The sequence below is a fragment of the Billgrantia antri genome (genome assembly GCF_017868935.1).
Lineage (GTDB): Bacteria > Pseudomonadota > Gammaproteobacteria > Pseudomonadales > Halomonadaceae > Halomonas > Halomonas antri.
On record NZ_CP053383.1, the window covers coordinates 3,812,551 to 3,869,510 of the forward strand.

General features: G+C 65.1%; 50 protein-coding genes and 1 riboswitch (2 of these 51 only partly in view). Of the genes, 20 read left to right on the forward strand and 30 right to left on the reverse strand.

Annotated features, from left to right (window positions below; all coding sequences use genetic code 11):
* Positions 1-355: the start of an alpha/beta hydrolase gene (locus tag HNO53_RS17645; protein ID WP_209473890.1), read on the reverse strand. The gene continues 569 nt to the left of window position 1, outside the view; the window shows 355 of its 924 coding nt (coding positions 1-355); its start codon is at positions 353-355; its stop codon lies off the left edge, out of view.
* Positions 356-484: 129 nt separating this feature from the next.
* On the opposite strand from HNO53_RS17645, the gene HNO53_RS17650 reads away from it, so the two are divergent.
* Positions 485-1,546: an acyltransferase family protein gene (locus HNO53_RS17650; RefSeq protein WP_209473892.1), complete on the forward strand. Its 1,062-nt coding sequence runs from the start codon at positions 485-487 to the stop codon at positions 1,544-1,546.
* Between the two features lie 64 nt (positions 1,547-1,610).
* Here the strand turns inward: HNO53_RS17650 and HNO53_RS17655 are convergent, their stop codons facing one another.
* The gene (locus HNO53_RS17655) at positions 1,611-2,330 is read right to left on the reverse strand and encodes a DUF3581 family protein (RefSeq protein WP_209473894.1); all 720 of its coding nucleotides are present in this window, start codon (positions 2,328-2,330) and stop codon (positions 1,611-1,613) included.
* Positions 2,331-2,785: 455 nt separating this feature from the next.
* Between HNO53_RS17655 and HNO53_RS17660 the strand changes: the two genes are divergently transcribed.
* The 4 genes from HNO53_RS17660 to HNO53_RS17675 are packed head-to-tail and all read left to right on the forward strand — an operon-like array spanning position 2,786 to position 8,052.
* Positions 2,786-3,220: a type 2 periplasmic-binding domain-containing protein gene (locus HNO53_RS17660; protein WP_209473896.1), complete on the forward strand. Its 435-nt coding sequence runs from the start codon at positions 2,786-2,788 to the stop codon at positions 3,218-3,220.
* Positions 3,189-4,388 (forward strand): hypothetical protein, encoded by a 1,200-nt coding sequence (locus HNO53_RS17665; RefSeq protein WP_209473898.1) that lies wholly within the window; start codon positions 3,189-3,191, stop codon positions 4,386-4,388. Before HNO53_RS17660 ends, HNO53_RS17665 begins: the two co-directional genes overlap by 32 nt.
* A gap of 45 nt (positions 4,389-4,433) precedes the next feature.
* Positions 4,434-7,271 carry a bifunctional diguanylate cyclase/phosphodiesterase gene (locus HNO53_RS17670; protein WP_209473899.1) on the forward strand — a complete coding sequence of 946 codons (2,838 nt, stop codon included), beginning with the start codon at positions 4,434-4,436 and terminating at the stop codon, positions 7,269-7,271.
* Complete coding sequence (locus HNO53_RS17675; protein WP_209473901.1) at positions 7,252-8,052, forward strand: PEP-CTERM/exosortase system-associated acyltransferase; 801 nt, start codon at positions 7,252-7,254, stop codon at positions 8,050-8,052. Before HNO53_RS17670 ends, HNO53_RS17675 begins: the two co-directional genes overlap by 20 nt.
* On the opposite strand, the gene HNO53_RS17680 is transcribed toward HNO53_RS17675, so the two are convergent.
* From HNO53_RS17680 to HNO53_RS17690, 3 genes are read right to left on the reverse strand one after another with little or no spacing between them, the layout of a single operon-like run.
* Positions 7,995-9,179: a DUF3541 domain-containing protein gene (locus tag HNO53_RS17680; RefSeq protein ID WP_209473903.1), complete on the reverse strand. Its 1,185-nt coding sequence runs from the start codon at positions 9,177-9,179 to the stop codon at positions 7,995-7,997. The two genes, HNO53_RS17675 and HNO53_RS17680, sit on opposite strands and share 58 nt — an antisense overlap.
* A 1-nt stretch (position 9,180) precedes the next feature.
* Positions 9,181-9,951: a trimeric intracellular cation channel family protein gene (locus HNO53_RS17685; RefSeq protein WP_209473905.1), complete on the reverse strand. Its 771-nt coding sequence runs from the start codon at positions 9,949-9,951 to the stop codon at positions 9,181-9,183.
* A gap of 50 nt (positions 9,952-10,001) precedes the next feature.
* On the reverse strand, positions 10,002-10,586 hold the full coding sequence (locus tag HNO53_RS17690; protein WP_242597465.1) for a helix-turn-helix domain-containing protein: 585 nt from the start codon (positions 10,584-10,586) through the stop codon (positions 10,002-10,004).
* Positions 10,587-10,793: 207 nt separating this feature from the next.
* Here HNO53_RS17690 and tdh point away from each other — a divergent pair, with 207 nt between their 5' ends.
* From tdh to ugpC, 5 genes are all read left to right on the forward strand, one after another.
* On the forward strand, positions 10,794-11,822 hold the full coding sequence (gene tdh, locus HNO53_RS17695; protein WP_209473906.1) for an L-threonine 3-dehydrogenase: 1,029 nt from the start codon (positions 10,794-10,796) through the stop codon (positions 11,820-11,822).
* A gap of 1 nt (position 11,823) precedes the next feature.
* Positions 11,824-13,014 carry a glycine C-acetyltransferase gene (gene kbl / locus HNO53_RS17700; protein WP_209473908.1) on the forward strand — a complete coding sequence of 397 codons (1,191 nt, stop codon included), beginning with the start codon at positions 11,824-11,826 and terminating at the stop codon, positions 13,012-13,014.
* Positions 13,015-13,173: 159 nt separating this feature from the next.
* Positions 13,174-15,879, forward strand: a complete 2,706-nt coding sequence (gene malT, locus HNO53_RS17705) for an HTH-type transcriptional regulator MalT (RefSeq protein WP_209473910.1) — start codon at positions 13,174-13,176, stop codon at positions 15,877-15,879.
* Between the two features lie 136 nt (positions 15,880-16,015).
* Positions 16,016-17,692, forward strand: coding sequence for an alpha-amylase family glycosyl hydrolase (locus HNO53_RS17710; protein WP_209473912.1), 1,677 nt, complete (start codon positions 16,016-16,018; stop codon positions 17,690-17,692).
* Entirely contained in the window at positions 17,680-18,795 is a 1,116-nt protein-coding gene (ugpC, locus tag HNO53_RS17715) for a sn-glycerol-3-phosphate ABC transporter ATP-binding protein UgpC (protein WP_209473913.1), read from the forward strand. The genes HNO53_RS17710 and ugpC overlap by 13 nt, the downstream gene beginning before the upstream one ends.
* A gap of 55 nt (positions 18,796-18,850) precedes the next feature.
* Here the strand turns inward: ugpC and HNO53_RS17720 are convergent, their stop codons facing one another.
* On the reverse strand, positions 18,851-19,828 hold the full coding sequence (locus HNO53_RS17720) for a sugar-binding transcriptional regulator (protein ID WP_209473915.1): 978 nt from the start codon (positions 19,826-19,828) through the stop codon (positions 18,851-18,853).
* 67 nt (positions 19,829-19,895) lie between these two features.
* A complete protein-coding gene (locus tag HNO53_RS17725; RefSeq protein ID WP_209473917.1) occupies positions 19,896-20,375 on the reverse strand; it encodes an RpiB/LacA/LacB family sugar-phosphate isomerase in 480 nt (159 codons plus the stop codon).
* A 347-nt stretch (positions 20,376-20,722) separates the two neighbouring features.
* On the opposite strand from HNO53_RS17725, the gene tal reads away from it, so the two are divergent.
* From tal to HNO53_RS17740, 3 genes are all read left to right on the forward strand, one after another.
* A complete protein-coding gene (gene tal, locus HNO53_RS17730; RefSeq protein ID WP_209473919.1) occupies positions 20,723-21,682 on the forward strand; it encodes a transaldolase in 960 nt (319 codons plus the stop codon).
* A gap of 16 nt (positions 21,683-21,698) precedes the next feature.
* The gene (gene tkt / locus HNO53_RS17735) at positions 21,699-23,696 is read left to right on the forward strand and encodes a transketolase (protein WP_209473921.1); all 1,998 of its coding nucleotides are present in this window, start codon (positions 21,699-21,701) and stop codon (positions 23,694-23,696) included.
* Positions 23,697-23,857: 161 nt separating this feature from the next.
* Positions 23,858-24,035, forward strand: a riboswitch (FMN riboswitch).
* A gap of 101 nt (positions 24,036-24,136) precedes the next feature.
* Positions 24,137-24,616, forward strand: a complete 480-nt coding sequence (locus HNO53_RS17740) for a 6,7-dimethyl-8-ribityllumazine synthase (protein ID WP_209473923.1) — start codon at positions 24,137-24,139, stop codon at positions 24,614-24,616.
* Between the two features lie 206 nt (positions 24,617-24,822).
* Here the strand turns inward: HNO53_RS17740 and HNO53_RS17745 are convergent, their stop codons facing one another.
* The 7 genes from HNO53_RS17745 to HNO53_RS17775 all read right to left on the reverse strand — a co-directional run bounded on the left by HNO53_RS17745 (position 24,823) and on the right by HNO53_RS17775 (position 33,502).
* A complete protein-coding gene (locus HNO53_RS17745) occupies positions 24,823-25,782 on the reverse strand; it encodes a D-ribose ABC transporter substrate-binding protein (protein WP_209473925.1) in 960 nt (319 codons plus the stop codon).
* A gap of 12 nt (positions 25,783-25,794) precedes the next feature.
* A complete protein-coding gene (locus tag HNO53_RS17750) occupies positions 25,795-26,958 on the reverse strand; it encodes an ABC transporter permease (RefSeq protein ID WP_209473927.1) in 1,164 nt (387 codons plus the stop codon).
* Positions 26,959-26,985: 27 nt separating this feature from the next.
* Positions 26,986-28,527: a sugar ABC transporter ATP-binding protein gene (locus tag HNO53_RS17755; RefSeq protein ID WP_209473929.1), complete on the reverse strand. Its 1,542-nt coding sequence runs from the start codon at positions 28,525-28,527 to the stop codon at positions 26,986-26,988.
* Between the two features lie 29 nt (positions 28,528-28,556).
* Complete coding sequence (locus tag HNO53_RS17760) at positions 28,557-29,213, reverse strand: DUF2291 family protein (RefSeq protein WP_209473931.1); 657 nt, start codon at positions 29,211-29,213, stop codon at positions 28,557-28,559.
* Between the two features lie 57 nt (positions 29,214-29,270).
* Positions 29,271-30,860: a glycerol-3-phosphate dehydrogenase gene (locus HNO53_RS17765; protein WP_209473933.1), complete on the reverse strand. Its 1,590-nt coding sequence runs from the start codon at positions 30,858-30,860 to the stop codon at positions 29,271-29,273.
* A 34-nt stretch (positions 30,861-30,894) separates the two neighbouring features.
* On the reverse strand, positions 30,895-32,457 hold the full coding sequence (locus HNO53_RS17770) for an FGGY-family carbohydrate kinase (protein ID WP_209473934.1): 1,563 nt from the start codon (positions 32,455-32,457) through the stop codon (positions 30,895-30,897).
* Between the two features lie 73 nt (positions 32,458-32,530).
* Positions 32,531-33,502, reverse strand: a complete 972-nt coding sequence (locus tag HNO53_RS17775) for a sugar-binding transcriptional regulator (protein WP_209473936.1) — start codon at positions 33,500-33,502, stop codon at positions 32,531-32,533.
* Positions 33,503-33,666: 164 nt separating this feature from the next.
* On the opposite strand from HNO53_RS17775, the gene HNO53_RS17780 reads away from it, so the two are divergent.
* Both HNO53_RS17780 and HNO53_RS17785 read left to right on the forward strand, forming a co-directional pair.
* Positions 33,667-34,461, forward strand: a complete 795-nt coding sequence (locus HNO53_RS17780) for a hydroxypyruvate isomerase family protein (RefSeq protein ID WP_209473938.1) — start codon at positions 33,667-33,669, stop codon at positions 34,459-34,461.
* A 47-nt stretch (positions 34,462-34,508) separates the two neighbouring features.
* Positions 34,509-35,282: a triose-phosphate isomerase gene (locus HNO53_RS17785; protein WP_209473940.1), complete on the forward strand. Its 774-nt coding sequence runs from the start codon at positions 34,509-34,511 to the stop codon at positions 35,280-35,282.
* 72 nt (positions 35,283-35,354) lie between these two features.
* Here HNO53_RS17785 and malG read toward each other — a convergent pair whose 3' ends face one another.
* The 4 genes from malG to copM form a co-directional block, all read right to left on the reverse strand.
* Positions 35,355-36,245 (reverse strand): maltose ABC transporter permease MalG, encoded by an 891-nt coding sequence (gene malG, locus HNO53_RS17790; RefSeq protein WP_209473942.1) that lies wholly within the window; start codon positions 36,243-36,245, stop codon positions 35,355-35,357.
* 20 nt (positions 36,246-36,265) lie between these two features.
* Complete coding sequence (gene malF, locus HNO53_RS17795) at positions 36,266-37,879, reverse strand: maltose ABC transporter permease MalF (RefSeq protein WP_209473944.1); 1,614 nt, start codon at positions 37,877-37,879, stop codon at positions 36,266-36,268.
* A gap of 62 nt (positions 37,880-37,941) precedes the next feature.
* Positions 37,942-39,129 (reverse strand): maltose/maltodextrin ABC transporter substrate-binding protein MalE, encoded by a 1,188-nt coding sequence (gene malE / locus HNO53_RS17800; protein ID WP_209473946.1) that lies wholly within the window; start codon positions 39,127-39,129, stop codon positions 37,942-37,944.
* Between the two features lie 222 nt (positions 39,130-39,351).
* Positions 39,352-39,915: a CopM family metallochaperone gene (gene copM / locus HNO53_RS17805; RefSeq protein ID WP_209473948.1), complete on the reverse strand. Its 564-nt coding sequence runs from the start codon at positions 39,913-39,915 to the stop codon at positions 39,352-39,354.
* Between the two features lie 94 nt (positions 39,916-40,009).
* Here copM and HNO53_RS17810 point away from each other — a divergent pair, with 94 nt between their 5' ends.
* Together HNO53_RS17810 and HNO53_RS17815 are read left to right on the forward strand one after the other, a co-directional pair.
* Positions 40,010-40,459: an NfeD family protein gene (locus HNO53_RS17810; RefSeq protein WP_209473949.1), complete on the forward strand. Its 450-nt coding sequence runs from the start codon at positions 40,010-40,012 to the stop codon at positions 40,457-40,459.
* Positions 40,460-40,534: 75 nt separating this feature from the next.
* On the forward strand, positions 40,535-41,584 hold the full coding sequence (locus HNO53_RS17815) for an SPFH domain-containing protein (RefSeq protein ID WP_209473951.1): 1,050 nt from the start codon (positions 40,535-40,537) through the stop codon (positions 41,582-41,584).
* Here the strand turns inward: HNO53_RS17815 and zapE are convergent.
* Positions 41,581-42,717 (reverse strand): cell division protein ZapE, encoded by a 1,137-nt coding sequence (gene zapE / locus HNO53_RS17820; protein ID WP_209473953.1) that lies wholly within the window; start codon positions 42,715-42,717, stop codon positions 41,581-41,583. The genes HNO53_RS17815 and zapE overlap by 4 nt on opposite strands.
* Positions 42,714-43,190 (reverse strand): GNAT family N-acetyltransferase, encoded by a 477-nt coding sequence (locus HNO53_RS17825; protein WP_209473955.1) that lies wholly within the window; start codon positions 43,188-43,190, stop codon positions 42,714-42,716. Before HNO53_RS17825 ends, zapE begins: the two co-directional genes overlap by 4 nt.
* 167 nt (positions 43,191-43,357) lie before the next feature.
* On the opposite strand from HNO53_RS17825, the gene HNO53_RS17830 reads away from it, so the two are divergent.
* Positions 43,358-44,377 carry an SDR family oxidoreductase gene (locus HNO53_RS17830; RefSeq protein WP_209473957.1) on the forward strand — a complete coding sequence of 340 codons (1,020 nt, stop codon included), beginning with the start codon at positions 43,358-43,360 and terminating at the stop codon, positions 44,375-44,377.
* A 31-nt stretch (positions 44,378-44,408) separates the two neighbouring features.
* Here HNO53_RS17830 and astB read toward each other — a convergent pair whose 3' ends face one another.
* The 8 genes from astB to fabV form a co-directional block, all read right to left on the reverse strand.
* A complete protein-coding gene (gene astB / locus HNO53_RS17835) occupies positions 44,409-45,776 on the reverse strand; it encodes an N-succinylarginine dihydrolase (RefSeq protein ID WP_209473959.1) in 1,368 nt (455 codons plus the stop codon).
* Positions 45,773-47,242 (reverse strand): succinylglutamate-semialdehyde dehydrogenase, encoded by a 1,470-nt coding sequence (gene astD / locus HNO53_RS17840; protein ID WP_209473961.1) that lies wholly within the window; start codon positions 47,240-47,242, stop codon positions 45,773-45,775. Before astD ends, astB begins: the two co-directional genes overlap by 4 nt.
* A complete protein-coding gene (gene astA / locus HNO53_RS17845; protein ID WP_209473963.1) occupies positions 47,239-48,285 on the reverse strand; it encodes an arginine N-succinyltransferase in 1,047 nt (348 codons plus the stop codon). Before astA ends, astD begins: the two co-directional genes overlap by 4 nt.
* The gene (locus HNO53_RS17850; RefSeq protein ID WP_209473965.1) at positions 48,285-49,358 is read right to left on the reverse strand and encodes an arginine N-succinyltransferase; all 1,074 of its coding nucleotides are present in this window, start codon (positions 49,356-49,358) and stop codon (positions 48,285-48,287) included. Before HNO53_RS17850 ends, astA begins: the two co-directional genes overlap by 1 nt.
* A gap of 53 nt (positions 49,359-49,411) precedes the next feature.
* Complete coding sequence (locus HNO53_RS17855) at positions 49,412-50,626, reverse strand: aspartate aminotransferase family protein (RefSeq protein WP_209473967.1); 1,215 nt, start codon at positions 50,624-50,626, stop codon at positions 49,412-49,414.
* Positions 50,627-50,776: 150 nt separating this feature from the next.
* Positions 50,777-51,751: a GlxA family transcriptional regulator gene (locus tag HNO53_RS17860; protein ID WP_209473969.1), complete on the reverse strand. Its 975-nt coding sequence runs from the start codon at positions 51,749-51,751 to the stop codon at positions 50,777-50,779.
* 142 nt (positions 51,752-51,893) lie between these two features.
* Positions 51,894-52,103 carry a hypothetical protein gene (locus tag HNO53_RS17865; RefSeq protein WP_209473971.1) on the reverse strand — a complete coding sequence of 70 codons (210 nt, stop codon included), beginning with the start codon at positions 52,101-52,103 and terminating at the stop codon, positions 51,894-51,896.
* A gap of 56 nt (positions 52,104-52,159) precedes the next feature.
* Complete coding sequence (fabV, locus tag HNO53_RS17870) at positions 52,160-53,356, reverse strand: enoyl-ACP reductase FabV (protein ID WP_209473973.1); 1,197 nt, start codon at positions 53,354-53,356, stop codon at positions 52,160-52,162.
* Positions 53,357-53,519: 163 nt separating this feature from the next.
* Between fabV and HNO53_RS17875 the strand changes: the two genes are divergently transcribed.
* Positions 53,520-53,912 carry a DUF7079 family protein gene (locus HNO53_RS17875; RefSeq protein WP_209473975.1) on the forward strand — a complete coding sequence of 131 codons (393 nt, stop codon included), beginning with the start codon at positions 53,520-53,522 and terminating at the stop codon, positions 53,910-53,912.
* A gap of 40 nt (positions 53,913-53,952) precedes the next feature.
* Here HNO53_RS17875 and HNO53_RS17880 read toward each other — a convergent pair whose 3' ends face one another.
* The gene (locus tag HNO53_RS17880; RefSeq protein WP_209473976.1) at positions 53,953-54,447 is read right to left on the reverse strand and encodes a glutathione peroxidase; all 495 of its coding nucleotides are present in this window, start codon (positions 54,445-54,447) and stop codon (positions 53,953-53,955) included.
* Positions 54,448-54,666: 219 nt separating this feature from the next.
* On the opposite strand from HNO53_RS17880, the gene HNO53_RS17885 reads away from it, so the two are divergent.
* Positions 54,667-56,319 carry an isovaleryl-CoA dehydrogenase gene (locus HNO53_RS17885; protein WP_209473978.1) on the forward strand — a complete coding sequence of 551 codons (1,653 nt, stop codon included), beginning with the start codon at positions 54,667-54,669 and terminating at the stop codon, positions 56,317-56,319.
* On the opposite strand, the gene HNO53_RS17890 is transcribed toward HNO53_RS17885, so the two are convergent.
* A protein-coding gene (locus HNO53_RS17890; RefSeq protein ID WP_209473980.1) for an EAL domain-containing response regulator crosses the window boundary here: on the reverse strand, positions 56,259-56,960 show its 3' portion. The gene runs 537 nt beyond the window's last position; only the last 702 of its 1,239 coding nucleotides appear in the window; its start codon lies off the right edge, out of view — the gene reads right to left on this strand; it ends in the stop codon at positions 56,259-56,261. The genes HNO53_RS17885 and HNO53_RS17890 overlap by 61 nt on opposite strands.

A 56,960-nucleotide genomic window follows, 5' to 3' on the forward strand; every position in this document is an offset into this window, starting at 1 on the left:
AAAAGGCCGAGCGCGCCGCCTCGTTGTGACCGTCGATCCACCAGCTCTCGCTGCCAGGCATGACGATGACAGTGGACGGCATGAGGCCCTCGCGAATCATGTGATCGGCGGCCTGCTCGATCCTGCCGCTCTCGACCCAGTCCCTTTCGCTGCCGAACGAACCGTGGAGCAGGTAGAGAATCGGGTAGGCCTGGTTCGTCTCGTGGTAGCCATCCGGCAGGTACAGGGCGTAATGATAGTCACGCCCCAGAATCTCCGAGGCGAAGCGGTGGTACGTGATGTCGCCGGCCTGTGACGTGCCCCCCCACAGGAAGGCGATGCCCAGTGCGGCGGCAAGCGCACGTTGGAGGGTCATGGCACGGGGCTCCTTGTGCCGAAGTGCAGCGCCATACGCAAAGCCTATCGCGGAATCTCTCCGTCTCGTCATGGTCCGACAATGTATCGACGGTCGGTGTTCCTCGCTCCCAAGGAAGGAAGGGCGCTCATGCAGAGGATCGAAGAAATCTACTGGCTACGCTTCTACGGCTGCCTGGCCGTGTTCGGCTACCACTTTCTCGACCGCTTGAACCAGTACCTCGACAACGTCTATCTCGACCTGGCCCGCATCCCGACCGTGCTCGGCACGCCCATCTTCATCTTCATCTCGATCTTCCTGTTCTCGGCCCGCTACGGCGATCGCCCTCCTCCCGGCTTTCTAGTCAAGCGTCTGCAGTACGTCATGGTGCCGTATGTCGTCTATGGGCTGATCTATGCCCTGACCAAGTACACGAACCTGCGTCGGGAGGGCGTGCCGGCCGGCCTCATCGATACGCTCATCGAATACCTCCTGTACGCCGGCTGGCACGGTTATTTTCTGATCATCGCCATGCAGTTCTACGCCTTCTACTGGCTCTACTCCCGCTATGGCCTGGAGCGATGGTTGCCACCTGGCCCTTGGCTGGTAGCGGGGTGCCTGATCAGCATCGCCTACTGGGGCCTGACCCGACACTTCGACATCGAACCGCCAGGTTACCTGCTCTGGATCGCCCCACTCGGCTGGATCTACCTGTTCTTTCTGGCCATGCTGGTGGTGCGCCACTACCCTCGACTCGCCCCCGAGCGCCTGGCGGAAGTGACCTGGCTAAAGTGGCTGTCGCAGCCGGCGTTCCTGCTGGGCTTCGTCGCCGCGGTCGTGCTACTGACCCTGCGTGGCGACCTGGAGTTCTCCTCCAAGGAGACCTGGGTCGTGCCGTTCTTCGTGCTGTTCACGTTCTACGTCGTCACGCGGCTGCGCAACGTGCGGGCCACCCCGCTGGTCAAGTTCATCAACCGCTATTCGTTCGGCATCTATCTCGCCCACCCCATGTTCTTCGCCATGGTCGACTTCGCCCATGAGTTCGTCCCCTTCTCGCTGCTCCTCTATTCGCTGCTGCTGCTCGTGGTGGGCATGGCCGGCTCGATTGCCTTCAACCGGGCCGTCAACGGCATCCCCTGGGGCGGCATGCTGTTTGGCAAGACGCTTTACGTGCCCGAAGCGCAGCACCGGACGGCGACGCAGGCACGCTAGGCAGCTGGCGGATCTGGTCGAACGTCGCGGCGAATGCGGAGGGTGAGGCCGCACGAACCGGGCGTCAGGCTTGATGAGTGCCCTCGTAGGCCGATTTCAAGCGATAGAACTCGGCAACGATGTCGTCCATGGCGGCAGGGTCGTAGTCGCTGAGCCCACTGACGACCAGTTTCTTCGAACCACTGCCGACCGGCCGGCCACGATCGATGATGCGAAACTCCAGTCTCACGTCGCCACGCTTGCCGATCACCTCGAGACTCGAGTCGACCAGTTCCAGGCAAGGATCGACCAGATCGAGCCTGTCGAGCGAAAAGCCCATGCTGTCGTAGATGACCAGTGGACGCTTGGGATTGAACATCACCCCCCGCGACTCCAGCAGCGGCTTGAGGACATGGGGAAAGTTCTTACCGGAGAAGGACACGTAGCAGCGGGTAAAGGCTTCGATGACCGCAGCATCGAGACTGGTATCGCCTTCGCGCCCCACTTCGAGGTACTGCTTCCCCTCATCGTCCCTGACCACGAGCTGTCCCGACTCCTTCTCCTCGACATGCAGCAGGATTCCGTCACCCACCATGCTGCGGAAACGAAAATCCATGTGCCGGGAAAGGCCGAACCGACTCAGCACCAGGGCAAACAGCAGATCACCGGGCACGCAGAATCGTCGAGCTCCCGCGTCATGGATGGGGTTGAAATCTCCGGCGACACGTTTGGCGAAGTCGCTTGCCTGTTGCGCGGAGATGCGGAAGCCCACGTCCGCTGGCGTATGGTACGGGTCGAGAAACATGCGTGTTCAGGCCTGTCCTTGGTTGGAAGAACTCAAGTTGGCGATAATGCCATTTTTTACCTCGACGCGGCCACTTCGGACAGGGAAGTGCCATCTCGCAGCCACGGCTCCGTTGCTGGCGGATTCGCAGGCCGGAGCATAAGCCTTTGAATTCATGCCCCCACGGGAAAGGGATACGAATGGCCCCATGGTTGATTGGCCCCTTGCCCTTACTCGTCATTCTTGTGATATACGTATATCGTACAACAAGGCTCAGCAGCTAAGTGCGATACATAATCATCAGGTAACCTATCGCGACTGACTCGGCCGCTTCAGCAGAGTAAGGGATCGGGGGATAACACTATCGATACGCGCAGGAAATCCTGGCCAGCCATCCTCTCCGTTGTGCCAGGCAGAGGAGCCGTCTTTGCAGATCCGGCCAGCGCGGTGCCATCACTCATTGGGGACATCGGCGCGTGGCGGGATTGACACGTTGGCTGATGCTGCCGCTGGTGCTGGCACTATTGAGCGTGCCCGCGCAGGCCAATGAGCGTCAGATCGTCCTGATCGCGCACCCGAACGTGGTCGATGCCGCCCTCACCCGCGACACCACCCGGGCAATCTTTGCCATGCGACAGCGCAGCTGGCCCGATGGCCAGGCCGTCCGCGTCTTCGTGTTGCCCAGCACCCACCCTGTCCACGCTCGCTTCGCCAAGGAGCGTCTTAGCGTTTACCCCCATCAGCTGCAGTTGGCCTGGGATCGCATGGTGTTCTCGGGGACGGGCCAGGCCCCAAGCCAGGTCGACAGCCAATCTGAAATGCTGGAACGCGTCGCCACGACACCTGGCGCCCTTGGGTATCTGGAAAGGGAGTATCTGGATGATAGAGTCCAAATCATTACCATGGAGTAGACGCCGCCGTTCACACTCCGTGTGCGTGGCGCTGGCTCTCGCCTGGGCTCCCATGGCCGGGGCGGATGACGTCATGGATACCCTGCAGGTACACGGCTTTCTCAGCCAAGCGCTCGTCATCACCGACGACAACGATTTCTTCGGCCCCAGCAGCAACGACGGCAGTCTCAAGTACACCGAGATCGGCGCCAATGCCTCGATCCGGCCTCGCCCCGACGTGCTCGTGGCGGCCCAGGTACTGAGCAGGCGGGCCGGGGGTGACGGTAGCGATGCCCGCCCAGCCCTGGACTATGGCGTGGTCGACTACCAGCCATACTCCGACCAGCGGCGAACCTTGGGCATCCAGCTCGGGCGCTTCAAGAACCCCTTCGGCTTTTACAACCAGACGCGGGACGTGGCCTTCACCCGCCCCAGCATACTGCTTCCCCAGTCGATCTATTTCGACCGCACCCGCTCGCTCGGGCTTTCCGCCGATGGCGTCAGCCTGTATGCCGAGGAGCGGATGGAGCACGGCACGCTGCGCTTCACCGGAGGCGTCGGCACCCCTACCACGCGCGACCTGGGTGACCAGCTCTTTCCCGCCCACCTGGGCATGGACGTGAGCGGCAGCACATCTTCCATCGCCCAACTGCGCTATGAGCACTCGGGAGGACATTTCACGGCAGCCCTCAGCGCCGCGGACGTCAACCTGGACCTGGGACTCGGCCCCAGCGAAGGCGAACTCAACTTCCAACCCTGGATACTCTCGCTACAGTACGACAAGGAGCATTGGGCATTAACGGGCGAGTTCGCCCTGCGCCAGGTATCGACCACCGATACCGGCCCCTTGCCCGGCTCCGACGTCACCGGCGAGAGCTGGTACATCCAGTACACTCGGCGCTTCCTCGACAATTGGCAGTGGCTGGTTCGCTACGACAGTCTGGTCAGCAATCGCGACGACCGCTCGGGTCAAGCCTACGAGGCCCAGGGGCGAGGCCCCGCGCATGCGCGCTATGCGGATGACATCACGTTCGGGCTGCAGTGGCGGGTCAACCCCCGCGTGCTGGTGGCTGCCGAATACCATCACATCGACGGCACCGGCTGGTTGCCGTTACGCGACGAACCGGATCCCGCCGAGACTCAGCGGCGCTGGAACATGGTGCTTTTTCAACTCTCACTGCGCTTCTGATCGACGAACCCACTACTCTTCAAGAATCGGCCAGGGATTGCCAGCATGAGCGCTTCCTCACCACAAGCACCTCGTTCGCGAATGAGCCTGACTTGGCGAGTGCTTGCCCTGAGCAGCCTGTTGCTGCTGGTGCTGGCGGGGCTATTCACATGGCTGGGCCATGCCAACCTGACCCGTCAGTTCGAGGAGAGCCGCCGGGAAAGCAACCAGCGAGAAGCGCGCGAAATCCAGCTGGCCCTGCAACGCTCCGAGGCGAGCCTGCTGCAAATCGCGGCGCTGACAGCCGCCTCTCCCGACCTGGGCCCGGCGCTGGCCAACGACGAGCGCACGGCGCTGATCGGCTCGCTCTCGTCCCAGTGGCCGACGCTTCAGCTCGAAGCCGGCATCGACGAAATCCTGGTGTTCGATGCCCAAGGTCGCCAGCTGGCCGAGTGGGGCGAAGCCCAGGCCGACAGGGAGCGGCCCGTGCAGGACTGGGTTAACCAGGTCATGGAAACCGAGTATCCGTTCTCCGCGCTGCGCTGTGCCAACGACTGCCGGCAATATGCCGCCGTGCCCATCCTGGTCGAAGGCGAAAGCGTCGGCATGGTGGTGCTGTCCCGCTCCTTGGCCGACGTGACCCGCCAGGCCCAGCAGGTTTCCGGCAGCGACGTCGCGCTGTTGATCACCGGTGCGCACAGCACTGAGGTGGCATCGGAGCGGCACCTGGCGAGCTGGAACGGTAACCTTGTTGCGCTGACACATACGAGCGAATACCTGCCCTTACTGCGGCGAGCAGCGCAGCAGGCCATGCTCAGCGACATTCTCGCCACACCATTGCGCCTGCGCCATGAGGGCCGCGCTTATGAACTGTCCGCCGTACGCATGGAGGCCGAGGATAGCCGGCGCAGCACCGGCTTCTTTCTCCTCGCCGCGGACATCACCTCCCAGATCCGAACCATTCAACGGGATACGCGCAACCTGATGTTGGTCAGCATCGGCGGCTGGCTTGCCGCCGAGTTGCTGCTGCTGGCCATCCTGCTGCGCCCGATGGCCAGGCTGCGGCGGCTGGCCGGCGTCCTTCCCGTCCTGGCTCATGGAGGCTTTGCCAAAGCCCGCAGCGCCATCCCCGTGCCACAGGGCCGCTTCGAAGACGAAATCGACGTCCTCGAGGGCACGACGCTGGCCCTTTCCGATCAGTTGGAAGCGCTGGAGAAGGAGGTCACGGCTCGGGGGCTCCAGCTCGCCGAGCGGGTCGACGAGCTGGCCCGCGAGCGCGATTTCGTCGGTAGCCTGCTGGATACCGCACGCGTTTTCATCGTCACCCAGGACGATCAGGGCCATATCACGCTGATCAACGACTACGCCCTCACGACCCTGGCCATGCAGGAGGAGCGCCTGCTGGGCCGTGCATTCGACGATGTCTTCACGCCACGCAGCGACAATGAGCCGGACAAGGAAGTTTCCCAGGAGGAACGCAGCCTGGTAACGGCGGATGGACGACAGCGAACCATTGCCTGGTACCATGCGCCGCTGGCGTCACACAGCGACTCCCGGGCGGCCCGCATTTCGGTCGGTCTCGATATTACCGAACGCAAGCTGGCCGAAGCGCGCCTCACCTGGTTGGCCGAGCGCGATCCGTTGACGGAGCTGTACAACCGGCGTTATTTCCAGGAGGCGCTGGGGCAGGCGATGCGACGAGGTCGCTGCGGTGCGGTGCTGCTACTCGACCTCGATCACTTCAAGGACGTCAATGAGCTCAGCGGCCACCACACCGGCGATCAGCTGCTGCGCATGGTGGCGGATACGCTATTTCAGGAGTTCGGCCATCACGGCGTCATTGCGCGACTGGGGGGCGACGAGTTCGCGATGCTGTTGGAGGGCGCCGACACCCGGCGAGCCATCAGTATCGCCAAGCAGATCACCCCGCTGCTCGACAGCACCGGCCTGGATGCCGGCGGACAGCGCCACAGGGCGACGGCGAGCCTGGGCATCGCGCTGTTCCCGACACATGGCGACAACCCTGCCGACCTGATGGCCAATGCCGACCTGGCCATGTACAAGGCCAAGGAGAGCGGTTCCCAGCGCTGGCATCTGCTTTCGACACTCGAGCGCGCCAAGGACGAATTGCAGGAGCGGGTCTACTGGGTGGAGCGGATCCGCCAAGCCATCGACGAGGAAGGCTTCGAATTGATGGTGCAGCCGATCGTGCGCCTGAGCGATGGCGACGTGCGCCACTATGAGGTGCTGCTGCGCATGCGCGGCCCGAAGGGAGCGCTCATCTCCCCGGTACACTTCATTCCGGTGGCGGAGCGCAGCGGCCAGATCGTGCATATCGACCGCTGGGTGCTGCGTCAGAGCCTGCGCGCCCTGAGCCGCGTGCAGGCCCAGGGGATCAGCCTCGCCGTCAACCTTTCGGGCCAGACCCTTCATGACGAGGGTCTCAAGCAGTTTCTCATGGATGAACTGAAGACCACCGGCGCAGACCCGCACCACCTGATTCTCGAGATCACCGAGACGGCTGCCGTCACCGACTTTTCCAGCGCGCGCGGAGTACTTCAAGCGCTGCGCGACCTGGGCTGCCGCACAGCCCTCGATGATTTCGGCGTCGGGTTCAGCAGCTTCCACTATCTCGGCGAGCTGCCAGTCGACTTCATCAAGATTGACGGCGCCTTCATTCGCACCCTGAGCACGAACGCAGACAGCCAGGTCATCGTCAAGGCCATCGCCGACATCGCGGCTGGGTTCGGCAAGCAGGCCATCGCCGAGTTCGTTGATCAGGAGGTTTTGATTTCCCTTTTGACTTCCTACGGCATCACTTACGGCCAGGGCTACCATCTTGGTCGTCCCACCCCTCTGGCTGAGGCCATTCCGGGAGTTTCACATGGAGACACCACGTCATAAGTCGAACATCAGCGAGCGTGACGTGCCCCAGAGTGATCGGGTGCGAGAGTTCGTCGAGCAATACCGTTTCATCATCGCTCGTTGCCGGGAGAGTCGTTACCGAGCCTACGCCTTGCGTCACAAGGTTTTTCGCGAGGAACTTGAGTACGCCCTGGGGGATGATGTCGACACTCCCTTCGAGAAGGATGCCCACGACAAGCATTCGATCCTCTGCCTGCTCCACCATGTCGGGAGCAACCGTGACGCCGGTTGTCTACGGGTGGTCCTGCCCATCGACAATGACGGGCAGCCAAGGACCCTGCCGCTGGAGGAGAGCTGCGCCCATGGCCTGACCGACCCACAGCTGCATCCGGATCGGTTCGAGCGCAACTCGCTCTGCGAGGTCTCACGCCTCGCCGTGCATCCCGACTTTCGCCGCACGCGAGAATGTGCGCTGGGCCTACGCGAACAGGACCTCCAGCCGCTCGAAGAAAACCGCTTGCCTCCCCCTTCCCCGTTGGTGACCCTGAGCCTGTTCCTGGCCGCCACCGCTATCGTCGGCCTTTCGGGCAGGCGCCATGTCTTTTCCATGATGGAGCCGCGCTTTGCACGCCTGCTGAAAATCTCCGGCTTGCAGTTCCGCCAGGTCGGCAATGTCATCGATTACTGCGGCCCCAGGGCGGCCTACTACATCGACCAGCACCAGGCCGAACGGGATCTCCAGCCCAGCCTGCAGCCGCTCTATCAGCACATCTGGACCTCACTGGCACCGCAAGTCGAGAGCGCTACCCCTCTCGTCTGACGCGGGGATGTCAGAGCCTGCGCGGGCGGGCGTCGCGGTGCGCCCGCGGACGACGAGACACTTGCCGACAAGTCAGGACCGGAGTACAGCCGGCCCGGCCAGGTGAGCACCATCACAGCCAGTACGTTGCGATGCTCGCCTCGCACCAGGTCGGTCTCGCCTCGCGGTGAGGGGATAATACCGGCCCCTGGGTCGATCGACTCCATCAGGCGCTGGCGAATTCTGGTCACGACAGGGTGATCTTCGTTTCCCGTCAGCAGGAAGACGAGCGCCACCTCGGCCTGAATGTCCTCGGTGGCCTGGTCGAGGATGCGTTCGATCTCGGCGGCAAGCGCCTCGAGGATCCAGGCATGCCGTTCGGCCGAGACCCAGCGCTGATAGTAGAGGCTGTCGGCGATCACGATATGGGTCATGCCATACAGGCGATTGCGGTAATCGGCTTCGTCCAGGGCCGCCACGGTATCCAGGGGAAACGTGTCCTGGAACGCATCGCGCATCTCGTGGCGCAGATCGACGATACCCAACTGGTGCAGGAACCAGGCCTGATTGGCTACCTGGGCGGTATACAGGCGCATGACCTCGGGGTCGGTGAGGAAGCGCTGCCAGGCCAGGCTCCCCAAGTAGTCGAGCGCGCGCTCATGATCGGGCACCGCATCCAGCAAGCCGTAATAGTCCGCCTGAACCAGGCGAAAGAGCAGCTGGCGGCCGAAGGCTATCTCGCCCCACTTCGCCAGCATCGCTTTCCTGGCCCGCTGCTTGGCCGTGCGGAGTGGATAGTTGGCCACGGCCTGCTGGGCACGAGCCGCTGCATAGCCCGGCTCGGCGAGCCCTTCGATGTCACGTTCGAGCTGGGCCAGCAGCCGCCGGCCGTGGGCTTCGATGAACGGCAGGTAAGCCTGATCGCCGCTGATGCGATAGAGCCGCTGGGCATAGTGACGCTGCTTGTCGCGAGGCAACTCGGGCAAGGCCGCCTCATAGACGGCCTGGATCGCCTGACCGGTGGCCGAATAGTCGCGGGACGGCTGCGCGGGCTCGGTGGCACAACCGGAAAGCCATAGCAGCAGTATCAGCAATGCGGCACGCCAGCGACCCGTTGCCAGCCGAACCGGGGTCTGGGCTACGTTCATGTCATCGGTCCCTCTGCCGGCGGCGCTGCCCACGCTGCTGCCTGGGCGAGATCATGCGCACCCTGACCTTGGGGCGCACCGGCGAAGGCCCGCCCTGCCCATCGCCTGACAACGGCTCGGCGCCAGACGATGGCGCTGGCTCCCTGGGCGGATGAATGGTGACCCAGGCAAAGACGGGCAGCGTCAGGCCCCAGTGAATGGCTGCCAGGCGCAGGCCCAGCGTCACCGCAAGCGCCAGGCCAATGGCGATCCCCGGCATGACCTCCAGCGCCCCCAGCCCCACATAGGCGATACCGCCGGCAATGGAGGCGGTGGCATACACCTCCTGGCGCAGCACCATGGGTACGCGGCGCGCCAGTACGTCGCGTACCATGCCGCCGGCCACACCGGTCAACAGGCCCATCAGCACCGCCACCACGCCGGGCGCCTCCAGTTGCAGCGCCTTGTGCGCCCCGATCACCGTGAACAGCGCCAGGCCGAAGGCATCGGCCACCGGCAGGAACACGCGGGAGAGGCGATGAATGTAGTGGAAGCCGACGATGGAGAGCCCCACGGTACCAAGAATGACCCACAGGTAGGTCGGGTCGGCGACCCAGAACACCGGGCGCACGCCCAGCACTAGGTCGCGCAGGGTACCTCCGCCGATACCGGTGACCGCCGCCAGTACCAGCATGCCGAAAGGATCCATGCGCGAGCGACAGGCGAGAATCACGCCCGAGAGAGCGAAGACGACCACCCCCGCCATGTCCAGCCAATACACCAGAGCCGTCAAGTCCTTCTCCTGCAATGCGGGCCGCGAGTTGCGGGCAAACTATCGTGCCTTCACTGATAGGTCACGACGAGAAAGCTCACCAGTTCCCCGTCGCCACGACTCTCGATGGTGTGCTCGAGATCGGCATGGTAGTGGGCCGAGTCTCCCGGGTTCAGCTCGCAGCGATTCTCCCCCGCCACGACAAGCGCCTGTCCCTGAGTGACGGTCAGCAGCTCGCGGGTACCCTCGAAATGTGCGGCACTCTGCAGCCGTGCTCCGGGCGCCAGACGAATCTCGTAGAATTCGACATTCTTTTCCATGTGCAGCGGCGAGAGCGTACGGATGCGGCAGTCGCGGTCGTCGCGGAACAGCTGGCTGGCGTCGTTGCCGCGCACCACCTCTATGCGTGAGGCCGTCCACGGCTGATCCACCAGGTCGCCGATGTTCATGTCGAACGCCTGGGCAATACGCAGCGTGACCGCCAGCGTCGGATTGGCCTTGCCGCGCTCGATCTGGCTGAGCATCGAACGGCTGACGCCGGAGGCCGCCGCCAGCTGCTCCAGGGTGAGCCCACGCCCCTTGCGCAGCTCGATCACCCGGCCGGCAAGACTGCCGGCTTCCGTTTGCGCTTCGTCTACCATGGTGGTGTCACTCACTTCGCATTTTCTCTATACCCAAGGGACAGCTAGACCCGAGAGACGGCTGACCTCGGCGAACCGATTCCATTATGCAGGAAAAAAATCTTGCAAAAGAGATTTGTTCTGCAATACTGGAATTCATTCTCTCATGCTAAACCCAACGTAGTGAATTGCCAGCATCACCTTCGCCTGAACCCTTCAACCACAAGTCAGGAAGGTAGACACATGAAAGCACTGATCAAGAAGGAGGCCTCACCCGGCCTCTGGCTGGACGAGGTGCCCGACCCACAGGTCGGCATCAACGACGTGCTGATCAAGGTGAAGCGCACCGCCATCTGCGGCACCGACGTACACATCTACAAGTGGGACAGCTGGGCGCAGAAGACCATTCCCGTGCCCATGGTGGTGGGCCATGAGTTCGTCGGCGAGATCGTCGAGGTCGGCTCCAACGTCAACGACTTCCACCCGGGGCAGCTTGTCTCCGGCGAGGGCCACGTGGTGTGCGGGCGCTGCCGCAACTGCCTGGCCGGGCGCCGCCACCTGTGCGCGCATACCAGCGGCGTGGGCGTCAATCGTCCCGGCGCCTTCGCCGAGTACGTGGCACTGCCGATGTCCAACGTGTGGGAGCACAAGCCGGGAATCGACCTCGACGTGGCCGCCATTTTCGATCCGCTGGGCAACGCCGTGCATACCGCGCTGCAGTTCGATCTGCTCGGCGAGGACGTGCTGATCACCGGCGCCGGGCCGATCGGTGCCATGGCTGCGGCGGTGTGCCGCCATGCCGGGGCGCGCCACGTGGTGGTCACCGATCTCAACCCGGGCCGCCTCGAACTGGCCGGGCGCCTGGGTGCTACCCGCACCGTGGACGTTCGCCACGAGACACTTGCCGACGTGCAGCGCGAACTGGGGCTGACCGAGGGCTTCGACGTGGGCCTGGAGATGTCCGGCAGCCCGGCCGCCTTCCGCGACATGCTGGCCAACATGTGTCACGGCGGCAAGGTGTCGATGCTCGGCATTCCTACCGAGGAGATCGCCATCGACTGGAACACTGTGATCTTCAACATGCTGACGCTGAAGGGCATCTACGGCCGCGAGATGTACGAGACTTGGTACAAGATGTCGGTGATGATCGAGTCGGGCCTCGACATCTCCCCGGTGATCACCCACCGTCTGCCCTATAGCGAATTCCAGCGCGGCTTCGACGCCATGCTCAGTGGCGAAGCGAGCAAGGTCGTTCTCAACTGGGAGACATGACATGTACGGAGCCTTCAAGCAGCACCTGCGCGGCGAGCTCGACGCCATTCGCCAGGCCGGGCTGACCAAGCACGAGCGTCAGCTGACCACCCCCCAGGGTGCCCATGTCGGCATCAACGCCGGCACCGAGGTGCTCAACCTGTGTGCCAACAACTACCTGGGCCTGGCGCAGCATCCCGAGGTCAATGCGGCCGCCAGGGCCGGGCTCGAGGAGTGGGGCTACGGGCTGGCCTCGGTGCGCTTCATCTGCGGTACCCAGAGCCTGCACAAGCAGCTCGAGCAGCGCCTCACCGACTTTCTCGGCACCGAGGACACGATCCTCTATCCCTCCTGCTTCGACGCCAATGGCGGGCTGTTCGAAACGCTGCTCGGCGCCGAGGACGCGGTGATCTCCGACGAGCTCAATCACGCCAGCATCATCGACGGCGTGCGCCTGTGCAAGGCCCGGCGCTACCGCTACCGCAACAACGACATGACCGACCTCGAGGCGCAGTTGAAAGCCGCCGATCGCGACGGCGCGCGCTTCAAGCTGATCACTACCGACGGCGTGTTCTCCATGGATGGGTACATTGCCCGGCTCGACGAGATCTGTGACCTGGCCGAACGCTACGGTGCCCTGGTGCACTTCGACGACTGCCATGCCACTGGCTTTCTCGGCGAGGGCGGCCGCGGCACCCACGAGTACCGCGGCTGCATGGACCGTATCGACATCACCACCGGCACGCTGGGCAAGGCGCTGGGAGGCGCCAGCGGCGGCTATACCAGCGGTAAGCGAGAGATCGTCGAGCTGCTGCGACAGCGTTCGCGTCCCTATCTGTTCTCCAACACCGTGGCACCACCAGTGGTCGCTGGCGCGCTGAAGGCCATCGAGCTGGCCGCCGAGTCCGGCGAGTTGCGCAACCGGCTAACCGTGAACACCGCCTTCTTCCGTGAGGGCCTCGAGCGTCTGGGCTTCGAGCTGCTGCCCGGCGAGCACCCCATCGTGCCGGTGATGCTGCATGACGCCGGGCTTGCCGGGCGCTTCGCCGAGGAGATGCTCAAGGAGGGCGTCTACGTGATCGCCTTCTCCTACCCGGTGGTCCCCCAGGGCAAGGCGCGAATCCGCACCCAGATATCCGCCGCGCTGAGCCGCGACGATCTGGAGTTCGCCCTGGCTGCCTTCGGTCGGGTCAAGGAGCGCCTGGGGCTGTGACGGGCCTTTTGTGACGAGCCTTTTATGACGGGCTTTGCCTGAATACCGCACCGCTTCGGCGAGAATGGCGCGGTTTCTACGCCCTTGGTCGAAGCCTGTCCTTTCGATGAGCAATAGCAGGCATACTGGCTGAATCGTTACAGATACGTGCCCGTCGCCATGCCTCTGCTCCAGGAAAAGCTAACTCCGCCTGCCCTGCCCGTCAGTGTCGTCGCCCGGGAGCGGCTAAACGACCGCTTCGCGCTGACCGAGCGGGTGCGCCTGCTGGTGGTCCAGGCCCCCCCGGGGTACGGCAAGAGCACGCTGCTGGCCGAGCGTCTGCCGCAGTTGGACCAACCGGCGGCCTGGCTGCGCCTGGATGCACGCGACGACGCCCCCGAACGCTTCGCTGCTTACTTTCACGCCACCCTGGCCGAGCTCTGCCGCCGGCTCGGTCTCACGACGGCGCTACCCCCGCCGGGCGACCTGCCTGGCGCCATGGAGGCGTGGCTCGCCGCCCTGCCGCACGAGGCCCCACCCGCCAGGCTGGTGCTCGATGACTTCCACCACCTGCGCAATCCACGGACCCTCGAGGCCCTGCGCCACTGGCTCGACCACCAGCCGCCCTGGCTGACCCTCACCCTGGCCTCGCGTACCCGCCCCAAGCTGGGTACGGCGGGGCTGCGACTACGCGGTGAGCTGGAGGAGATCGGCGTGACCGAGCTGGCCTTCGAGCTGGAGGAGGCCCAGACGCTGTGCGCCGAGCAGCTCAGCTTCCCGCCGACGCGCGTGAGCCTGGAGCGCGCCCTGCGCCGTACCGAGGGCTGGCCGCTGGCGCTGGCCTGGCTGATCGAGCGCACTACCACCAGGGCCGCCTTCGATAGCCTGCTCGAGCGCCTCGACGGCGCTCATCCCGACTACGTCGCCTGGTTCGACGAGCTGCTCGAGGACAGCGTCGACGAGCAGGACCGCCAGCTATTGCTGCAGCTCGGCGTGCTGGAACGCTTCTCGCCGACTTTGACGGCTCGGCTGTTGGAGGGGGAGCGGCTTTCTCAGCGACTGGAGGCGCTCGAACAGGGTGGCCTGTTCCTCGAGCGAGTCGAGCCTCACTCGCAATGGCTGCGCTTTCATCCGCTATTCGCCGGCTATCTGCGTCATCGGCGTCACGAACTCTGCCTGGCGACCCAGCGTGAGCTGCACCAGCGCGCCAGCATCGCCTGGCTGCGCCTGGGCAACCCGGCCCTGGCTCTGGCCCAGGCAATCGAGGCCGAAGCGCCCGATGCGCTGGCCGAGCTGCTCGAGCAGCAGGGTCCCACGCTGCTGGCCAATGGCCACTTCGCCCTGCTGGCCCGTGGACTCGCTGCCCTCGGCGACACCCGCCTGGTCGACTCGCCGCGGCTGACACTGCTGCACGGCTGGGCCTCCCACGCCCAGTACCACTTCGACCGCACCCGCCAGGCCATCGACTGGATCGAGGCACAGCTCGAGGCCCCCGAATGGGGGGAGCTGGGCGCCGAGTTCGCCACCCTGCGCGCCCAGTTGGCGATCAACGAGGGCAACGCCGAGCGCGCCGCCCCGCTGGCCGAGCAGGCCCTGATCCTGCCGCCCCGTTACCTGGCGGGCACCCCGCTCACCGCCGCGTCCATTCTCGCCGAGGCGCGCTTCGTCCAGGGAGAGCTGGCCGAATCGCTCGAGCGGACCCGCCGGGTGGAGCACGAAGCGGCGCGCCTCGGCGACGAGCAGCGCCGGCTGTGGGCGCTGTGCCATCAATCCGAAACGCTGGTGGCACAGGGGCGCCTGCAGGCTGCTTTTGACGTGCAGGAGCGCGCCATGGCCCAGGTCGAGCGCTGCGGCCTCGACCGCCTGCCGGTGGCGGAATTCCTCTATCGCATCCGCAGCCAGCTGCTGTGGGAGTGGCAGCGCCTCGACGAAGCGGAGCAGGCGGCGCTGAAGGGCATCGAGGTGCTCGACACGCAAGGCGAACGCTGGACCCTGCAATGCCACGTCGGCCTGGCCAAGGTGGCCCTGTCGCGGGGCGACCCGGCCCAGTGCGCCGACCATATTCGCCGGGTACGCAAGATCCTGGTCCAGGGCGACTACCACATCGACTGGCAGGCCAACGCCCATGCCACCCTGCTCGCCTGGTGGCAGGCCAACGGCGACCTCGACGCCGTGGCCCGCTGGCTGCAGGAGGCACCGGCGGGAGATCCGGCGCGGGCCAGCAATCATTTCGCCCAGTGCAATCTGCGCAATCATGCCCGGGCACTGACCCTGGTCGGTCGCTTCGACGAAGCCGGTGCCCTGCTCGCGGCACTGGAACGCCAGACCGAGCGACTCGGACTTGTCACCGACGCCAACCGCAACCGCCTGTGCCTGGCGGACCTGGCCTGGCAGCGCGATCGCCACGACGAGGCGCAGGAGCACCTGCGCCAGGCGCTGACGCTGGCCACCCGCACGGCACTGGCCGGCAGTTTCCTGCGCCTGGGCCGGGCACTGCCCGATATGCTCGCACCGCTGCTGGAGGACGAAGGCCTCGACCCGCTGGCCAGGCGCCATGCCGAGCGGCTGCTCGAACTCGCCCGGCGCCAGCGTGAGTTCGGCCGCGCGGTGCGCCTGCTGCTCGACGACTCGGTGATCGAAGAGATCGTCTCCCGTCCCGACGTGCCGGAGCTGATCCGCACCTCGCCGCTGACCCGTCGAGAATGGCAGATCCTCGGCCTGATCCACGCCGGGCTCTCCAACGAGCAGATCGCCGAACAGCTCTCTGTGGCGCCCACCACGGTCAAGACCCACATCCGCAGCCTCTACCAGAAGCAGCACATCCGTCGACGAGAAGAGGCCATCGCGCTGGCCGGCGAGCTGCTCATACGCATCCAGGCGGAGTAGTTGCCGGCCTCCCCTCTCTACACCTCCTCCCCCCTGCTACGCCTCAAGCATCCCGGGCGTAGAGGATTCCCCCCGCGGCCCGCGACGTCACCATCGATCCTACGTTTCCCCGTATGGCAAGCGACAAGGACAACGCATGAACGCACAGCAGATCTACGGCAGGCAGGGTCAGGAGTGGTGGCGTGGCGCGGTGATCTATCAGATCTATCCGCGCAGCTTCATGGACAGCAACGGCGACGGCATCGGCGACCTGCGCGGCGTGATCGACAAGCTCGACTACATCGCCTCGCTCAACGTCGACGCCATCTGGCTCTCGCCCTTCTTCACCTCGCCGATGAAGGACTTTGGCTACGACGTCGCCGACTATCGCGGCGTCGACCCCATGTTCGGCACGCTGGAGGATTTCGACCGCCTGGTGGAGGCCGCCCACGCCCGTGGGCTCAAGGTCACCATCGACCAGGTGCTCTCGCACACCTCCGACCAGCACGCCTGGTTCAGCGAGAGCCGGGCCAGCCGCGACAACCCCAAGGCCGACTGGTACGTCTGGGCCGAAGCCAAGGCCGACGGCTCGCCACCAACCAACTGGCAGTCGGTATTCGGCGGTAGCGCCTGGCAGTGGGATACCCGCCGCTGCCAGTACTACCTGCATAACTTCCTGGCCAGCCAGCCGGATCTCAATTTCCACCACCCCGAGGTGGTCGAGGCGATTCTCGACGAAGTGCGCTTCTGGCTCGATCGTGGCGTCGACGGCTTCCGCCTCGACGCGATCAACTTCTGCACCCACGGCGAACTCAAGGACAATCCGCCCCGCCACGAGGCGGTGGAGAGCTTCCTCGGCACGCGGCCGGACAACCCCTACGGCTTCCAGCAGCATCTCCATGACAAGACGCAGCCCGAGAACCTGATCTTCCTCGAGCGGCTGCGGGCCCTGTTCGACGAGTACCCCGGTACCACCAGCGTCGGCGAGGTAGGCGATGACGACTCGCTCAACGTGATGGCGGCCTACACCCAGGGCGGCAACCGCCTGCACATGGCCTACTCCTTCGACCTGCTCGGCGAGCGCCACGACCCCGAGTTCCTACACCGGACGATGACCGCCATGGAGGCACGCATCGGCGACGGCTGGCCGTGCTGGGCGCTGGGCAATCACGACGTACCACGCCTCGCCACGCGCTGGCACGCCGAGGGCGATGCCGTCCGGCTGCGCCTGTACCTGGCCTTCCTGCTGACCCAGCGCGGCAGCGTCTGCCTCTACCAGGGCGAAGAGCTGGGCCTGCCCGAGGCCGAGCTGACCCTGGAGCAACTGGTCGACCCGGCCGGTATCACCTTCTGGCCCGCTTACAAGGGCCGTGACGGCTGTCGCACCCCGCAGCCCTGGTGCGCCGACACACCCCATGGCGACTTCTCACCCAGCGCCCCCTGGCTGCCAGTGCCCGACGAACACCTGGCGCTGGCCATGGACCGGCAGGACGACGATCCCGATTCGCTGCTCAACGCCTACCGCGCCTTCCTCGCCTTCCGTCGCGAGCATATGACACTGGTGAAAGGCGACGTGCACTACCACCCCTTGCGCGACGAGGTGCTCTGCCTGGAGCGCCGCCATCCCGGCCGGGCGCCGAACGAACGACTGCTGGTGGCACTCAACTTCAGCGCCGAGCCGCGCACCCTGACCGCACCGCGCGAGGCGAGTCCGCTCGACGATGCCCCGGCACTGGTCAACGGTATCTGGAGCGATGGCAAGGTCCATCTGCCGCCCTACGGCGTCGCCATCGCGCGCTGCCCGGTCGGCGAGGAGGTCACATGGGACGTCTGACGCTCAGTGGCATCGGCAAGGATTACGCGGGAGTCGAGGTCTCCCGCGACATCGACCTGGTCATCGAGGACGGTGAGTTCGTCGTCTTCGTCGGGCCCTCCGGCTGCGGCAAGTCGACCCTGCTGCGCATGATCGCCGGGCTAGAGGAGATCAGCCACGGCGAGATGCGCCTCGACGGCGAGCGCATCAACGAAGTACCGCCGCAGGAGCGCGACATCGGCATGGTGTTCCAGTCCTACGCGCTCTACCCGCACATGACGGTGGCCGAGAACATGGCCTTCGGCCTCAAGCTGGCGCGCACCGGCAAGGCCGAGATCCGCCGCCGGGTGGAGCACGCCGCCGAGATGCTGCATCTCGGCGAGCTGCTCGAACGCAAACCCAAGGAGCTCTCCGGCGGCCAACGCCAGCGGGTAGCCATCGGCCGCACCCTGGTCAAGGAGCCGGCGGTGTTCCTGTTCGACGAACCGCTCTCCAATCTCGATGCCGCGCTGCGGGTCGACATGCGCGTGCAGATCGCCGAACTGCACCGGCGCCTGGGCGCCACCATGATCTACGTGACCCACGACCAGACCGAGGCGATGACCCTGGCCGACCGCATCGTGTTGCTGGCCGGCGGCCGCATCGCCCAGGTCGGCGCCCCCCTCGCGCTCTACCATTACCCGGCCACGCTGGAGGTAGCGCGCTTCATCGGCTCGCCGCGCATCAACACGCTGCCGGTCACCATCATCGACCCAGGCCGCCAGCGCACCGCGGTGCGCCTACCCGACGGCGAAACGCTGGCCGTGGCGGTCGACGGCACGCGTCTCGAGGCCGGCGATACGGCCATGCTGGCGGTACGCGCCGAGGACTTCGTCACCCCGGCCGAGGCCGAGGTACGCCTCGCCGCACGACTGCTGGTGGCCGAGAAGCTCGGCTACGAGACGCTGGCCCACCTGCGCGTGGAAGGTGTCGGCGAGCCCCTCGCCCAGCGCCTCGATGGCCTGGCCCACCTGGAGGAGGGCCAGCACATCGAGCTTGGCCTCTCGGGCGAGCGCTGCCATTTGTTCGGCGCGGACGGCATGGCCTGCCCACGTCAGGTGGAGATTCCTGGTATTGCCCTGTAAGCCCCGACCTGAATGCTCCATGCTTTAACTACGGGGCATTCTCGCGATCCGAGGCTCAACGTTCCGTCACCGTCGCCTCATCGAGATGAATGATGGTATGCGCATTGGTGACGCTGGTGGCCAGGGTATCCACCACCCCGGTGCGCAGGGCACCAAGGATCCCTGCCGCCTTGGTGTTCTCGCTGGCGATGGCGATGACATCGGGTATACGCGCCAGGTCGGTAAGGCTGAGCCCGATCACCCGCCCCTGCATAGGGGTGGCCGAAGGCCCGCCATGGATATCGATGAAGTGGCAGCCCATGATGTCCCCTACCGTGCCGGCAAGGCGAGCTTCAGCGATTTCCTGGGGTGAGAACCAGCCCATGCGCACCATGTTGCTGTCTTCACTGAGGTCGCCGACACCGACCAACGCCAAGTCGGCGCGACGGGCACGATCCAGGGTCTGCCTGACGGTGCGATTCTCGTAGAGTTCGTCGCGCAGCGCCGTGCTCTGTACCAGCGCAGGGGCGTAAAGCGTCTCGCTATCGCCACCAAACTTCATCGCCAAGCGCCGGCAGATATGGTCCGGGTTCATGTATTCGCCGGCCCGCTGAGATCCACCGATGGCGCAGACGAAGGAGCACTTGCGTTCGCCCTGCGTAAATACGTTGTCCGCGACCGCACCGACGTTACGTCCCATGCCCACGGTGACGATACTGCCCTCCACCAGGCTGCGTGCCAGATGATCCGCCACAAGACTGGCCACTGCCGAACGCTGGGCGTCGGTGTCGCCTTGATCCAGCGCGATAAGCGCGCGCTTGATGCCGAAGCGCTGCTTTAATTCCCGTTCAATCTCAGCGCTGACAGCGGGGTGCTGACGTACCCGCACATCGACGATACCCTCCGCCTGGGCCTTTTTGAGCAAACGTCCCACGCGAACGCGGGAGATACCCAGACGATTGGCGATGACTTCCTGTGTCTCACCTTCCACATAATAGAGGGTGGCGATTTCAGTCATCATATCGATATCGGCGTTCTCGACACGCTCATTCATGGCATGGGTCCCACAGTCTCAGGTTCTCGACAAGCGGGACACGATAGCACAACCCTCCGCGTGGTAATCAGACACGCGAATGGGTCAGCCCACGCTCGTATTCCTGAATTCGCGCCACCTTGGCGACCGATGCTCCGCCCGGAAAATCGTTCTTCAGGAACGTCGCTACGATTTCCTTGGCCAGCTCCGGCCCCACCACTCGAGCCCCCAAGGTGACGATTTGCGCATTGTTGCTGGTCCTGGCCTTGCCGGCGGAATAGGTGTCGTGCGCCTGCGCGGCACGAATGCCCGGTACCTTGTTGGCGGAGATGGCCACCCCGATGCCGGTGCCGCAGACAAGGATCCCGCGATCGAATCGACCGTCGGCAATCGACTCCGCCACCGTCACCGCCACATCGGGATAGAGGATCGGCTCGGCATTGTAGGTACCGAAATCTTCTACCTCATGCCCCAGCGAGCGCACATGCTCGATCAACATCTCCTTGAGCTGGAAGGCGGCCTCGTCTCCACCGATGGCCACACGCAGCGGCTTGGCTTGACTGAACATGACTGTCACCTCTGTGTGAAGGGAGTTTCGACCTGACCAGAGGGCCATCCTCGGCCAGGCCCTATGATCAAAATAACACCGGCTTTTCATTTGTAAAGCTATTGATCATAAGAACACCCAATCTCTCCATGCCAACCTTCGCGACACACGCGCTTCGTGACCATAAAAGATCCAAAGTATCAATATAATACACTGATATTCATAATAATCCCTCCCAACAAAGCATCATAACAGCGACCCTTCCGCCCGATAGCACCTTGACACCTTCAGAAATGGCGTCGATCATTTGAACACAAACAAAACAAATATACATCGATATCGATCGTCATATCGACAGGAGTCACGACATGCCCACCCAACTCGACGCCCTCAAGCAACTCTCCCTGGTAGTCGCTGATACCGGCGATCTCGATGCCATCCGCCGCTACCAGCCGCAGGACGCCACCACCAACCCCTCGCTGATCCTCAAGGCCTTCGAATTGCCCGGCTATCAGGCCCTGATCGACGAGGAACTGGCGGTAATTCGGGCCGAGGGCGGCGACCGACAGACCCAGGCCGAACACGCCGTGGACCGCCTCGCCGTGGCCATGGGCTGTGAGATCGCCAAGGTTGTGCCCGGCCGCGTCTCTACCGAGGTCGCCGCCAGGCTGTCCTTCGATACCCAGGCCAGTATTCGCAAGGCCTTTGAGGTGATCGAGCTGTATGAACGGCGCGGCGTGGCCAAGGACCGGGTATTGATCAAGCTGGCCTCGACCTGGGAGGGCATCCGTGCCGCCGAGGTGCTGGAGAAGGAGGGCATCCAGTGCAACCTGACCCTGCTGTTCAGCGACGCCCAGGCCCAGGCCTGTTTCGATGCTGGGGTGTTCCTGGTCTCGCCGTTCGTCGGCCGAGTCACCGACTGGTACAAGCAGGCGACCGGCCAGGACTTCACTGCCGAGAACGACCCCGGCGTGCAGTTCGTGCGCGGGGTCTGCCAGCGCGTCAGTCAGGGCGGTTACGAGACCGTGGTGATGGGGGCCAGCTTCCGCAATATCGGCCAGGTGCTGGCGTTGGGCGGCTGCCCACGGCTGACCATCTCCCCGGCGCTGCTCGAGGAGTTGGCCGCCAGCGATGGCGAGGTGGCGCGCAGGATCGTGATGGAGAGCGCCAGTGGTCAGCGCCCAACGCCGCTGACCGAGCCCGAGTTCCGCTGGGGCCACAACCAGGACGCCATGGCCAATGACAAGCTGGCCGAGGGCATCCGCCGCTTCGCCGAGGATCAGGCACGTCTCGAGGGCCTGATCGCCGACCGTCTCGCTGCCCACTGACCACAGGAATTCCGTTATGCCGACCCGTTTCGAACTGGCCAACGCCATTCGCGCCCTGTCCATGGATGCCGTACAGAAGGCCAAGTCCGGCCATCCCGGCGCCCCGATGGGCATGGCAGACATCGCCGAAGTGCTGTGGAACGACTACCTCAAGCACAACCCCAACGACCCGAAATGGCCCGACCGCGACCGCTTCGTGCTGTCCAACGGCCACGGCTCGATGCTGCTCTACTCCCTGCTGCACCTGACCGGCTACGAGCTGGAACTCGAGCAGCTGCGCAACTTCCGCCAGCTGCACGCCAAGACCGCCGGCCACCCCGAGTTCGGCTACGCGCCGGGCATCGAGACCACCACCGGCCCGCTGGGCCAAGGCCTGGCCAATGCCGTGGGCATGGCCATCGCCGAGAAGACCCTGGCGGCCCAGTTCAACCGCCCCGGCCACACCATCGTCGATCACCAAACCTACTGCTTCGCCGGCGACGGTTGCATGATGGAGGGCATCTCCCATGAGGTGAGCTCGCTGGCCGGCACCCTGGGGTTGGGCAAGCTCACGGTGTTCTACGACGACAACGGCATCTCCATCGACGGCGAGGTCGAGGGCTGGTTCACCGACGACACCGCCAAGCGCTTCGAAGCTTACGGCTGGCACGTGGTGCCCAACGTCGATGGCCACGACCCCGAGCAGATCAAGGCGGCCATCGAACTGGCGCGCAGCCATGAAGAGAAGCCGAGCCTGATTATCTGCAAGACCATCATCGGCTTCGGCGCGCCCAACAAACAAGGCAAGGAAGAATGTCACGGCGCACCGCTGGGCGACGAAGAAGTTGCCGCCGCACGCAAGCAGCTCGACTGGCCGCACGCGCCGTTCCATGTACCCGAGCCGATCTACCAGGCCTGGGATGCCCGCGAGCAGGGCAAGACCCAGCAGGACGACTGGCAGGCGCGCTTCGCCCGTTATCGCGACGAACATCCGGAACTCGCCCGAGATTTCTCCCGCCGCACCCAGTGCCAGCTGCCGGCGGAGATCACCAGCGAGGCGTTCATCGAAAAGATGCAGGAGCAAGGCGAGACCATCGCCACGCGCAAGGCCTCGCTGCTATGCCTCAACGAACTCGGCCCGCAGCTGCCCGAGCTGCTTGGCGGCAGCGCCGACCTCGCCCCCTCCAACCTCACCTTCTGGAGCGGCGCCAAGCCGATCTCGCGGGAGAATCCGAGCGGCAACTACCTGCACTACGGCGTGCGCGAGTTCGGCATGGGCGCGATCATGAACGGCATCGTGCTGCACGGCGGCTTCATCCCCTACGGCGCCACCTTCCTGATCTTCATGGAGTACATGCGCAACTCGGTGCGCATGGCGGCGCTGATGGGCAAGCGTGCCATCTATGTGTTCACCCACGACTCCATCGGCCTGGGCGAGGACGGCCCCACCCACCAGCCGATCGAGCAGCTGACCAACCTGCGCACCACGCCCAACCTGTGCACCTGGCGCCCCTGCGACGCGGTCGAGACCGCCGCCGCCTGGGATGCCGCGATCAAGCGCAACTCCGGCCCCACCGCGCTGGTGCTGTCGCGCCAGAACCTGCCCCACCAGGAGCGCAGCAAGCAGCAGCTGGCCGAGATCCAGCGCGGCGCCTATGTTCTCAAGGACAGTGAGGGCACGCCCGAGCTGATCCTGATCGGCACCGGCTCCGAGGTCGGCCTGGCGATGGACGCCGCCGCCGAACTGGAGAGCCAGGGCCGCGCGGTGCGCGTGGTCTCGATGCCCTCGGCCTACCGCTTCGACGGCCAGGACGCCGAGTACCGCGAGAAAGTGCTGCCGCGCGCCGTAACCGCACGGCTCGCCATCGAGGCCAGCCACCGCGACTTCTGGTACAAGTACGTTGGCCTCGATGGTCGTGTCGTTGGCATGAGTACCTTTGGCGAGTCCGGCAAGGCGGAAGACCTGTTCCCGCACTTCGGCTTCACCGTCGACAATGTCCTTGAGCAGGCCGAAGCGCTGCTTAGGAAGTACTGAATAATTGCCAGCGTAGCTCAATCGCTGCGTGGACTAGCTCCTGATTCCAGGACCGACATAGAGGATCCGGCCGGCGCCGATTTCTCGATGCAGAGACCAGCTTGACTGGCGGCGCCTGTCGCCGCCGCATACAATGACCCGACTGCGGCTTTGGTCGCAGTCATTGTTCTCAGGGCGGGGTGAAAGTCCCCACCGGCGGTGATGGCGACTTTTGCCTCAGCCCGCGAGCGCCCGGTCCGGTTCCTGCGTCGCATCCTGACGACGCTGGCGTGATCGGGGTCAGCAGATTCGGTGCGATTCCGAAGCCGACGGTGATAGTCCGGATGGAAGAGAACGGCGCCTCCGACGGGAGCGGGCGCGCGTGGCCGATGCCGCGTGGCTCGGTTGTCGTCGATGGGTTCCGCATGCCCTGATTCTGGTTATGATAAACGAGGAAGACCATGAATCAGTCCACCCCCAGTCACTCCCCTCGCATCGCCTTTATCCAGGCGAGCTGGCATAGCGATATCGTCGGCCAGGCCCGCGAGGCCTTCACCACCACCCTCGCCGAGAGCCACGGCATCGAGGCCGACCGGGTCGAGGTGTTCAGCGTCGCCGGCGCCTACGAAATCCCCCTGCAAGCCAAGCTGCTGGCCAAGAGCGGTCGCTATGACGCCATTGTCGGTGCCGGTTTCGTGGTCGATGGCGGCATCTATCGCCACGACTTCGTCGCTCAGGCGGTGATCGATGGCATGATGCAGGTGCAACTCGACAGCGAGGTGCCGGTGCTTTCGGTGGTGCTCACCCCCCACCATTTCCACGAGCATGCCACCCACACGGCGTTCTTCCATGAGCACTTCGTGACCAAGGGACGTGAAGCCGCCGACGCCTGCGCCATGACACTGGAGAACCACCGCAAGGCACGTCAACTAAGCGACTGAGGCAATCCCTCAGACACCATAACGATACTGCCCGGCACTTGGCCGGGCAGTATCGTATATCAGCGGGATGATGGACTTTCCCGTCGACAAGCCTTCGCGAGGGCGCTGTAAACCCTTCCATGGGCGCTACTTTTGCCATCCCTGGCAAAAGATCCTCGCTTCGCCTTGTCCCCGGCGCCCATCACCGTTGGGTGTGGAAAGGAGCCCTATTGCTGCGCAAGCACGAAGGGGGCCGTGTACTGATCCACGTTATCCGCAGTGACCAGCAGGCAGTCGAAGAGATGTTTCTCACTGTCAAAGCCGGTCTCGCCGGTACGGATGTACTCGTCTGCCATGCGAACCGCTTGCTCGGAGAAGATCGCTACCGGTTGCAGAACCGTATAGGCCATCTCGCCAGCCTTGACCGCATCGATCGCGTCGGGCGAGCCATCGAACCCACCGACCACCACATCGTCGAGTTTGCCGGCTTCCTTGAGCGCCGCGATGGCACCGAGTGCCATCTCGTCGTTGCCGCTGATCACCCCTTGGATGCCGGGATTGGCCTGCAACAAGCTCTGCATCTTGTTGTAGCCCTGGGTGCGATCCCAGTTGGCGACGTCCACGCCGACTCGCTCCAGGCTCGGATACTGACTGAGCACGGTCTCGTAGCCGTTCGAGCGTGTCGCGGCGTTATTGTCGGAGGGCGCGCCCTTGAGCTCGACGTATCTCGCCTCACCGCCAATTTCCTGTACCCACTGCTGGGCGCCCAACGCCGCTCCCTGAGCGTTGTTGGATACCAGTTGCGCCTCGGCCAGTCCCTGCTGGTTGATCTCGGCATTGACGATGAACACCGGGATCCCGGCGTCGACGGCCTTGCGCACGGCACCAATGGAACCATCGGCATTGGCCGGGTCGAGAATGATCGCCTTGGCCTGATTGGTGATCGCGGTATCGATCTGCCGGCTCTCGGCGTTGGTATCGCCTTTATGAGAACTGACATTGGCCTGATAACCCAACTCCTCGGCGGTCTCGCGGGCAACCTTGCCCTCGGTGAACCAGTAGGGGTTGGAATTGTCGTTGACGATGATCGAGATGAGCCCCTGATCCTGGGCCGAGACGGCTCCGGCGAAGAACGGAGCGCTCACGGCGAGAGCGGCGATCAGCAGGCGCTTTCCAGTCTTGAACATGGTGGACCTTCCTTACTGTTGTGGTTGTGATGCCGATTCCTCGGCTGGGCTTTCCACAGCGGTATCCGCACGCCAGGTCGCGTTACGCTGCTGTGAGGAAGACGTCTGAGCGTCGGAAGGCGCCGGGCGCTTCTTCTTCCGGCCGCTGTATTGAATGCTGTTGAGCAGTACGGCGAGAACGATGACGGCCCCCGTGAACACGGTCTGCCAGTAGGACGAGACGCCGATGATCACCAACCCGTCGGACAGGAAGCCGATCACAAACGCCCCGAGCAGCGTGCCCCGCACGTTGCCACGGCCGCCGGTCAGCGCCGCGCCGCCGATGACCACGCCGGCAATGGCGGTCAGTTCGTAGGTGGTGCCTGCCGTCGGTCCCGCCGAGGTCAGTTGCGACGACAGCACCAGGCCGGCGATGGCGGCGCAGATCCCCGACAGCACATAGACCGTCACCTGCACGCGCTTGACCGGCACCCCGGACAGCTCCGCCGCCCGGGCGTTGCCGCCGGTGGAATAGACCCAACGGCCGAAGGGGGTGCGCGTCAGCGCCAGCATGGCGGCGATAGCCACGGCCGCCAGAATCAGCACGCCGACCGGCACGCCAAACAGGCGATTGAAACCGAGCCAATCAAAGCCGGTATTGCCAAGCTCCGGGCTGCCGCCGAGGTTGTTGTAGGTAAGGCCGTCGGTCATCAACAGGGCGACGCCGCGGGCAACATAGAGCATGCCCAGGGTGGCGACGAATGCAGGCACCTTGAAATAGGCGATGAGTACGCCATTGATCGCACCGACGAAAGCCCCCAGCGCGCAGGTCAGAACCACGACCGCCCATACGGGGGGATATACCACGACGCCGAAGAATTCGAACGACACCCCCTGCATCAGGAAACCGGCGAACACGCCCGCAAACCCCAGTGTCGAGCCCACGGACAGGTCGATGCCGCCGGTGAGGATGACCAGCAGCATGCCGATGGACAGCAGTCCGAAGATCGCCACATGCGAAGACATGGTCAAAAAGTTGTTCGCCGAGAAGTAGACCGGCGACAGGATCGAGAAGATGACGATGATCGCGATCAGGGCGAAAAACGCCCTGCCCTCGAGCAGCAGGCGCCCCAGGTCGAGGCCGCCACCGGACGAGCCCGGTCGTGTGGATGCTGTGGCTTGGCTGACGTTGGTCATTGTTATGGTCTCCGCTATTCGTGTGAATCACGCGACCACGGCTTCACCCGAGGCGGCCATGATCTCTTCTTTAGTGACGTCGGCACCGAACTCCGCCGAGATCCTGCCGCGACTCATCACCACGACCCGGTGAGCGATACTCAGGCATTCGCCGACCTCGGAGGTCGAGAAGACGACGGCCAGCCCTTGCCGTGCACCTTCACTGAGTAGCCGGAACACCTCCGCCTTGGCGCCGATGTCGATACCGCGACTGGGCTCGTCGAGCAGCACGACCCGGGGATGCGTCGCCAGCATCTTGCCGATGACGACCTTCTGCTGGTTGCCACCCGACAACGAGCCGATGTCGGCGTCACCGCCGTCGGTCTTGATATGCACGTTGCCAATGGAGGCCTCGACGACATCCCGTTCCTGCCGGCGCGAGGTGAAGAGCCACTGGGTGAACGCGCCGATACTGGCCAGCGAGAGGTTCTCGCCCACCGACATCGTCTGTACGAGCCCGTCTCGCTGGCGATCTTCGGGCACCAGCACCAGGCCCTCCTCGATGCGCTCGGCGATGCTCAAGCTCGTGACGTCGTGCCCCTCGAGCACGACGCTCCCCCCCGCCAGTGGGGTGCGGCCGGCGACGCTCTCGAGCAGTTCGGTGCGACCCGCGCCCATCAGCCCGTAAATGCAGACGATCTCGCCGGCACGCACGTCGAGGGATAGCCGATCGACGGCCGAGCGGTCGGGCACCGAAGCATCGGGGACGGACACCTCGCGCAGCGACAGCGCCACGTCTCCCATGCGGTAGCCGGTGGGCGGCGAGCCGAGGTCGAAGCCCTCGCCGACCATGTTGCGCACGATCCACTCCAGGTCGATGTCCTTGCGCTGGGCGTAGGCCGTCATGATGCCGTCACGCAGCACCACCGCGTGGTCGGTGATCTGCAGCGCTTCCTCCAAGTGGTGAGAGATATAGACGATCGAGACACCACGGCTCTTGAGATCGCGGATCACCCGAAACAGCACCTCGACTTCCGAGGCGGAGAGCGCCGAGGTCGGCTCATCCATGATCAGGATTCGCGAGTTCGCCGACAGCGCCCGTGCAATCTCGACGATCTGCTGCTGACCCAGACGCAGGTCTTCCACCAGGGTCAGCGGATCAATGGGCTCATCCAGCTCCTCCATCAGCAGCCGTGTCTGGCGCTCCTCCTCGGCGTAGTCAATGTTGGTCGGCCCACCCAGCTCGCGTCCCATGAAGATGTTGTCGCGCACGCTGAGATTGGGCGCGAGACTCAGCTCCTGATGGATGATCGAGATGCCGAGACGCTGTGCCTCCGTGGTCGAGGCGATACTCACCGGCTGGCCCTCCAGGAGAATCTCGCCCGATGTCGGCTGAAGCACACCCGACAGGATCTTCATCAACGTCGACTTACCGGCACCGTTCTCGCCGAACAGGGTGGTGACCTGGCCGCGATGGATATCGAAGTTCACCGTCTTCAGGGCATGGACATTGCCGAAGGACTTGGCGATGTGACGTGCCGAAAGGATGACTTCATCGACGCTGTCTTCTTTGTGAGGTATCTGACTCATGACATGCTCACCCTTGAGGGATGTCTGGCTCACTGCACGTCCAGCCGGACCGGTGTCACGAGCCAGTTATGCGGATTGATCAGCTGGAAGACACCAGTGACCGCGATGGTCTTGCCGGTCAGGTCACTGGTATCGATATCCGCCAGCACCTGCTGCTTCATCTCGGCGTTGATCGCCGCCGCGGCATTCTGGTATTCGATCTGGTTGGTGAATTGGCCGAACTGGATGTCGCCGGTGGCATCACGCAGATCGGTCCCATTGATGGCCGGCCCGGTCTGCACCCGAATCGTCAGATCCTCGGGAACGCCTTCGACATCGACTGTGTAGATGCCGGCCTTGCCCTCTCCAACCACACCGGAGAAGCTGAGGGGAATCACCGGGCCGATGCCGGACGGCACCCCATAGCGCTCGCCGGCCGCGGTCTGGTCCTCGGCGATGGCGGCCGCCAGCTTGCTGGCCTCGACGGTACGCTCCTCGACGTTGGCCCGGACGATGGGGAACTGCTCCGCACCGAAGCGTTCGGCCGAAAAACCGTCATTCCCCAGGTCCGCTTCCGATCCAATCTTCACGACCTTGGTGTCCAGGGCCATGGCGGCCAGCAGGACGAGCGCGATACCGATTGCCGTGACGATGCCACGCCCTTTCCTGGGCCGCGGTATCGGTTCCGCGTTGACTGATGCATTCATGGTGAAACGACCTCTTGTTGTTGGAATGTCTGTGCCGGCGCAAGCGGCGGACCGGGCTCAGGAAGTGGCCATGCTGTCAGCGCCGACGGCGGCCTTGACGCCCCGGGAAGCGTCGATCTCCCGCGCCACCCAGGCCTCGACCCTTTTGACCTCCTCATCGCTCATGACCAGGTAGAGCTTGGTGCGTCGCTCGAGGATGTCCGCGGCACTGCGCGCCCACTCGTGCTCGACCAGATAACGGGCTTCCACGGCGTAGAGATCGGCCCCCAGGTGCTCGCCCAGATCCTCGTGACACTTGGCCTCGCCGAGTATCCATCGGGCGATGGTGCCGTAGAGGCGGGCATAGCGGGTGATAGTGGCCTCCTCGAGCCAGGGGTAGTCGCGCTTCAACCCCTTCAGGAAGACCTCGAAGTCAGCACTGGGCATGTCGCCACCGGGCAACGGCACGGTCTCGTTCCAGGTCTTGCCCATCTCCGGGAAGTAGGGAGCAAGCTTTTCCAGGCCGTGCTCGGCAAGCTTGCGATAGGTGGTGATCTTGCCCCCGAATACCGATAGCAGCGGCGCCTTGCCGTTCGCAGCTGAGACATCGAAGACATAGTCGCGGGTCACCGCCGAAGGGTTGTCCTGAGAGTCATCGAATAGCGGGCGGATGCCGGAGAAGCTCGTCAGGATGTCGTCTTGGGTATAGGGGGTCTTGAAGTAGCGATTGACTACGCCGAGCAAGTAGTCGATCTCCTCCTGGTCGATGGCCACCTTGTCCGGATCGCCCTCATAGACGATGTCAGTGGTGCCCACCAGCAGCTTGTCACCCTCGTAGGGATTGACGAAGATCACCCGCTTGTCGTCGTTCTGCAGCAGATAGGAGTTGGCGGTGGCATAGCGCTTGGGCAACACGATGTGGCTACCCTTGACCAGCTTGACCCTGTCCTTGCCCCCCTGATCGAAGGCGCCCTTGAGCACCTTGTCCACCCAGGGGCCCGCGGCGTTGATCACCGCCCTTGCGGCGAGAGTGGTGATCTTCCCGCTCTCGGTGTCGGTGAGCTCGACCTCCCAGCGATCGGCCAGGCGGGTGGCCTTGGTGCAGGCGGTGCGGGTGAAGATCCTGGCCCCGAGGCGCGCGGCGTCGAGGGCGTTGAGTACCACCAGGCGCGAATCGTCCACCCAGCAATCGGCGTACTCGAAGCCCCTGGGGTACTCGTCCTTGATCGCCTCGCCTTCCGGGCAGGTACGCAGGTCCAGGCCGCGGCTACCCGGCAACAGATCCTCCTTGCCGCCCAGGTGGTCATAAAGGAACAGGCCGGCCCGAACCAGCCAGGCCGGACGCTGCTCAGGGCTGTGGGGCAGCACGAAGCGCATCGGCCAGATGATGTGGGGCGCCTTCTTCAACATGACGCTGCGCTCCTTGAGCGCCTCGCGTACGAGGCGGAACTCGTAGTACTCCAGGTAGCGCAGGCCGCCGTGAATCAGCTTGCCGCTGCGCGACGAGGTGCCCTGGGCCAGATCGTCCTTCTCGCACAGCGCCACGGACAGGCCGCGACCGGCGGCGTCCCGGGCGAAGCCCGCACCGTTGATGCCGGCACCAATGATCAGCAGGTCGTAGAGGGGACGGCGGTCGCGCGTCTGGGCCTTGGCGGATGAATCGGACATGCTTGCCTCCATTCGGGGGAAATCGTGGGCCGCTTCAGCGTTCGGCGATGACGCGCTCGAGATGGCGCCAGAAGCCGTCCGCGTTGGTATGAGAGCGCCGGTAAACCCCGAACAACCGTTCGTAGAGGTTATGCAAGGCGGGATCAGGCACCACGCACTCCTCGGCCAGGAAGGGGGTCACCCAGGTCTGGCAGGCCTCGGCCAGGTCGCGGTGGTGCCCCAGGCACAGGCTCGCCACCATGGCGGCGCCGGCCGCACCGGTTTCGCCCCGGGTCATGGTGCGAACCGGAACTCCCATCACCGAAGCGAGGATGGTGCACAGTGTCTTGCTCTGGGCGGCGCCGCCGGTCAGCCGCAGTTCCTCCGGATGAGCCTCCAGGGCGTGGTAGCAGTCGCGGGCGGCGAAGGCAACGCCCTCGTAGATGGCCCGCGCCATGTGCAGATGGTTGACCTCGGTGGAAAGTCCCAGGAACTGGGCCCGGGCACGGGGATTGAAGAAAGGACCACGTTCGCCGTTGGTACAGATGAAGGGGTGATAGACCACCCGCCCCGGTTCGGTAGTGGCCAGCGCCGCATCGAGCCGTGGCAGCAAACCTGCGGCAGTCAGCGGCGCTTCGCCCAACGCCTCGAGCATCTGGTTGAGCCCCTTGATAAACCACTCCAGGTTGAGCGTGGCAGCCATATTGGAGCACAGCTGGACCCAGGTACCGGGCGCGACACAGGGCATGGTGTAGCAGGACTGGTTACTGAGCACGATGTCGCGCGAGTCCTCACGTACGCACAGGTGTGCCCCGGTGGTACCGATGATGCTGCAGGCCACCCGCTTGCCTGGCTCGTAGACACCGGCACCGAGGGCAGTGGCCAGCATGTCGACCGGCGCCAGCACCACCGGTGTGCCTTCGGCCACGCCGATCTTCCGGGCCACCTCGACGCAGAGGTCGCCATGTTCACGACTACCGTCGAGAATCCGTGGCAGCCGCTTGCGGTGTTCGGCCAGACCGAACTGCTCGAGCACCTCGTCCGAGTAGTCGCCGCTACGGAAGTCACCGTAGGTCCATAGCGCCTCGGCCGGGTCGGTGGCACGATCACCGGTCAGGCAGAAATACAGCCAGTCCTTGCAGTGAAAGATGGTGGCCGCTGCAGCGACGCGTTCGGGATCGTGACGATCGAGCCAGCTTAGCTGGCCGCTCTGGACCGACTGGTTGAGCCCGGTCCCCGTGCGACGATAGACCTCTGGACCGATACTGGTCGCCCGCCAATGGGACACGATGTCGCTGGCGCGGCTGTCGAGCCACAGCAGGGCATCACCCACGGGATGGCCCCGGTCGTCGATCATCCAGGTACCGTCGCCCTGGCCGGTCACCGCGATGGCAGCGAGTCGTGCAGCGAGCGCCGGATGCTCGGCAAACAGGTTCTTGAGCGTGGTCCAGGCGGCCTCCCAGGTTCCCGAAAGGCTCTGCTCGACACCGCCATCGGGGCGGGTCTCGAGCCGATTTTCGCACTGGGTCTTGGCCAGTTCCCGGCCCTGGCGATCGAAAGCCACCGCCTTGATCACCGAGGTGCCGGCATCCAGACCGACGATCACGTCATCCGGCATGGGCGTGTCTCCTGATTGTTGTCGTTGTTCTATTGGTTTTCGTTGTCTTGATGGCGTGGGCTGCTACGCCTCGTTAGTCGAGCAGAGCGAGCACCTGGCGAGCGACGATCTCGTCGGTGATCAACCCCTTGAGCAGCCCACTGCGCAAGACCGAGAGGGTGGCGTGTACCTTCTCTTCGCCACCGGCCACGGCAACGATGTTGTGCTCACGTAACTGCTCCAGACTCAGCCCCAGGGTGCGACCGTTGATCTCGCAATCCACCTGATGACCACGGGCATCCAGGAATTGACCCAGCAGTTCCGCCTCGGCGCCGGCTTCGTGAAGCCGGCGGGAATCCTCGGCATCGATTTCCCCGAGTTCCATGAGCAGGGAATGCCCTTGGGACGGTACGGCCCCCAGCCCCACCATGGTCAGGTCGGCCGACACCGCGATGTTGATCACGTCATGGACACTGCGTTGCTCCATCAGCACCCGCTTGTGCTCCGCGGTGTCGGCAAACAGTGGCACCGGCAGCAGGTACCCTTCGCCCCCTGTCTTGTCGACCAGGCGATGAATGACGTCATAGGGGTTCAGGGCCATCTTGCGAACGACACTTCCCAGTACGGGGACCATCTTCAGGTCGGGGTAGTCCATCTGCGGAAGACGGTTGACCATCTCCGACAAACTCCGCCCCCAACCCAGTCCCAGCACCTCGACGTCCTTGGCATCCAGACGACTCTTCAGATAATGGGCGGCAGCCGTCCCCAGGTTGGCGAACGGGTTGACCCCTTCCTCAGATGGGATGGCAGGCACCACGGAACAAACCTCGAGGTTCATGCGCTGCTTCAGCTCGTCTTCCAGTTTCAGCAAGTCCTCGGGAGACCCCTGAATGAAGACCTTGACCGCTCCCATGTCATGAGCCAAGGCGATCAGCCGGTGCACCTTCATCCTCGACACCATCAGACGATCGGCGATCTCGGCCTGGGTATAACCGCCAACATACGAAAGCCATGCCGCGCGCAGGGCCAGATCCTTTTCGCCATGGCTCGATTGGTTGTTCTTCATCGTTCGCTTCCGCTTTGAAATTTTTTTCATGCACTGTTAAAAATAACGCTAGTGAACAATTTTTGGGCTGTCAACCGGTTTTCCCCACCTCCCCGTCCCCGTGAAATGGCGGTTCGTACTGCCGTCTTCCTTAGGCCCGACCACAACAACACTGGAGAACCAACATGCTAAAGCTCGCCACCAACCTGACGTTCATGTTCACCGAGGTGCCCTTCCTAGAACGTTTTGCCCGCGCCAAGGCGGCAGGAATTCGACACATCGAATTCCATAACCCTTACCCGTTCTGTGAAAGGCCCGAGCGGATTCGCGATGCTGCCACCGAGGCCGACGTCGAAATCGTGCACTTCAACCTGCCGGGCGGAGATTGGGAGGCGGGGGAACGTGGTATCGCCGTCTTGCCTGAACGAGTCAACGAGTTTCGCGAAGGCGTGGATGCCACCATCGACATCGCCGAACAGCTCGGCTGCACGCAACTCAACTGCCCGCTCGGCTACCCGCGCGACGACCTGTCCGAGGAGATGCAGCACAGGACGCTGGTCGACAACTTGCGTCATGCGGCCGAAGCCACGGCACAGGCCGGTATCCGGCTGATGGTGGAACCGCTCAATCCGATCACCCACCCCGGCTATCCGCTGGTGAACACCGCTCAGGCGGCAGCTCTTCTGGACACCATCGAACACCCCAACCTGCTGATCCAGTACGACTTCTATCAAATGCAGCGCTCGGAAGGTGAGCTGATCGAGACGGTCCGTCGCTACAACGAGCGTATCGGCTTCATTCAACTGGCGGATAACCCCGGACGGCATGAGCCGGGGACCGGCGAGATCAACTACCGCTTCCTGTTCGCCGAGCTCGAGCGCATGGGCTTCGATCGCTACGTCTCGTTGGAGTACATCCCCAGCGGCACGACGGAAGACTCATTGCACTGGATCCGGGATTACGGCATCCGGCACGACTGAGCCGAGCACCCCTTTCCCCACCAACAACCGCACCACAGGAGCACGCCATGACGACGCCGTTCTGGGTAGGCACCAGTTGGAAGATGAACAAGACATTGGGCGAAGCAGCCCACTATGCGCAGGCCCTGCGGGGGGACGACCGGTTTCGGGACGGACGCCTGCAGGGCTTCGTGATTCCTCCCTTTACCGCCCTGCACCACGTCTGCCAGACACTGATCGATGAACCTGTGATGGTTGGTGCCCAGAACATGCATTGGGCCGAACGAGGCGCGTTCACCGGCGAGATTTCACCGCTGATGGTCAAGGATTGCGGCGCCACTATCGTGGAGCTGGGGCATTCCGAGCGCCGCGAATACTTCAATGAGTCCGATGCGGCGATCAACCTCAAGGTCAAGGCTGCTCTGGCCCACGGGCTGCACCCGTTGATCTGTGTTGGCGAAACAGCCGAGGAGAAATGCCTGGGAGTGGCCGCTGACACCGTGATCCGACAATGTCGCATCGCCCTCAGCGACGTCGGCGAAGAGGATCTGGACAAGATACTGATCGCCTACGAACCGGTATGGGCCATCGGCGAACATGGCACGCCAGCCACCGCCGACGACGCCGGCTGGATTCATCGCCGTATCCACGAGGCGCTGCCGACGACGCCCCAGGGCACGACCATCCCGGTGCTCTACGGTGGCAGCGTCAACCTCGACAACTGCGCCGACTTCGCCGCGCTACCGGAGGTAGCCGGTCTCTTCATTGGACGCTCCGCCTGGCAGCCCGAAGGCTTGCTGGCCATTGCTGAGCGAGTGGTAACTGCCCGCTTTGGTGACTGAACACAGCGTGAAGGATGATCACAAAACCCCGGCCAAGGCCGGGGCAAAACGCGTCGCACAGGACGAGGAAAATCAACCCTTCACGCCCCCCGCGGTTAGCCCACCGATGATCCAGCGCTGGCAAATCAGAAAGGCAATGGTAATCGGCAGGCCGGAGAGTACCGCCGCGGCGGCGAAGTTGCCCCAGCGCTGGTTGTGGTCGGCCAGGTACTGCTGGGCGCCGACGGCCAGGGTCAGCTTGTGCTCGTCGACCAGCAGCACCGAGGCCATGGGGTACTCCATGATGCTCATGACGAAGGCGAGGATGAATACCACCATCAGGATCGGCAGCGACAGCGGCAGCAGGATATAGCGGAACGCCTGCCAGGTGCTGGCGCCATCGACCATGGCAGCCTCTTCCAGCGAGCCGTCGATGGATTCGAAGTAGCCCTTGATGGTCCAGATATGCAGCGCCACCGCTCCCAGCGAGGCGACGATCAGCGCGCCGTGGGTGTTGATGCCGAGCCAGCCGACGAACTGCCCCAGACGGTCGAACAGGGCATAGAGCGCCACCAGCGAGAGCACCGCCGGGAACATCTGGAAGATCAGCATGCCCTTGAGGATCGGCCCCTTGCCGGCGAAGCGCATGCGGGCGAAGGCGTAGGCGCTGGTGGTCGAAAGCAGCACGATCAGCAGCGACGAAACGAGTGCCACCTTGACCGAGTTCCACAGCCACAGCAGCACCGGGAACGGTGGCTGCACCACGCTGCCGTCGGTGCGCTCCCAGGGGATGCCCAGTGCCAGCGCCCAGTGCTCCAGCGAGAAGTTCTCGGGAATCAGGCTGCCGGTGGCGAAGTTGCCCTCGCGAAAGGAGATCGAGATCACCAACAGCAGCGGAAACAGAATCAGCGTGAGAAAGCCGCACAGGCTGAGATGGGCCCCCAGCTTGCGTAAACGGATCGAACGCGGTTGAACCATGGCCATGACGATTCTCCTGTAACCGATCAGACCCTGACCTTGGCCAGGCGCAGGTTGAGCAGCGCCAGCCCCGCCACCAGCACGAAGATCAGCGTGGCGATGGCGGCGGCCAGGCCGAAGTTCTGCCCCGCGTCCTGGAAGGCGATGCGGTAGGTGTAGCTCACCAGCAGGTCGGTGGTGCCCGCCGGGGTGCTGGCACCGAGAATGTCGGGGTTGCCCCCGGTGAGCAGGGCGATCAGCACGAAATTGTTGAAATTGAAGGCGAAGCAGGCGATCAGCAGCGGTGTGAGCGGCTTGATGATCAGCGGTAGGGTGATCTGGAACAGGTTGGTGAGCGGGCCGCCACCATCCACCGCCGAGGCCTCGTAGAGATCCTTGGGGATGGACTGGATCAGCCCCATGCACAGCAGCAGCATGTAGGGGTAGCCGAGCCAGGTGTTGACGATCAGCAGCATGCTGCGCGCCAGCCAGGGGTCGGTGAACCAACTGGGACGTACGCCGAACAGGGCGTCGAGGATCAGGTTTATTTCGCCGAAGTGCTGGTTGAACATGCCCTTGAAGATCAGGATCGAGATGAACGCCGGGACCGCGTAGGGCAGTATCAGCAAGGTGCGGTAGAGCGCCTTGCCGCGCAGCTGGTCCCACTGCAGCAGCGAGGCGAGCACGAAGCCGACCATCAGAGTGAACAGCACCGTGAGCCCGGCAAAGGCGAAGGTCCAGACGAAGATCTGAATGAAGGGCCCGCGGATGTCGGGGTCGAGAAAGATTTTCGCGTAGTTGTCCAGCCCCACCGCCACCGGCCAGCCCGGGGTGATGCGTTCACCGGTATCTGTGACGAAAAAACCGGTCTCGTGATCGGCGGTCAGCAGGAGATCGTCGCGGCGGTCGTACAGACTGTCGTCATTGCGCACTTCATAGCGATCGAGCATGGGCGCGAAATGGCGCAGCCCGACCATGCGCAGCTCCAACCCATCGGGGGTGGTCAGCACCAGGTTCTGCAAGGCATCGCGCTTGGCGACCACCTCGCGCATGGCCAAGGACTCGCCGGCCGGCTCGCCTCCGGGGTGGATCTGCACATGGCGCTGCCCCTCACCCTCAAGCGCAATCGGCCCCGTGGTAAACCGTGTCACGCCACGCAGCGCTGCCTCGGCCTGAGCCTTTCCCGCGTCCACCGCCTCGCCCGAATCGCCCTCGCGCTCCAGAAAGAGCCGAACGCCCGCCTCGGTGCGGTAGAGCTGAAAACCGAAGGTGGCGCTCTCCTCCTGATAGGTACGCGAGAGCAGTTGGGAGCGCACCCGCTCCTCGCTGAGCAGGTTGCTGGAGCTGTAGTTGCTGAAGCTGATGCCGACGGTGTAGAGCAGCGGAAAGATGACGAACAGAGCCATGCCGGCCACGGCGGGAAAGATATAGCGATGACTCATCAGCCGGCGCCGGCTGAAGACCACCCCCAGCGCGGCGCCGAGCATCAGGAAAAGCAGCGCAAAGATCGGCTGGCCGTGGAGGTGGAAGGCCAGCACCAGCCAGAGAGTGGCCAGCACGACGAGAGCGACCAGCGCGCGCAGCGACCAGCGGCTATAGCGCTCGGCAGGGTAGCGAGAGCGGTGCCGGGGCAACCCCCGGGAGGCATTGGTGGTGTACATGGGTAGCGTCCTGCGCCGGGCCGGCGGTATTGGCCGCCGGCCGGGCTTCGAGCGAGGTGGGCTTACTGGCGCATGCGGCGGGCCGCGGCGTCCAGCGCTTCGCGAGGCGACTGACGACCGCTGCCGATGTTCTGCAATGCCGGCTCCATGGCGGCCCAGAAGGCGCCCATCTCGGGAATGTTGGGCATCGGCATGCCCAGCTCGGCATTCTCCAGGGTGGCGGCGATGTTGGGGTCGCGCTCCAGCTCCTGCTGGTAGCCGATGTGGGCCACCGCGCCCAGGGTGCCGTCGCTGTTGAAGGTGCGCATGCCCGCCTCATTGAGCAGGTAGTTCTCGAGGAACTCGACGGCCAGGAAGTCGTTGGGCGAGGCGCTGTTGATCATCGCCGTCATCACGCCGAACATCGGCTTGGCGCGCTCCTCGCCGACCCTGGGCAGCAGCGCCACGCCGTAGTCGATGCCGCTGCGCTCGAGATTGCTCCAGGCCCAGGGGCCGCTGATCATGGCTGCCACCTCGCCGCGGTTGAAGCGCGTGTCCATGATGCTGTAGTTGGTACCGCGCGGCAGCACGCCGCTCTCGATCAGCTCCGCCAGTTGCTCGGCGCCCTGGATGGCGCCCTCGTTGTTGACGCCGATATCGGCAACATCGAAGCCCTCCTCGGTCTGGCGGAAGGGGAAGCCACCGTTGGCGGCCAGCAGCGTCCAGCCATAGTAGGGTTCGCCGTAGTCGAACAGGATCGCCTTCTTGCCCTGCTCGGCGAGCTCGGCATCCAGCGCCGCAAGCTCGGCGAAGCTCTCCGGCGGTGTTTCGACCAGCGCCTTGTTGTAGATCAGCCCCAACGCCTCTACCGATATGGGGTAGCCGTAGTGCTCGCCGTTCCACAGGCTGGCGTCCCAGGTGAAGTCGAAGTAGCGCTCGCGGAAATCCGCGGAGGGCGAGACGGGGGCCAGCAGCCCGCTCTGGGCCCACTCGCCGGTGCGGTCGTGGGCCCAGATCACGATGTCCGGCCCCTGGCCGCTGCCGGCGGCCTGCTGGAAGCGGTCGGTGAGGTTGTCGGGGTTGACGATGTCGACGGCAATGCCGGTGTCGTCGGTGAACTGGCTCGCCACCTCGCGGATGCCGTCGTAGCCCTTGTTGTCGCCCATCCAGATCGTCAACCGATCATCGTCGAAGGCGTAGGCGGAAAAGGCCAGGCCGCTGCCGAGCGCGGCCAGCAGGGTGACGCTCACAGCATGGCGTGTCCAAGGCATGAGAGAACCTCCGGGTTGTTGTTATCGATGCCGCTGCCGTTGCGGCACGGCGAAAAGAACTCGCCTAGGCTCGCCAATCGCGGCGCAGGCGTCCTCCTCCCCGGGGGGCGTAGCGATGGCGTATGGGTGGGGCGTAGGAAAAAGGGCGGGTAGGAATCGGCGGCATGAGAGACATGCCGCCGGCGGGTTCAACGCGAACCGGACGCTGTCACACGCTGACCCTCATTCGGCTTCGTCGTCGCCGTTCCGGGCCAGCCAGTCGCGCAGGAAGGCGATCTCGGCTTCCTGGGCCTCGATGACCTCTCGCGCCAGGTCGCGGATGGCGTCGTCCTCGCCATGCTCCAGCGCCACGCGGGCCATGTCGATGGCACCCTGATGGTGGACAATCATGCCACGGGCGAAGTCGACGTCGGCGTCACCGCTGAACTCCGTCAGCATGTCGGCGTGCATGCGCGCGGCTGTGTCGCGATAGGCCTGTACGGCCGGATTGTCGGCGTGCTCATCCTCTTCAGGCTCGGCGGCAGGCTCGTCGTGCCCCGCATGGTCACCCTCTATGTTCGCCTCTCCGGCCCCCGCCTGTTGCTTATCGTCCTCGGCTACCGCTGCGCTGTCATCTAGTTCGCCCTGCTCCTGCTGTGTCTCAACCTGCTCAGGTGCGGCCTGTTCGATCCGCTCCTGCGCCTGGGCTTCCTCTTCCGTTGCCGGAGCGGGGGTCGCCAGCACAGCGCCACCGGCCAGGACGAGGGCCGCCGCCGAGAAATGGCGAGTTACCAGGGTGTGCAGCATGGCGCTCTCCTATACCATGGGATTACGTTGTAACATGGTGTTGCGCAGGTCCTGCAATTGCGCGACAGGGATACTCTTCATTAGCGAGACTACCATGGACTGGCACCCCGCCCTCATCTGGCTAGCCATCGCCCTGTTGCTGGGCCTGGCGGAACTCACCTCCGGTGTTCTGGTACTGCTGTCACTGGGTGTCGCCGCCGCCCTTACCTCGGCCGTCGCGGTACTGGGGCTGACACTTCCCTGGCAACTGCTGGCCATGGGCGTGTTCTCGGGCATTCTGCTCCCGCTCTCGGTCAAGGTGATCCGCCCGTGGTTCTCTCCCAGCGGGGTGGCCTACGGCACCACCGGCACCGGCGTGGAGCAGGGACACACCTTTACCACCCTCAAGCGCGACTTCGACGACGCCAGCGGGATCAAGATCAATGGCGACTTCTATCGCCTGCGCGTGGCCGAGACCGGCGCCACCGAACTCGCGGCAGGCACTCTGGTGACCTTCGAGCGCTTCGACGGCACCACCGCCATCGTCAGCCGGGTGACGTCTTAGCGCGCTCAGGCACTACCTTCGCGGGGTCGCTGAGCGGCCCCGCCTCTTACGCAACCGCAAGGAGTGAAAGCGAACATGGACCTCCCGATCAACCCGGGGCTGCTGCTGGCCCTGATCGTCGTCGTCATCGGTATCCTGATTATCGCCAAGGGACTGGTTATCGTGCGCCAGTCGGAGGTGATGGTGATCGAGCGCCTGGGGTCGTTCAACCGGCTGCTGGAGAGCGGCATCAACATCATCATCCCGTTCATCGAGCAGCCCCGCGCCATCACCATGATCCGCTACCAGAAGCGCGGCGAGGAGTTCTTCCCGGTGACCACCAGCGAGGTGCGCATCGACCGCCGCGAGACGGTGATGGACTTTCCCGGCCAGCCGGTGGTCACCACCGACAACGTCACCGTGCGCATCAACGGCGCGCTCTACTTCCAGATCATCGACCCGCGCCGCTCCGTCTACGAGGTGGAGAACATGAGTCAGGCGGTGGAGGTATTGGCCAAGACCACGTTGCGTTCGGTGGTGGGCAAGATGGAGCTCGACAAGCTGTTCGAGTCGCGCGCCGAGGTCAACAACGAGATCCAGGCCGCCATGGAGGAGCCGGCTTCCAAATGGGGCGTAAAGATCTCGCGGGTCGAGGTGCAGGACATCGCCATGCCCGAGGAGGTCGAGGAAGCCATGCGCCTGCAGATGGCCGCCGAGCGCAAGCGCCGCGCCACCGTGACGGAGGCCGAGGGCGAGAAGGCCGCCGCCATCGCCAAGGCCCAGGGCCAGCGCGAATCGGCGATCCTCAACGCCCAGGGCGACAAGGAGTCGGCCATCCTGCGCGCCCAGGGCGAACAGGAGTCGATCAAGCTGGTACTGAGCGCCATCGGCGACAGCGACGAGCACAAGCGCACCGTGGTGGGCTACCTGCTCGGCCAGAGCTACATCAAGGCGCTGCCGACCATGGCCCAGGAGGGCGAGCGGGTGTTCGTGCCCTACGAATCCTCCGCCCTGCTCGGCTCCATGGGCATGTTCCGCGAAATGGCCGGCTCACCCGAAGACAGCGTGGCGCAGCACCTGCGCGGCGGCGAGCGCCAGAGCGGCCTGCGCGGCGGTATCGTCGGCGGGGCGGGCAACGCCAGCTAGGCAACAGCACCAAACCTCGCCAACTGCATTTCGCGCAGGCGGCTGAGGGTGCGTCGGAAGGCGAATTCCAGATAGCCATGGGCGTAGAGTTCGTCCATGGCGACCTCGGCTTCGATATGGAGCGGCACACGGCGGTCGTAGCACTCGTCGACCAGGGCGATGAAGCGGCGCACGCCATCGTCGCGCCGCGACAGCGGCGGCAGCTCCCGCTCTCCGGCTTCGATGCGCTCGGCCCCGTCCTCGGTGCCGCGAGCGATTCGTCCCACCGAAGCCGCATCGCTCAGGCGCGGCACTTCGCTGAGCAGGACATGGTCGAATTCGTCGGCCAGCGCGATGAAGTCAAGCGCCGCCAGCGGTTGCTCGCACAGCTCGGCGTAGCGACACCACACCACGCGCTCGCTGCGCCGCTCCACCGCGATGCGTCGATGTCCCAGCTCGATGGGCTCGGCGCTGGTCGGCTGATCCCCACTCAGGCGCTCGAATACGGCCGCCAGTGCGCTCGGCTGGTCGGCTTCCGCCACCCAGTAGCGCCGGCACGCCCGACCGGGGTGCAGACGATGGTCGAAGCCACCATCCAGTTCCACCACTTCCATGTTGCGTTCGATGGCGGCGATCGCGGGCAGGAAACGCTCGCGATTGAAGCCGTCGGCATAGAGCCGGTTCGGTGCCTGGTTGGAGGTGCATACCAGCACCACGCCGTGATCGAACAGCGCCTGCAGCAGGCGCCCGAGCAGCATGGCATCGGCGATGTCGCTGACGAACAGCTCATCGAGACACAGCACACGCACTTCCGAAGCAAGTTCCCTCGCCAGCGCCGTGAGGGGGTCGGCAGTACCGCCAAGCTGGAACTGACGCTGGTGCACCCAGCGCATGAAGTGGTGGTAGTGCAGGCGACGGGCGGGCACGTCGAGATGCCGATGAAAGCCATCCATCAGCCAGGTCTTGCCGCGCCCTACCGGGCCCCAGAGATAAACGCCGGCGATCGCGCGACGACCCACTGAGGCAGCTTCGTCGTGCAGCGCATGGAAACAGGCATCGAGCCGATTGGCCGCCGCACGCTGGGCCTCGTCCGGGGCGAAGCCGTGACGCTCCACCGCCTCGCGGTAAAGTCCAAGGGGCGTGGCTACCGTCATGCCTTGAGCTGGCGCAGCATGATGGTGACCTCTTCACCGCGGTAGCTCAGCTCCTCGTGGTCACGCCAGCCGAGCCGACGGTAGAGCGCCTGCTGGTCGGGGGTGAACAGATAGAACCGATGCACGCCGCAGTCGGTGGCTTCCTGCTCGACCCGCCGGACCAACGTCGAGGCGATGCCTTGCCCACGCCACTCCGGCAGCACGAACACCGAGGCCAGCCAGGGCGTGAGTTCGCGGCGGCTGTCCATGTCCTCGGACAATAGCGCCGCAGTCCCCACCGGCTGATCGCCTTCCATGGCCACGAACACCGACGGCACGCCGCCGTCGCCGCATTCCCGGCGCAAGGCCTCGCGCCAGGTGTCGGCCGCATAGCCGGGGTTGAGGTGTCCCCACTCGGCGAAGGTCCAGCTCGCCACGGTGGCGACATGATCCGAGTCGGGGCTCAGGCGTACGATAGTGATGGGTTGGTTCATGCGCATTCCTATTGCTGAACAACGGGCGGCACCCGCTGCGGGGGTTTCGTCGAGCGTTCGCCATCGTTCTCCGCTGCGCTTTGGCAGATGGCACAGAGCTTCTATCCTGAGACGAGATCGACCGATGAACGCCATGGCGCACTGGGTGCGCAGGCAAGGAGAGCATTATGGCATTGCAATTGAAGCAACTCGAAGATCAGACCCTCGTCATCACCGGTGCCACCAGCGGCATCGGCTTGGCCACCGCCCGACTGGCTGCCGATCGCGGCGCTCATCTGGTCGTCGCCGCCCGCGATGAGAGCGCCTTGCAGACGCTGGTGGAAGAGCTACACCAGCGTGGTGCAGATGCGGCATACGTGGTGGCTGACATCGGCGACCCCAAGCAGGTCCACGATATTGCCGAAACCGCCATCCATCACTTCGGCGGCTTCGATACCTGGATCAACAATGCCGGGGTTTCGCTGTTCGGCTACCTGACCGACCAGCCCCTCGAGGATCAGCGGCGCCTGTTCGAGACCGATTTCTGGGGTGTCGTCCACGGCTCGCTGGAGGCCGCCCGCCATCTGGGCATGCGCGCCGAGCGGCACGGCGGTGCGATCATCAACCTCGGATCGGTGGTCTCGGATCGCGCCATCCCGCTGCAAGGCATGTACTCGGCCTCGAAGCATGCGGTCAAGGGCTTCACCGATGCGCTGCGCATGGAACTCGAGGCGCTGGGAGCACCGGTATCGATCACCCTGGTCAAGCCCGGCAGTATCGCCACTCCCTTCCCGCACCACGCCGGCAACCATATGGACGTCGAACCCACTCTGCCACCGCCCCTCTACGAGCCGAGCGTGGTGGCCGAGGCCATTCTGCACTGCGCCGAGCATCCGCGGCGCGACATCCGAGTGGGCGGCGCCAGCCAAGGCATCGCACTGCTGGGCCAACTGGCACCGAGACTGGCCGATCGCGTCATGGAACGCAGCATGATCCGCCAGCAGCAAACGAACCGTCCGCCCCAGCACGTCGGCGGCCTGCACCGGCCCGCGCCGGGCGTCTGGCAGCGAGCCGAGTACGGTCACCGGGTCGCCAGCAGGAGTCGTTATACCCAGGCGGCGATGCATCCGGCGCTGACTGCCACAGCCATCGTCGGTGCCGTGCTCGGCGTCGCGGCCCTCACCGGTTCGGCGCGCCGCAAGCGTTAGTAATTCCCGGCAAGCGCTCTTGGTGGGTGGACTACCCCAGCTGGAACGGGTAAACCGAGCCGATCTCGAGGAGGCGCGTCAGCTCGTCCAGCGCGGTGAGGGTCTCGTCGGCCAACTGCGGGTCGGCGAGGTCGTCGGGCGCCAGCCGGTCGCGGTAGTGACGCTCGACCCACGCGGTCAGCTCGTCGTGCAGGGTATCGGTGAGCAGTACCCGTCCGGTCAGCGCGGCACGCTCCTCGGCGGAGAGCACTACCCGCAGGCGCAGGCAGGCGGGGCCGCCGCCGTTGCGCATGCTCTGCTTGACGTCCTTGACGATCACCTCACCGATGGGATTGTGACCGGCCAGCAGCAGGTCCTGGATAGTGCGCCACACCGCCTCGCGCTCTTGGCACTCGCCGGGAACCACCAGGGTCATGCTGCCGTCGGGGTTGCTCAGTAGCTGCGAATTGAACAGGTAGGAGGCCACGGCGTCTTCCATGCTCACCGCCTCGCTGGGCACCCGCACCGGAATCAGCGGCGTCGACATCTTGCTGCGCAGCTCATCGAGGGTGGCCTGCTCGTCGAGGAAGGCCATCTCGTGGTAGAGCAGCACCGGTCCGTTGCCCACCGCGATGACGTCGTTGTGGAATACACCGGCGTCGATGGCATCGGGATGCTGCTGGGCGAAGACCGTCTGCGCCGTTGCCAGACCGTGCTGGCGGGCCACCGCCTGGCTCGCTTCCAGGGTCTGGCGTGCGGGAAAGCGCTGGGGCTCGCGACTCTCGCCAGGGCCGCTGCCGAAGGCCTGGCGACCGTAGACGTAGAGGTGCACGCCGGGCTCACCGTGCTCACCACACAGCCGGGTGTGATTGGCCGCGCCCTCGTCGGAGAAGGCGGGGGTGGCCGGCAGCACCGGATGATGAGCGAAGTGGGCCTCGTGGCGGAAGATCGCCGCCAGCACGCGGCCGGTGGTTTCCGGTTCCAGGAAGCGATGGAAGCTCGACTGCAGATTGGCCGGGGTGAAGTGCACCCGGCCGTCCGGCGCGTCGCGGCTGGGTGTCACCGTGCCGGCGTTGGCCGTCCACATGCTGGAGGCCGAACACACCGCACGCAGCACCTGCGGCGCGTCTTTGGCCGCCCGCGCCAGCACCTCGCGGTTGCTGCCGGTGAAGCCGAGCGAGCGCAGCGCACCGAGGTCGGGGCGCTGCTGGGGCGGCAGCACGCCCTGAGCGTAGCCGGCGTCCATCAGCGACTTCATCTTGGCCAGACCCTGCAGCGCCGCCTCGCGGGGATTGGAGACCAGACCGCCGTGACGCATCGAGGCCACGTTGCCATGGGCCAGGCCCGAGTAGTTGTGGGTCGGACCCACCAGGCCGTCGAAATTGACTTCCCGGTAGTCGGCGTGCGTCGTCTGGCTCATAACACCACTCCCGGCGGCAGGTTGTCGGGCAAGCTGAGGGTTTCGGCCTCCATCGAGGCTACCGGATAGGCGCAGTAGTCCGCCGCGTAATAGGCACTGGGACGGTGGTTGCCGCTGATGCCCACGCCGCCGAAGGGTGCGTCGCCGGAGGCGCCAGTGGTCTGGCGGTTCCAGTTGACGATGCCGGCACGGATGCGCAGCAGGAAGTCGTCCCAATCGGTGCGCTCGCCGCCAATCAAGCCGGCGGCCAGCCCGTAGCGGGTATCGTTGGCGAGCCGCAGGGCCTCGTTCCAGTCATGGTAGCGATAGACCTTGAGCAGCGGACCGAAGTGCTCCTCGTCGGGCACGTCGAGACCGGTGACATCGATAAGTCCCGGTGAGAGCAGGCTGGTGCCTTCCTGCAGGCACTCCATGCGCGCCAGTACCACGCCGCCCAGTGCCTCCAGCTCCTCCTGGGCCTTGAGCAGGCCTTGTGCCGCCTCCGGGCTGACCAGGCCGCCGTAGAACGGCGCCGGCTCCTCGAACTGCCCCGCCACCCGCAGGCGGGCGATGGCGTCGACCAGTGCATCGAGCAGGTGGTCGCCGACCTGGCCCTCGGGCACGATCAGGCGCCGGGCACAGGTGCAACGCTGCCCACCGGAGAGGAAGGCCGATTGCAGGATAGTGAGCACCGCGGCGTCCTGGTCGTGCACATCCTTGACCACCAGCGGGTTGTTGCCGCCGAGCTCCAGCGCCAGGATCTTCTCCATCTGGTCGGCGAACTGGCGATTGAGCAGACCACCCACGCGGGCGCTGCCGGTGAACAGCAGCCCGTCTATGCCCGGGTGCGAGGAGAGCACCTGGCCTACCGGCGCCGCACCCTGTACCAGGTTGATCACCCCCGCGGGCAGGCCCGCCTGCTGCCAGCACTGCAGGGTCAGATCGGCGGTCAGCGGGGTCTGCTCGCTGGGCTTGAACACCACCGTGTTGCCCGCCAGCAGCGCCGGCACCATGTGACCGTTGGGCAGGTGACCGGGGAAGTTGTAGGGACCGAACACCGCCATCACGCCATGCGGGCGATGGCGCAGCACGGCGGTGGTATCGCCGACGTCGCGGCTGCGCTCGCCGGTACGCTCCTGATAAGCGCGCGCCGAGATCGCCACCTTGCCGATCATGGCGCCCACCTCAGTGCGGGCTTCCCACAGCGGCTTGCCGGTCTCGGCGGCGATGGCGCGGGCCAGATCCTCGCGGTGGGTCTCCAGCCGCTCGCGGAAACGCTCCACCACGCTCAGGCGTTCGGCGAATCCGAGCCGGGCCCAGCCCGGAAAGGCGCCGCGGGCGGCCTCTACCGCCTCGGCCACCTGACTGTCGCCGGCCGCCGCGCCCTGCCACAGGGTCTCGCCGGAGACCGGGTCGCGCTTGGTGAAGGAGGTCGCCTCGCCCGGCTGCCAGGTGCCGCCGATCATCAGCTGTTGCATCGCTTTCATGAAATCTCCTCGGTATCCAGTACGCGCAGCGCATCGCCGGCCGTCACGCCCAGGCGCTGTGCCTCCGCCTCGCTCAGGGTGAGGGTGCCCTCCCCGTCGGGGCCGTGGGCCACCCAGGCGGCACGAAAATCGGCCATCACGGTGCTCGCCGCCAGCCAGCGCGGGCGTGAGGGGGGCGGCTCGTCGCTGGCACGGATCTCGACCCGGCAACGGCGCGACTTGCGCACCGCGCGCACGTCATCGATGTAGGCCTCCACCGTCGGACCGCCGTCGAAGATGTCGATGAAGCCCTCCCAGCGCAGCCCCTCCTGCTTGAGCATGGCCAGCGCCGGGCGGGTGTCGCGGTGGACCTGGCCGATGCAGGCCCGTGCCTCATCGGAAAGAAACGGCGTGTAGATCGGGAACTTGGGCATCAACTCGCCGATGAAGCTCTTCTGCCCCAGCCCGGTGAGGCGGTCGGCCTCGTCGAAGTCCATGGGAAAGAAGTGGCTGCCCAGGCACTCCCAGAAAGGGCTCTTGCCGCGCTCGTCGAACACCCCGCGCATCTCGGCCAGCACCTTGTCGGGGAACTGGTCGCGGAACTCGGCCATGAACAGCCAGCGCATCATCGACAGCAGCGCACCGTTGCGCTGGTGCGCGCGCGCCTTGCCGCGAAAGCCGGGACGCAAGAACAGCGAGGCCACCTCGGCATCGCCGGTGTGATCAGAGCTGAGGAACAGGGTGTCGATGGTGCGATGCAGGTCGAGCTGTACCGACGAGTGGGCCAGCGTGCCCACGCGATAGTGATAGAACGGCACCTCGCGCCCCACCTGGCCTTCTATCGCACAGCAGCCGGCCAGCTCACCGCTGTCCTCGTCTTCCAGCACGAAGAAGTAGTTGCGCCGGTCGGACGGGGTGCGCTGCTCGAAGGCGGCAACCGCGGCGGTGATCTTGTCGCTGAGGAACTCACGGTTGTCGGGCAGCGAGGTGAAGCCGACCCCGGTTTCGCGGGCGATCTTCTGCAGTTCGTCCAGGTCGCCCTCGGCAATCGGTCGAATACGCATCACAGCTCTCCCTCGTCGAAACCCGCTTCATCCTCGCCGTTGGACGGCAGCGCCAGCGGCGCGGCGAGTACCGCCCGCCCCTCCTCCACGCCGAGCAGCTCGGCGTGCTCCGGGGAGAGCATCAACTGGCCGGTGGGCGACAGCGCATAGCGCGCCACCACGCAGCGGAAGTCGGCCAGGCGCTGGTTGGCGATCATCGCCGGCTCGGCGTCCGGCAGCGCATGGGCCGGCCGCACCCGTACCGGATGCCAGGCGGCACGGCGGAAGGTTTGCAGGCGGTCGCGCTCGCCCTTGATCACCGGACCGGCGTCGAACAGGTCGACGTGGCGCGAGCGCATGAAGCCCTCGGCCAGCATCTCGGCCATGGCCGCCTCGTGGGCGGGGTGCTCGCGGCCGATGGCGGCGCGCGCCTGGGGGGTGAGCAGCGCCAGGTAGAGCGGAAACTGCGGCATCACCTCGGCGATGAAGCTCTTCGAGCGCACCCCGGCGAGATAGTTGATGTCGTGGTAGTCGCGCACGAAGAAGTGGCGCCCAACGCTGTTCCAGAACGGCGACTCGCCCTGCTCGTCGAGATAGCCTGGAAAGGCCATCGCCAGCACCTCGGCGAAACGCTCCGGGTACTGGGCAATGAACATCAGCCGCGCGCGGCGCAGCAGGCTCTCGGCGCTGGTGCCGCGGTAGCGCGGGTCCAGCGACAGCGCACACAGCTGGGTGGTCTCGGAGACCTCGTGGGAGAGCGACAGGGTCTGCACCTCGCGACGTACGTTGAGCTGCTGCGAGGCGTGGATCAGCGTCTCCTGGCGGTAGGTGTAGTAGGCCTCCCGCGCGCCGGCCTCGGCGCGCAGGGTGGCGGTACCCACCACCTCATCGCGCTCGAGATCCTCGAGCACGAAGGTGTAGTGCTCGTCGCCGGGGAAGTCCACCTCGCGCCCGAACGACTGCCGCGAGCGGGCAATGCGCTCCTCGAGGCGGTCGCGATGCGCCGGCAGGTTGGTCAGGCTCGGCGTGGCCAAGCCCGCCAGCCGCTCCAGGGCCGGCAGGTCGGCCGGCCGAACGGGGCGTACGACCATCATGGCGGGATCTCCTGGTCGATTGGCGGTGGCGTGTTGCATGGCTCGGCCAGCTTTCACTTGGCTGCCACCATCCGCTCGATGGCACGCTCCAGCCGCGCCATGCCCTCGGCGATGTCGGCCTCGGGGATCACCAGCGAGGGGGCCATGCGCAGCACGTTGGGGCCGGCGATCAGGGCCATCACGCCCTCCTCGATGGCCAGCGGCAGGATGTCCTTGGCCCGGCCCTCGTACTCGGGCGTCATCTCGGCGCCGATCAGCAGACCCATGCCACGGATCTCCTTGAACACGCCGTGCTTGCGGTTGATCGCCTCGAGGTGCTCGCGGAACAGGTCGTGGCGCTGCTTGACCCCGTTGAGGACTTCGGGCGTGTCGATATGTTCGACGGCCGCCAGAGCCACGGCCGAGGCCAGCGCGTTGCCGCCGTAGGTGGAGCCGTGAGTGCCGATGCCCAGCGCCGGGGCGACCCGGTCGGTGGTCAGCATGGCGCCGATGGGGAAGCCGCCGCCCAGCGCCTTGGCACTGGTGAGGATGTCCGGCTCGATGCCGTACTCCATGTAGGCGTAGAGCGAGCCGGTCCGCCCCACGCCGGTCTGCACCTCGTCGAAGATCAACAGCGCGTCGTGGGCATCGCACAGGTCACGCAGCCCCTGCAGGAACTCCTGGGTGGCCGGCATGATGCCGCCCTCACCCTGCATCGGCTCGACCATCACCGCACAGGTGTCGTCATTGATCAGCTCGCGCACGCTGTCGAGGTTGTTGAATTCACCGTGGACGATACCGCCCGGGACCGGACCGAAGCCCTGGGAGTACTTGGGCTGCCCCCCGACGCTGACGGTGAAGAAGGTGCGGCCATGGAAGGACTGGCGGAACGACACGATGCGATGCTTGTGCTCGCCGAAGTTGTCGTGGGCCCAGCGCCGCGCCAGCTTGAGCGCCGCCTCGTTGGCCTCGCCGCCGGAGGAGCAGAAGTAGGCCTTGTCGGCGAAGGTGCGCTCCACCAGGGTCTTGGCCAGCTTGAGCGAGGGCTCGTTGGTGTAGACGTTGGAGAGGTGCCAAAGTTTATTGCCCTGCTCGGTGAGCGCCTCGACCAGTACCGGATGGCAGTGACCCAGGGAGTTCACGGCGATACCGCCGGCGAAATCGATGTATTCACGCCCCTCCTGGTCCCAAAGACGGCTGCCCTCGCCGCGCACCGGAATGACTTTCTGCGGAGAGTAGTTCGGCACCATGTACCGGTCGAAGTCGGCGCGGGTCGGGGTATGGCTCATCTCGGTCTCCATTCGTGCAAGAGGAATTAGCAACGCAACGATGTCACTCGAGTATAAGGAGCCAGGCCGGCGCCGGCTTTCAGCAATGAGACCCCGATTTGTATAAAAGGGCTGTCGCCTTGAGGAAAGACACGCTGCGAACCCGGCCCGTCAAAGGCGCTCTTCGCGTGGGGTCACGCCGAAGTGGTTGCGGTAGGCGGTAGAGAAGTGGGCGGGTGAGGAGAAGCCCGTTTTCATGGCGATCTCGCCGGCGGGCAGGTCGCTCTCGCGCAGCAGGCGCCGTGCTTCCTTCAGGCGCAGGTCGAGGTAGTAGCGTCCCGGCACGGCCTGCAGGTACTTCTTGAACAGCCGCTCGAGCTGACGGCGCGAGATGCCGAGATGCTCGGCCAATTCATGGGTAGTCAGCGGCTCCTCGATGTTGGCCTCCATCAGCATCACGGCGTCCACCAGCGGTGCCGGAGCGTGCCCCAGACGGGCACGCAGCGGCACCTGCTGCGGCTCATCGGCCATGCGCACGCGCTCCAGCACGAAGTGCTCGGAGACGCGCTCGGCCAGTTCGCTGCCATGGTGGGACGCGATCAGCGTCATCATCATGTCCATCGCCGCGGTGCCGCCGCCGCAGGTGAGCCGATCGCGGTCGATCTCGAACAGCTGCTGGGTGAGACGCACACGAGGGAAGTCGCGGGTGAAAGCGGCGAAACGCTGCCACGGGAGCGTGGCCCGATAGCCATCCAGCACACCGGCACGGGCCAGCAGTTCGGTTCCCCCACCGACCCCCACCAATACCACACCGCTGCGCCCGAGCAGGCGCAACTGGCCAGTCAGGACGCTCTCGTGGGTGGCTGGCAACGGGCTCGGGGCGCAGACGATCAGCATGTCCAGTTCGATCGATGCCAGTTCGAAGGGCGTGCAGGCCGCCTGGCTGATATCGGCCATGCTGACGACCTCGCCGCCCTCGGGCGTGAACGCCTGGAGTCGATACAGCCGCTGACCGGTCAGTTGGTTGACCACCATCAACGGCTCGAGTGCGCAGGCCTGGGCCAAGAGCGAAAAGCCCGGTAGCGTCAGTACGCCGACCCAGCGGGTCTTGGCCAAGCGAGAAGGGACGGTGGGGGTGTGAGGCATTGCGCAGCGCCATGTGCCGGAGCGAAGCAGAAATGGTACTCGATCGGCCGCGTTGGCAATACCATGCACGTGGCCCGCCCCGGCCGCAGGCACCGTCCCGCCATGGGGACAGCCCAGGCCTGGGCGAACCGATGACAGCGGATCAGCCCGCGATCTTAGGGAGCAACACGAAAAGCAGGAAGCCGGCCACCAGAATCGCTACCCCCAGCACCAGCCAGTGCCAGCCCTTGGCCGGTCGCTTGGCCTCGGGCTGCTCGGCGTCGGGCTCAGGGTGCGCAAAATCCTCGGGCAGCTTCTCCTCCTTGAGGTGTTGCTTCTTCTCCTCCGCTGTCTTGCTCTCCCGGGTATCCATGGGGCATCTCCTTTGACGCTGGATTCGCCCGCCATGGATCGTGCCCTATGGCGGGCCTATAACGTCACGACATCGAAGCTGACATCCGGGTTCACATCGGCCTCGTAGTCGACATCATCGCGTTCGAACCCGAACAGCTTCAGAAACTCGTGCTTGTACCCAGCATAGTCGGTGATCTGGAACAGGTTCTCGCTGGTCACCTGGGGCCACAGCTCCTGGCACGCCTGCTGCACGTCGTCACGCAGCTCCCAGTCGTCCAGGCGCACCCGACCCGCTTCGTCGGTCGTCATTTCCCCGCCATAGAGCCGTTCGTCGAACAGCCGGTTGAGCTGCTCGATGGTGCCCTCGTGCAAGCCCTTCTCCTTCATGATCCGATAGGACATAGCGATGTAGAGTGGCATGACGGGGATGGCGGCGCTGGCCTGGGTCACCACCGACTTGAGCACCACCACGTTGGCGCCGCCGCCGGAGCTGTTGAGCCGCTCGTCGATCTCGCCGGCCGCCCGGTCTAGATCCTCCTTGGCCTTGCCCAGCGCGCCGTGCCAATAGATCGGCCAGGTAATCTCGGTGCCGATATAGCTGAACGCCACGCTACGGGCCCCCGGAGCAAGAACGCCGGCCTTGTCCAGGGCTTCGATCCATAGCTCCCAGTCCTCGCCGCCCATCACCGCAATGGTATCCTCGACTTCCTGCTCGGTGGCGGGCTCGACCTCGGCCTCGATGATGGTGTCCTTGTTGGTGTCGATGGCGGTGGCACGATAGGTCTCGCCGATCGGCTTGAGCACTGAGCGCTTGACCTCGCCCGAGTCGGGCAGCCTGCGCACCGGCGAAGCCAGCGAGTAGATCACCAGGTCGACCTGACCCAAGTCCTGCTTGATCATCTCGATGGCCTTGTCGCGAGCCTCGTGGGAGAAGGCATCGCCGTTGATCGACTTGCTGTAGAGCCCTTCGGCCTTGGCGAACTTGTCGAAGGCGGCGGCGTTGTACCAGCCGGCGGTGCCGGGCTTCTTCTCGCTGCCGGGCTTCTCGAAGAACACGCCCAGGGTGTCGGCACCGTAGCCGAACGCCGCGGTGATACGCGCCGCCAGACCGTAGCCGCTGGAGGCGCCGACCACCAGCACCTTCTTCGGTCCGTTGGCCTTGTCGAACTGACGGGCGCGGGTTGCCTCGATCTGCTCGAGGACGTTCTTCTCGCAGCCGACCGGGTGGGTAGTGGTACAGATGAAACCGCGGACCTTGGGTTTGATGATCACGACAGACCTCGTTATTGGTGTTGCAGCGCCGCCCAGGGCGCCGAATCGGTACGAATGAGCAGTGGCGACATTCTAGCGGCCATGCTGGCGTCTGTCCGCACTTGAGCGACAATGCCACCTGGGGCACGATGCTACCCGGCAACGCCATGGCAGGAGGTGAGGTATGAACGCGCAGGCGCTGGTGGACGAACGCGGCGAGCTGTGGCTGGCACTGGCCCCGCTGTGGCTGGAACGCGAACCCAGCGAGAGCGACTTCGCGCATATGGTGGAGGTCATTCAGCGTCAGGACCTGACGCTGCGCGAGCTGGAATGGATCTTCCGCCTGGAGCTTGCCCCGGTACTGGTGCGTAACCAGGTGTCGATCGCCGGCCAGTGGCGCAACTTCGACGACTATCGGTTGATGCAGCAACTGGTCGCCCACAACCTGCGCCTCAAGGGGTGGCGGCGCAAGACCTGGGCGCTGTTCTCGGGGCTGACCACGATGATGACGCGGCACCGCTGGAACGAGCTGATGATGCGCGTGATGATGGCGCGGGGGGAGTCGCCTCACACCTGAATCGGTTTTGTCGGTACGATCGCCACGAACCGTCGACCGACTAGAGCTGGAACTTCTCGTCGAGTGCCTCTTCCAGGGCTCGCTCCAGCTCCTGGCCGCTCGCGCGCGGCGAGAAGCGTTGAATCACCCGGCCGTCCCGGGCCACCAGGAACTTGGTGAAGTTCCATTTGATAAGGCGGGTGCGCATCACCCCCGGTGCCTCGCGCTTGAGCTCGACGAACAGCGGATGCGCGCCGGTGCCGTTGACCCTGACCTTCTCCATGACCGGGAACGTCACGCCATACTGGCTGGAACTGAAGGCGCAGAAATCGAGTGCCGTCTCCGGCGACTGGCGGGCAAACTGATTGCAGGGAAAAGCCAGCACGGTGAGGCCGCGGTCGCGATGGCGACGATAGAGACGCTCCAACTCGCCGAGCTGCGAAGTGTAGCCGCAGCGGCTGGCGACGTTCACGATCAGCAGCACTTGTCCCCGCAAGGCCCGCAGATTGAAGGGCTCACCGCGGAAGGTGCGGCATTCGTGCTCGTGGATGGCCATGTGTTCGCCTGCCTCGCTGTCCTCTCACCATGCCACGTCTTACACGTAGCACCACTCAGCGCACCGAGGCAACCTGCCTCGGGCCTGCCCAAGCCAGGCTTTCTTGCACGCTGCCCTCAAGCCTACCGAGAAGCGGCGGCGGCGTCACGTTCGCTGCGCGTTGACCGCTTCCGAACGACTGTTCATGCTGAAACGACAGCGATACGGAGGACAGCTGCCATGCGCGACAACGCCCCCCGCTGCCGTCTGGCGACCCACGAGGTGATCAACCAGCCCGACACCCCTAGCGACTGCGATCTCATCGCCAGCGACCTGCCGCTGCGCCAAGCGCTGGAACGCGAGGCCCCGTCCTGGGTCGCCGAACGCCTGGCAGCGCTGGGTCGCGATCTCGGCAGTGCCCACGTGCAGGCTTTGGGCGAAACGGCCAACCGCCACCCGCCGGAGCTGCACCTGTTCGACCGCCACGGCCGGCGGCTGGACGAGGTACGCTACCACCCTGCGTATCATGAGCTGATGCACCTGGCCATCGATAACGGCTGGCACGCCGTAGCCTGGCACGAAGAGGGAAACGGCGGGCACCAGGCGCATGTCGCCGCGCTCTACCTGCTGACCCAGGCCGAGCCGGGCTTCTGCTGCCCCGTCACCATGACCCATGCCGCCATGCCGGTATTGCGCCGCAGCCCCGAGATCGAGGCCGAATGGGCCGCTGGCCTGCTGGCCAATGCCTACGACCCCCGCGCCCTGCCCGCTCCGGATAAGCACGGCCTTACCTTCGGCATGGCAATGACCGAAAAGCAGGGCGGCAGCGACGTGCGCCGCAACACTACCCGCGCCGAGCGTGACGGCGAGGGCTGGCGGCTCACCGGCCATAAATGGTTTTGCAGTGCGCCGATGTCCGACGCCTTTCTCACCCTGGCCCAGACCGACGCTGGCCTCTCCTGTTTCCTGGCGCCACGCTTCACGCCGGACGGCGAACGCAACGCCATCGAGATCCAGCGGCTCAAGGAGAAATGCGGCAATCGCGCCAACGCTTCGGCAGAGATCGAGTATCGCGGCGCCTGGGCGACCCTGGTCGGCGAACCCGGCCGCGGCGTGGCCACCATCATCGACATGGTGCAGCAGACCCGACTGGATGCCGCCACCGCCCCGGTGGGCATGATGCGCCAGGCCTTGTCCGAAGCGTGGCGACACGCGCGCCAGCGTCACGCCTTCGGCCGGGCACTCGCCGAGCAGCCGCTGATGCAGGCAGTGATAGCCGACCTGGCGCTGGAAGTGGAAGCCGGCCTAGCGCTGGCCCTGCGCACCGCTCGCGCCTTCGACGGCGACGCCCGCGGCGAGGCCCACGAAACCGCGCTGGCACGTGTGCTGCCGACGCTCGCCAAGTACTGGCACAACAAGCGCGGACCGGGGTTCATGGCCGAAGCCATGGAGTGCCTGGGGGGTATCGGCTACGTGGAAGAGACACCGCTCGCACGGCTCTATCGGGAGGCGCCGGTAAACTCGATCTGGGAGGGCTCGGGCAACGTCATCTGCCTCGATCTGCTGCGTGTGCTGACACGTCATCCGGAATCGATCGCCGCCCTGCGCCGGGAGTTCGGCGCCGTGCAAGGCATGCAGCAGGATCTCGACCTGGCACTGGCCGGGCTGGAACGCGACCTGGCGCAGCCTGCCGAAGCGCTCGAGCCACGCGCTCGCTGGCTGGCGCAGCGCCTGGCTCAGAGCCTGCAGGCAGCCTTGCTGCTGCGCCACGCACCGAACGAGGTGGCCGAGACCTTCTGCCGCTCGCGCCTCGGCGTGGAGGCCAGTCCGGCCTATGGCGTACTGCCGGAAGGCTCACCGCTGGCGACGATCCTGGCGCGGATCGGGGATTGATCGCAGGCCAGTCGGGGAATCTCATCCGCCGGCACCGGCCGCGACAGACCGAAGCCCTGCACATGGGTGCAGCCGAAGCGGGCCAGCGTGGGCAGGCAGTCGAGTTCCTCGACCCCCTCGGCCACCACGCGAATGCCCAGGCGTCGGCCGAGCAGGGCGATGGCCTCGACGATCGCCGCGTCCTGGCTATCCTGTTGCAGGTGACGGATGAAGCTGCGGTCAATCTTGAGCTCGCTGATCGGCAGCATCTGCAGCCGTGAGAGCGAGGAGAAGCCGACACCGAAGTCGTCGACCGCCACCTCCATGCCGCTCAGGTGCAGTCGCGCGGCAATCTCCGACCCCAGCAGCTCGTCGTCCATGGCTGCCGTCTCGGTGATCTCGAGCACCACCAAGGGCGAGTCGTCCGGGGCCAGCTGGCGGGTCAACGCCGGCAGCTGCGACGCCATCAGGTCGTCGGCGGTGACATTGACCGAGAGTGATAACAGCACGCCCTGCTCACGCCAGCGCTGGGCATCGGCCAGCGCCTGCTCGAGCACGTGGCAGGTCAGGCGCCGGCTCTGTGCCGCCGTGAGCATGGGCAGGAAACTGGCCGGGCCGATCAGCCCGATCTGGGGATGCGACCAGCGCACCAGGGCCTCGAC

What these genes read in the sequence shown, in the direction of transcription:
- HNO53_RS17860 (WP_209473969.1), bottom strand. Translation starts at nt 51,751, where the DNA reads ATGCCTCACACCCCCACCGTCCCTTCTCGCTTGGCCAAGACCCGCTGG.
- HNO53_RS17745 (WP_209473925.1), bottom strand. Translation starts at nt 25,782, where the DNA reads ATGTTCAAGACTGGAAAGCGCCTGCTGATCGCCGCTCTCGCCGTGAGC.
- HNO53_RS17815 (WP_209473951.1), top strand. Translation starts at nt 40,535, where the DNA reads ATGGACCTCCCGATCAACCCGGGGCTGCTGCTGGCCCTGATCGTCGTC.
- HNO53_RS17670 (WP_209473899.1), top strand. Translation starts at nt 4,434, where the DNA reads ATGAGCGCTTCCTCACCACAAGCACCTCGTTCGCGAATGAGCCTGACT.
- HNO53_RS17720 (WP_209473915.1), bottom strand. Translation starts at nt 19,828, where the DNA reads ATGAATGAGCGTGTCGAGAACGCCGATATCGATATGATGACTGAAATC.
- HNO53_RS17855 (WP_209473967.1), bottom strand. Translation starts at nt 50,626, where the DNA reads ATGAGCCATACCCCGACCCGCGCCGACTTCGACCGGTACATGGTGCCG.
- HNO53_RS17850 (WP_209473965.1), bottom strand. Translation starts at nt 49,358, where the DNA reads ATGATGGTCGTACGCCCCGTTCGGCCGGCCGACCTGCCGGCCCTGGAG.
- HNO53_RS17875 (WP_209473975.1), top strand. Translation starts at nt 53,520, where the DNA reads ATGAACGCGCAGGCGCTGGTGGACGAACGCGGCGAGCTGTGGCTGGCA.
- HNO53_RS17880 (WP_209473976.1), bottom strand. Translation starts at nt 54,447, where the DNA reads ATGGCCATCCACGAGCACGAATGCCGCACCTTCCGCGGTGAGCCCTTC.
- HNO53_RS17775 (WP_209473936.1), bottom strand. Translation starts at nt 33,502, where the DNA reads ATGAAGAACAACCAATCGAGCCATGGCGAAAAGGATCTGGCCCTGCGC.
- HNO53_RS17780 (WP_209473938.1), top strand. Translation starts at nt 33,667, where the DNA reads ATGCTAAAGCTCGCCACCAACCTGACGTTCATGTTCACCGAGGTGCCC.
- HNO53_RS17740 (WP_209473923.1), top strand. Translation starts at nt 24,137, where the DNA reads ATGAATCAGTCCACCCCCAGTCACTCCCCTCGCATCGCCTTTATCCAG.
- HNO53_RS17750 (WP_209473927.1), bottom strand. Translation starts at nt 26,958, where the DNA reads ATGACCAACGTCAGCCAAGCCACAGCATCCACACGACCGGGCTCGTCC.
- tkt (WP_209473921.1), top strand. Translation starts at nt 21,699, where the DNA reads ATGCCGACCCGTTTCGAACTGGCCAACGCCATTCGCGCCCTGTCCATG.
- astA (WP_209473963.1), bottom strand. Translation starts at nt 48,285, where the DNA reads ATGCGTATTCGACCGATTGCCGAGGGCGACCTGGACGAACTGCAGAAG.
- HNO53_RS17725 (WP_209473917.1), bottom strand. Translation starts at nt 20,375, where the DNA reads ATGTTCAGTCAAGCCAAGCCGCTGCGTGTGGCCATCGGTGGAGACGAG.
- HNO53_RS17785 (WP_209473940.1), top strand. Translation starts at nt 34,509, where the DNA reads ATGACGACGCCGTTCTGGGTAGGCACCAGTTGGAAGATGAACAAGACA.
- copM (WP_209473948.1), bottom strand. Translation starts at nt 39,915, where the DNA reads ATGCTGCACACCCTGGTAACTCGCCATTTCTCGGCGGCGGCCCTCGTC.
- HNO53_RS17770 (WP_209473934.1), bottom strand. Translation starts at nt 32,457, where the DNA reads ATGCCGGATGACGTGATCGTCGGTCTGGATGCCGGCACCTCGGTGATC.
- HNO53_RS17810 (WP_209473949.1), top strand. Translation starts at nt 40,010, where the DNA reads ATGGACTGGCACCCCGCCCTCATCTGGCTAGCCATCGCCCTGTTGCTG.
- tal (WP_209473919.1), top strand. Translation starts at nt 20,723, where the DNA reads ATGCCCACCCAACTCGACGCCCTCAAGCAACTCTCCCTGGTAGTCGCT.
- malG (WP_209473942.1), bottom strand. Translation starts at nt 36,245, where the DNA reads ATGGCCATGGTTCAACCGCGTTCGATCCGTTTACGCAAGCTGGGGGCC.
- astB (WP_209473959.1), bottom strand. Translation starts at nt 45,776, where the DNA reads ATGAGCCAGACGACGCACGCCGACTACCGGGAAGTCAATTTCGACGGC.
- HNO53_RS17680 (WP_209473903.1), bottom strand. Translation starts at nt 9,179, where the DNA reads ATGAACGTAGCCCAGACCCCGGTTCGGCTGGCAACGGGTCGCTGGCGT.
- HNO53_RS17765 (WP_209473933.1), bottom strand. Translation starts at nt 30,860, where the DNA reads ATGTCCGATTCATCCGCCAAGGCCCAGACGCGCGACCGCCGTCCCCTC.
- zapE (WP_209473953.1), bottom strand. Translation starts at nt 42,717, where the DNA reads ATGACGGTAGCCACGCCCCTTGGACTTTACCGCGAGGCGGTGGAGCGT.
- HNO53_RS17665 (WP_209473898.1), top strand. Translation starts at nt 3,189, where the DNA reads ATGATAGAGTCCAAATCATTACCATGGAGTAGACGCCGCCGTTCACAC.
- ugpC (WP_209473913.1), top strand. Translation starts at nt 17,680, where the DNA reads ATGGGACGTCTGACGCTCAGTGGCATCGGCAAGGATTACGCGGGAGTC.
- HNO53_RS17865 (WP_209473971.1), bottom strand. Translation starts at nt 52,103, where the DNA reads ATGGATACCCGGGAGAGCAAGACAGCGGAGGAGAAGAAGCAACACCTC.
- HNO53_RS17650 (WP_209473892.1), top strand. Translation starts at nt 485, where the DNA reads ATGCAGAGGATCGAAGAAATCTACTGGCTACGCTTCTACGGCTGCCTG.
- HNO53_RS17825 (WP_209473955.1), bottom strand. Translation starts at nt 43,190, where the DNA reads ATGAACCAACCCATCACTATCGTACGCCTGAGCCCCGACTCGGATCAT.
- malF (WP_209473944.1), bottom strand. Translation starts at nt 37,879, where the DNA reads ATGTACACCACCAATGCCTCCCGGGGGTTGCCCCGGCACCGCTCTCGC.
- astD (WP_209473961.1), bottom strand. Translation starts at nt 47,242, where the DNA reads ATGAAAGCGATGCAACAGCTGATGATCGGCGGCACCTGGCAGCCGGGC.
- HNO53_RS17885 (WP_209473978.1), top strand. Translation starts at nt 54,667, where the DNA reads ATGCGCGACAACGCCCCCCGCTGCCGTCTGGCGACCCACGAGGTGATC.
- malT (WP_209473910.1), top strand. Translation starts at nt 13,174, where the DNA reads ATGCCTCTGCTCCAGGAAAAGCTAACTCCGCCTGCCCTGCCCGTCAGT.
- HNO53_RS17675 (WP_209473901.1), top strand. Translation starts at nt 7,252, where the DNA reads ATGGAGACACCACGTCATAAGTCGAACATCAGCGAGCGTGACGTGCCC.
- tdh (WP_209473906.1), top strand. Translation starts at nt 10,794, where the DNA reads ATGAAAGCACTGATCAAGAAGGAGGCCTCACCCGGCCTCTGGCTGGAC.
- HNO53_RS17760 (WP_209473931.1), bottom strand. Translation starts at nt 29,213, where the DNA reads ATGAATGCATCAGTCAACGCGGAACCGATACCGCGGCCCAGGAAAGGG.
- malE (WP_209473946.1), bottom strand. Translation starts at nt 39,129, where the DNA reads ATGCCTTGGACACGCCATGCTGTGAGCGTCACCCTGCTGGCCGCGCTC.
- HNO53_RS17655 (WP_209473894.1), bottom strand. Translation starts at nt 2,330, where the DNA reads ATGTTTCTCGACCCGTACCATACGCCAGCGGACGTGGGCTTCCGCATC.
- HNO53_RS17830 (WP_209473957.1), top strand. Translation starts at nt 43,358, where the DNA reads ATGGCATTGCAATTGAAGCAACTCGAAGATCAGACCCTCGTCATCACC.
- HNO53_RS17755 (WP_209473929.1), bottom strand. Translation starts at nt 28,527, where the DNA reads ATGAGTCAGATACCTCACAAAGAAGACAGCGTCGATGAAGTCATCCTT.
- HNO53_RS17710 (WP_209473912.1), top strand. Translation starts at nt 16,016, where the DNA reads ATGAACGCACAGCAGATCTACGGCAGGCAGGGTCAGGAGTGGTGGCGT.
- kbl (WP_209473908.1), top strand. Translation starts at nt 11,824, where the DNA reads ATGTACGGAGCCTTCAAGCAGCACCTGCGCGGCGAGCTCGACGCCATT.